The organism is Actinospineispora spinosispora DSM 44797 (genome assembly GCF_000429025.1).
Classification (GTDB): domain Bacteria; phylum Actinomycetota; class Actinomycetes; order Mycobacteriales; family Pseudonocardiaceae; genus Pseudonocardia; species Pseudonocardia spinosispora.
On the sequence record NZ_KE386837.1, the window covers coordinates 166,620 to 223,686 of the forward strand.

At 69.1% G+C, this 57,067-nt stretch carries 51 protein-coding genes (2 of these 51 only partly in view); 18 read left to right on the top strand and 33 right to left on the bottom strand.

Annotated elements, in window-relative coordinates; translation table 11 throughout:
- Both G406_RS52730 and G406_RS0139655 read right to left on the bottom strand, forming a co-directional pair.
- A protein-coding gene (locus tag G406_RS52730; protein ID WP_051343309.1) for a hypothetical protein crosses the window boundary here: on the bottom strand, nucleotides 1–277 show its 5' portion. The gene continues 89 nt to the left of window position 1, outside the view; 277 of the gene's 366 nt are visible here — the first part of the coding sequence; it begins with the start codon at nucleotides 275–277; the stop codon falls past the left edge of the window.
- Between the two features lie 262 nt (nucleotides 278–539).
- A complete protein-coding gene (locus G406_RS0139655) occupies nucleotides 540–1,454 on the bottom strand; it encodes an SDR family NAD(P)-dependent oxidoreductase (protein WP_028938165.1) in 915 nt (304 codons plus the stop codon).
- A gap of 93 nt (nucleotides 1,455–1,547) precedes the next feature.
- Between G406_RS0139655 and G406_RS0139660 the strand changes: the two genes are divergently transcribed.
- Nucleotides 1,548–2,111 carry a TetR/AcrR family transcriptional regulator gene (locus G406_RS0139660; RefSeq protein ID WP_028938166.1) on the top strand — a complete coding sequence of 188 codons (564 nt, stop codon included), beginning with the start codon at nucleotides 1,548–1,550 and terminating at the stop codon, nucleotides 2,109–2,111.
- A 194-nt stretch (nucleotides 2,112–2,305) separates the two neighbouring features.
- Here the strand turns inward: G406_RS0139660 and G406_RS0139665 are convergent, their stop codons facing one another.
- The 9 genes from G406_RS0139665 to G406_RS0139705 form a co-directional block, all read right to left on the bottom strand.
- Complete coding sequence (locus tag G406_RS0139665) at nucleotides 2,306–3,085, bottom strand: SDR family oxidoreductase (protein ID WP_028938167.1); 780 nt, start codon at nucleotides 3,083–3,085, stop codon at nucleotides 2,306–2,308.
- On the bottom strand, nucleotides 3,082–4,239 hold the full coding sequence (locus G406_RS0139670) for a Gfo/Idh/MocA family protein (RefSeq protein ID WP_028938168.1): 1,158 nt from the start codon (nucleotides 4,237–4,239) through the stop codon (nucleotides 3,082–3,084). The genes G406_RS0139665 and G406_RS0139670 overlap by 4 nt, the downstream gene beginning before the upstream one ends.
- Nucleotides 4,236–5,345: a phytanoyl-CoA dioxygenase family protein gene (locus G406_RS0139675; protein WP_028938169.1), complete on the bottom strand. Its 1,110-nt coding sequence runs from the start codon at nucleotides 5,343–5,345 to the stop codon at nucleotides 4,236–4,238. The genes G406_RS0139670 and G406_RS0139675 overlap by 4 nt, the downstream gene beginning before the upstream one ends.
- 74 nt (nucleotides 5,346–5,419) lie before the next feature.
- Entirely contained in the window at nucleotides 5,420–5,719 is a 300-nt protein-coding gene (locus G406_RS0139680) for a DUF6506 family protein (protein ID WP_028938170.1), read from the bottom strand.
- 13 nt (nucleotides 5,720–5,732) lie between these two features.
- A complete protein-coding gene (locus tag G406_RS0139685; RefSeq protein ID WP_028938171.1) occupies nucleotides 5,733–6,041 on the bottom strand; it encodes a Rieske 2Fe-2S domain-containing protein in 309 nt (102 codons plus the stop codon).
- Nucleotides 6,042–6,044: 3 nt separating this feature from the next.
- Complete coding sequence (locus G406_RS0139690) at nucleotides 6,045–6,986, bottom strand: fatty acid desaturase family protein (RefSeq protein WP_211241410.1); 942 nt, start codon at nucleotides 6,984–6,986, stop codon at nucleotides 6,045–6,047.
- 313 nt (nucleotides 6,987–7,299) lie between these two features.
- Nucleotides 7,300–8,178 (bottom strand): sugar phosphate isomerase/epimerase family protein, encoded by an 879-nt coding sequence (locus G406_RS0139695; protein ID WP_028938173.1) that lies wholly within the window; start codon nucleotides 8,176–8,178, stop codon nucleotides 7,300–7,302.
- Nucleotides 8,175–9,191: a Gfo/Idh/MocA family protein gene (locus G406_RS0139700; RefSeq protein WP_028938174.1), complete on the bottom strand. Its 1,017-nt coding sequence runs from the start codon at nucleotides 9,189–9,191 to the stop codon at nucleotides 8,175–8,177. Before G406_RS0139700 ends, G406_RS0139695 begins: the two co-directional genes overlap by 4 nt.
- Before the next feature lie 138 nt (nucleotides 9,192–9,329).
- Nucleotides 9,330–10,325: a Gfo/Idh/MocA family protein gene (locus G406_RS0139705; RefSeq protein ID WP_028938175.1), complete on the bottom strand. Its 996-nt coding sequence runs from the start codon at nucleotides 10,323–10,325 to the stop codon at nucleotides 9,330–9,332.
- 106 nt (nucleotides 10,326–10,431) lie between these two features.
- On the opposite strand from G406_RS0139705, the gene G406_RS0139710 reads away from it, so the two are divergent.
- The gene (locus tag G406_RS0139710; RefSeq protein ID WP_037080981.1) at nucleotides 10,432–11,448 is read left to right on the top strand and encodes a LacI family DNA-binding transcriptional regulator; all 1,017 of its coding nucleotides are present in this window, start codon (nucleotides 10,432–10,434) and stop codon (nucleotides 11,446–11,448) included.
- A 25-nt stretch (nucleotides 11,449–11,473) separates the two neighbouring features.
- Here G406_RS0139710 and G406_RS0139715 read toward each other — a convergent pair whose 3' ends face one another.
- The 9 genes from G406_RS0139715 to iolC form a co-directional block, all read right to left on the bottom strand.
- Entirely contained in the window at nucleotides 11,474–12,484 is a 1,011-nt protein-coding gene (locus G406_RS0139715) for a Gfo/Idh/MocA family protein (protein WP_037080984.1), read from the bottom strand.
- 81 nt (nucleotides 12,485–12,565) lie between these two features.
- A complete protein-coding gene (locus G406_RS0139720) occupies nucleotides 12,566–13,384 on the bottom strand; it encodes an ATP-binding cassette domain-containing protein (protein ID WP_028938178.1) in 819 nt (272 codons plus the stop codon).
- Nucleotides 13,385–13,391: 7 nt separating this feature from the next.
- Nucleotides 13,392–14,441 (bottom strand): ABC transporter permease, encoded by a 1,050-nt coding sequence (locus G406_RS0139725; RefSeq protein WP_028938179.1) that lies wholly within the window; start codon nucleotides 14,439–14,441, stop codon nucleotides 13,392–13,394.
- A 10-nt stretch (nucleotides 14,442–14,451) separates the two neighbouring features.
- Nucleotides 14,452–15,387, bottom strand: coding sequence for a substrate-binding domain-containing protein (locus G406_RS0139730; RefSeq protein WP_245607386.1), 936 nt, complete (start codon nucleotides 15,385–15,387; stop codon nucleotides 14,452–14,454).
- An 85-nt stretch (nucleotides 15,388–15,472) separates the two neighbouring features.
- Nucleotides 15,473–16,969 carry a CoA-acylating methylmalonate-semialdehyde dehydrogenase gene (locus G406_RS0139735; RefSeq protein WP_028938181.1) on the bottom strand — a complete coding sequence of 499 codons (1,497 nt, stop codon included), beginning with the start codon at nucleotides 16,967–16,969 and terminating at the stop codon, nucleotides 15,473–15,475.
- Nucleotides 16,970–17,031: 62 nt separating this feature from the next.
- Nucleotides 17,032–18,903, bottom strand: a complete 1,872-nt coding sequence (gene iolD / locus G406_RS0139740; RefSeq protein ID WP_028938182.1) for a 3D-(3,5/4)-trihydroxycyclohexane-1,2-dione acylhydrolase (decyclizing) — start codon at nucleotides 18,901–18,903, stop codon at nucleotides 17,032–17,034.
- The gene (gene iolB / locus G406_RS0139745) at nucleotides 18,900–19,769 is read right to left on the bottom strand and encodes a 5-deoxy-glucuronate isomerase (RefSeq protein WP_028938183.1); all 870 of its coding nucleotides are present in this window, start codon (nucleotides 19,767–19,769) and stop codon (nucleotides 18,900–18,902) included. The genes iolD and iolB overlap by 4 nt, the downstream gene beginning before the upstream one ends.
- Before the next feature lie 100 nt (nucleotides 19,770–19,869).
- The gene (locus G406_RS0139750) at nucleotides 19,870–20,745 is read right to left on the bottom strand and encodes a Cgl0159 family (beta/alpha)8-fold protein (protein WP_028938184.1); all 876 of its coding nucleotides are present in this window, start codon (nucleotides 20,743–20,745) and stop codon (nucleotides 19,870–19,872) included.
- A complete protein-coding gene (gene iolC / locus G406_RS0139755) occupies nucleotides 20,735–21,700 on the bottom strand; it encodes a 5-dehydro-2-deoxygluconokinase (RefSeq protein ID WP_028938185.1) in 966 nt (321 codons plus the stop codon). Before iolC ends, G406_RS0139750 begins: the two co-directional genes overlap by 11 nt.
- Before the next feature lie 114 nt (nucleotides 21,701–21,814).
- On the opposite strand from iolC, the gene G406_RS0139760 reads away from it, so the two are divergent.
- Nucleotides 21,815–22,573 carry a GntR family transcriptional regulator gene (locus tag G406_RS0139760; RefSeq protein WP_342666275.1) on the top strand — a complete coding sequence of 253 codons (759 nt, stop codon included), beginning with the start codon at nucleotides 21,815–21,817 and terminating at the stop codon, nucleotides 22,571–22,573.
- A 166-nt stretch (nucleotides 22,574–22,739) separates the two neighbouring features.
- On the opposite strand, the gene G406_RS52735 is transcribed toward G406_RS0139760, so the two are convergent.
- The gene (locus G406_RS52735; RefSeq protein WP_051343310.1) at nucleotides 22,740–24,317 is read right to left on the bottom strand and encodes an MFS transporter; all 1,578 of its coding nucleotides are present in this window, start codon (nucleotides 24,315–24,317) and stop codon (nucleotides 22,740–22,742) included.
- Nucleotides 24,318–24,571: 254 nt separating this feature from the next.
- Here G406_RS52735 and G406_RS52740 point away from each other — a divergent pair, with 254 nt between their 5' ends.
- Entirely contained in the window at nucleotides 24,572–26,395 is a 1,824-nt protein-coding gene (locus tag G406_RS52740) for an AMP-dependent synthetase/ligase (RefSeq protein ID WP_051343311.1), read from the top strand.
- On the opposite strand, the gene G406_RS0139775 is transcribed toward G406_RS52740, so the two are convergent.
- The 4 genes from G406_RS0139775 to G406_RS0139790 all read right to left on the bottom strand — a co-directional run bounded on the left by G406_RS0139775 (nucleotide 26,392) and on the right by G406_RS0139790 (nucleotide 30,097).
- A complete protein-coding gene (locus G406_RS0139775; RefSeq protein ID WP_028938187.1) occupies nucleotides 26,392–27,591 on the bottom strand; it encodes a cytochrome P450 in 1,200 nt (399 codons plus the stop codon). The genes G406_RS52740 and G406_RS0139775 overlap by 4 nt on opposite strands.
- Nucleotides 27,591–28,544, bottom strand: a complete 954-nt coding sequence (locus tag G406_RS0139780; protein WP_245607387.1) for a PDR/VanB family oxidoreductase — start codon at nucleotides 28,542–28,544, stop codon at nucleotides 27,591–27,593. The genes G406_RS0139775 and G406_RS0139780 overlap by 1 nt, the downstream gene beginning before the upstream one ends.
- 295 nt (nucleotides 28,545–28,839) lie before the next feature.
- Nucleotides 28,840–29,433, bottom strand: a complete 594-nt coding sequence (locus tag G406_RS0139785) for a hypothetical protein (protein WP_028938189.1) — start codon at nucleotides 29,431–29,433, stop codon at nucleotides 28,840–28,842.
- Nucleotides 29,434–29,563: 130 nt separating this feature from the next.
- Complete coding sequence (locus G406_RS0139790; protein ID WP_028938190.1) at nucleotides 29,564–30,097, bottom strand: MarR family winged helix-turn-helix transcriptional regulator; 534 nt, start codon at nucleotides 30,095–30,097, stop codon at nucleotides 29,564–29,566.
- Nucleotides 30,098–30,167: 70 nt separating this feature from the next.
- Here G406_RS0139790 and G406_RS0139795 point away from each other — a divergent pair, with 70 nt between their 5' ends.
- Nucleotides 30,168–30,893, top strand: coding sequence for an SDR family NAD(P)-dependent oxidoreductase (locus G406_RS0139795; protein WP_028938191.1), 726 nt, complete (start codon nucleotides 30,168–30,170; stop codon nucleotides 30,891–30,893).
- A 92-nt stretch (nucleotides 30,894–30,985) separates the two neighbouring features.
- On the opposite strand, the gene G406_RS0139800 is transcribed toward G406_RS0139795, so the two are convergent.
- Complete coding sequence (locus G406_RS0139800; protein ID WP_211241411.1) at nucleotides 30,986–31,348, bottom strand: RNA-binding S4 domain-containing protein; 363 nt, start codon at nucleotides 31,346–31,348, stop codon at nucleotides 30,986–30,988.
- Between the two features lie 589 nt (nucleotides 31,349–31,937).
- Nucleotides 31,938–32,966: a LysM peptidoglycan-binding domain-containing protein gene (locus G406_RS59485; protein ID WP_051343312.1), complete on the bottom strand. Its 1,029-nt coding sequence runs from the start codon at nucleotides 32,964–32,966 to the stop codon at nucleotides 31,938–31,940.
- Between the two features lie 347 nt (nucleotides 32,967–33,313).
- On the opposite strand from G406_RS59485, the gene G406_RS52750 reads away from it, so the two are divergent.
- Complete coding sequence (locus tag G406_RS52750; RefSeq protein WP_064743163.1) at nucleotides 33,314–34,864, top strand: MDR family MFS transporter; 1,551 nt, start codon at nucleotides 33,314–33,316, stop codon at nucleotides 34,862–34,864.
- 140 nt (nucleotides 34,865–35,004) lie between these two features.
- Here G406_RS52750 and G406_RS0139820 read toward each other — a convergent pair whose 3' ends face one another.
- The 3 genes from G406_RS0139820 to G406_RS0139830 are packed head-to-tail and all read right to left on the bottom strand — an operon-like array spanning nucleotide 35,005 to nucleotide 38,374.
- Nucleotides 35,005–36,420: a wax ester/triacylglycerol synthase domain-containing protein gene (locus G406_RS0139820; RefSeq protein ID WP_028938193.1), complete on the bottom strand. Its 1,416-nt coding sequence runs from the start codon at nucleotides 36,418–36,420 to the stop codon at nucleotides 35,005–35,007.
- Nucleotides 36,420–37,361: an alpha/beta fold hydrolase gene (locus G406_RS52755; RefSeq protein ID WP_051343314.1), complete on the bottom strand. Its 942-nt coding sequence runs from the start codon at nucleotides 37,359–37,361 to the stop codon at nucleotides 36,420–36,422. Before G406_RS52755 ends, G406_RS0139820 begins: the two co-directional genes overlap by 1 nt.
- Nucleotides 37,358–38,374, bottom strand: a complete 1,017-nt coding sequence (locus G406_RS0139830) for an NAD(P)H-dependent glycerol-3-phosphate dehydrogenase (RefSeq protein WP_028938194.1) — start codon at nucleotides 38,372–38,374, stop codon at nucleotides 37,358–37,360. The genes G406_RS52755 and G406_RS0139830 overlap by 4 nt, the downstream gene beginning before the upstream one ends.
- A gap of 124 nt (nucleotides 38,375–38,498) precedes the next feature.
- Here G406_RS0139830 and G406_RS0139835 point away from each other — a divergent pair, with 124 nt between their 5' ends.
- The 3 genes from G406_RS0139835 (at nucleotide 38,499) to asnB (ending at nucleotide 44,839) form a co-directional block, all read left to right on the top strand.
- Nucleotides 38,499–39,941 carry an HAD-IB family hydrolase gene (locus G406_RS0139835; protein ID WP_028938195.1) on the top strand — a complete coding sequence of 481 codons (1,443 nt, stop codon included), beginning with the start codon at nucleotides 38,499–38,501 and terminating at the stop codon, nucleotides 39,939–39,941.
- Nucleotides 39,942–41,223: 1,282 nt separating this feature from the next.
- The gene (locus G406_RS52760; RefSeq protein WP_084216786.1) at nucleotides 41,224–43,155 is read left to right on the top strand and encodes a lysophospholipid acyltransferase; all 1,932 of its coding nucleotides are present in this window, start codon (nucleotides 41,224–41,226) and stop codon (nucleotides 43,153–43,155) included.
- Between the two features lie 139 nt (nucleotides 43,156–43,294).
- Nucleotides 43,295–44,839 carry an asparagine synthase (glutamine-hydrolyzing) gene (gene asnB / locus G406_RS0139850; RefSeq protein WP_028938196.1) on the top strand — a complete coding sequence of 515 codons (1,545 nt, stop codon included), beginning with the start codon at nucleotides 43,295–43,297 and terminating at the stop codon, nucleotides 44,837–44,839.
- A gap of 360 nt (nucleotides 44,840–45,199) precedes the next feature.
- Here the strand turns inward: asnB and G406_RS0139855 are convergent, their stop codons facing one another.
- The 3 genes from G406_RS0139855 to G406_RS0139865 form a co-directional block, all read right to left on the bottom strand.
- On the bottom strand, nucleotides 45,200–45,592 hold the full coding sequence (locus tag G406_RS0139855; protein ID WP_028938197.1) for a DUF805 domain-containing protein: 393 nt from the start codon (nucleotides 45,590–45,592) through the stop codon (nucleotides 45,200–45,202).
- Nucleotides 45,593–45,622: 30 nt separating this feature from the next.
- Complete coding sequence (locus tag G406_RS52765) at nucleotides 45,623–46,840, bottom strand: MFS transporter (RefSeq protein WP_051343315.1); 1,218 nt, start codon at nucleotides 46,838–46,840, stop codon at nucleotides 45,623–45,625.
- A gap of 72 nt (nucleotides 46,841–46,912) precedes the next feature.
- Entirely contained in the window at nucleotides 46,913–47,494 is a 582-nt protein-coding gene (locus tag G406_RS0139865; RefSeq protein WP_028938198.1) for a TetR/AcrR family transcriptional regulator, read from the bottom strand.
- A 136-nt stretch (nucleotides 47,495–47,630) separates the two neighbouring features.
- On the opposite strand from G406_RS0139865, the gene G406_RS52770 reads away from it, so the two are divergent.
- From G406_RS52770 to G406_RS52790, 9 genes are all read left to right on the top strand, one after another.
- Nucleotides 47,631–48,233, top strand: coding sequence for a cysteine hydrolase family protein (locus tag G406_RS52770; RefSeq protein ID WP_037080993.1), 603 nt, complete (start codon nucleotides 47,631–47,633; stop codon nucleotides 48,231–48,233).
- Nucleotides 48,230–49,435: an MFS transporter gene (locus G406_RS0139875; RefSeq protein WP_245607388.1), complete on the top strand. Its 1,206-nt coding sequence runs from the start codon at nucleotides 48,230–48,232 to the stop codon at nucleotides 49,433–49,435. Before G406_RS52770 ends, G406_RS0139875 begins: the two co-directional genes overlap by 4 nt.
- A gap of 1 nt (nucleotide 49,436) precedes the next feature.
- On the top strand, nucleotides 49,437–50,699 hold the full coding sequence (locus tag G406_RS0139880) for an FAD-dependent oxidoreductase (RefSeq protein WP_028938200.1): 1,263 nt from the start codon (nucleotides 49,437–49,439) through the stop codon (nucleotides 50,697–50,699).
- A gap of 106 nt (nucleotides 50,700–50,805) precedes the next feature.
- The gene (locus tag G406_RS52775) at nucleotides 50,806–51,969 is read left to right on the top strand and encodes a class I SAM-dependent methyltransferase (RefSeq protein WP_211241412.1); all 1,164 of its coding nucleotides are present in this window, start codon (nucleotides 50,806–50,808) and stop codon (nucleotides 51,967–51,969) included.
- A gap of 87 nt (nucleotides 51,970–52,056) precedes the next feature.
- On the top strand, nucleotides 52,057–52,848 hold the full coding sequence (locus tag G406_RS52780; protein ID WP_064743168.1) for an alpha/beta fold hydrolase: 792 nt from the start codon (nucleotides 52,057–52,059) through the stop codon (nucleotides 52,846–52,848).
- Nucleotides 52,845–54,068 carry an LLM class flavin-dependent oxidoreductase gene (locus G406_RS52785; RefSeq protein ID WP_051343318.1) on the top strand — a complete coding sequence of 408 codons (1,224 nt, stop codon included), beginning with the start codon at nucleotides 52,845–52,847 and terminating at the stop codon, nucleotides 54,066–54,068. Before G406_RS52780 ends, G406_RS52785 begins: the two co-directional genes overlap by 4 nt.
- 128 nt (nucleotides 54,069–54,196) lie before the next feature.
- The gene (locus G406_RS0139900; protein WP_051343319.1) at nucleotides 54,197–55,672 is read left to right on the top strand and encodes a peptide MFS transporter; all 1,476 of its coding nucleotides are present in this window, start codon (nucleotides 54,197–54,199) and stop codon (nucleotides 55,670–55,672) included.
- Between the two features lie 254 nt (nucleotides 55,673–55,926).
- On the top strand, nucleotides 55,927–56,334 hold the full coding sequence (locus G406_RS57580; RefSeq protein WP_156935400.1) for a hypothetical protein: 408 nt from the start codon (nucleotides 55,927–55,929) through the stop codon (nucleotides 56,332–56,334).
- Nucleotides 56,335–56,472: 138 nt separating this feature from the next.
- A protein-coding gene (locus G406_RS52790) for an LLM class flavin-dependent oxidoreductase (RefSeq protein WP_051343320.1) crosses the window boundary here: on the top strand, nucleotides 56,473–57,067 show its 5' portion. It continues 320 nt past the right edge of the window; 595 of the gene's 915 nt are visible here — the first part of the coding sequence; the start codon lies at nucleotides 56,473–56,475; its stop codon lies off the right edge, out of view.

Here is a 57,067-nt window from a genome sequence, read left to right on the forward strand (position 1 = left end):
TGCTGTCGGCGCTGCCTTCGCTGTCCGAGCCCCGGCTGCCGGTGACGTCGGTGCTGGTCGAGTCGGCGCCGTCGGCGCCGTCTTCGGAGCCGTTGGCGTCCTCGCCGTCGGTCCCGGTGGCGTTGCCGTAGCCGGAGTCGGCGGACGACGACGAGTCCTTGTCCGAGCTCCCGCCCAGGATTCCGTCGGTGCCGAGACCCAGCGGGTCAGCGGCCGCGGTGCCGGCGCCGAGTGCCAGGGCTCCGGTGGCCGCAACGATGGCCAGGGTGACGCGCATACGTCGCTGCATAAGTGCCTTCCTCCTCTTGGTGGAACCGCACGCGGCTGGTACGGCAGGGGCCAAGGGTAGGGGAGGCCATTTGACGGAGTCCAACCCGGTGTGCTTCACCCACTTGGACCAGGCATTGTGCCTGCTTACCGGTCTAATTAGGCCACTCTTAACCGGTGTGTGGACGGGCGTTCCGGGGTGGTTTCATCCCGAGAAGTGGGCGATTCGGTCACAGCGGCGGCGCACTTCGGTCACGGCAAGGTCACAGATTTCAGATCGAGAAGGTGACCCCGGTGAGCTCCTCGGACACGGTCCACAGCCTGCGTGCGATCTCGACGTCGTGCGACTGGGCGGTCGAGCTGACGACCTTCGGGTAGCCGCGGGTCTCGCCGAAACCGTCCGGTCCGTAGTACTGGCCACCGATCGCGCTCGGGTCGGTCGCCGCGCGCAGCGTGGGCAGCGCGCCCATCGCAGCGGGCTGGAAGAACGCCGCGCCGAGGACGTTGCTCAGGGCGGGGAACGGCGCCGGCATGTTGCGCATCAGCTCGGTCGCCGAGCCGCCGGGGTGCGCGGCGAGCGCGCTGGTCGTGCGGCCGGCGAGGCGACGCTGCAGCTCGTAGGTGAACAGCAGGTTGGCCAGCTTGGACTGCCCGTACGCGGCGACCCGGCCGTAGTTGCGGTCGAGGTTCAGGTCGTCGAAGTGGATCTTGGCGCGGATGCGGTGGCCGATGCTGCTGACGTTGACGATCCGGGAGCCCTCGGCCGCCGTGACGTGGTCGAACAGCAGGCCGGTCAGCGCGAAGTGGCCCAGGTGGTTGGTGCCGAACTGCAGCTCGAAGCCGTCGGCGGTAGTGGACTTCGGCGTGTACATGACACCGGCGTTGTTGATCAGCAGGTCGATCTTCGGGTGGTTCGCGCGCAGCTCCTCGGCGGCCTCGCGGACCGAGGCGAGCGAGCTCAGGTCGAGGCGCTGCACGGTGACGTCGGCGCCGGGGGCGGTTGCGGTGATCCGGGCAGCGGCCTCCTTGCCCTTGTCCAGGTTGCGGACCGCGAGCACCACGTGCGCGTCGTGCTGGGCCAGGGCCCGCGCGGTCTCCAGGCCGAGTCCGGTGTTGGCGCCGGTGACGACGGCGGTGCGCCCGCGCTGGTCGGGAATCTGTGCGGCGGTCCACTTCGTGCTGGTCATGTCGAATGCTCCTGTGTCGGCTAAAATCGGGGCGTGCGTTCCGCTTACGACTATACGGAACGCACGCCCCGCTTTGTCAAGGAGCCTTCAGGTATGCCAGAGAAGTCCAGGCCACTGCGAGCGGACGCGGCGCGTAACCGGGCACGAGTCCTCGAGGTCGCCTACGAGACGTTCGCCGAGGAAGGACTCGCGGTGCCGATCGACGAGATCGCACGCCGAGCCGGTGTCGGCGCGGGCACGCTCTACCGGCACTTCCCGACGAAGGAGGCGCTGTACGGCGCGGTGGTCGTCGACCGGATCCGGCGCTTCACCGAGCGGGCCAACGAGCTGGCCGACGGCGACGAACCAGGGGCCGCGCTGCGGGAGTTCTTCGCCGAGCTCGTCGAGGCCGCGAGCAACCAGGGCCTGGTCGAGGCGATGTCCGGCTCCGGGTTCGATGTCGCCATATCGGCGCCGGACGAAGAGAAGGCCTTCCTCGACGCCCTGCAGCGGCTGCTGACGGCGGCACAGCGCAGCGGCGAGATCCGCGCGGACATCGACGTCCGGCACGTCAAGGCGCTGATGGTCGGCTGCCAGGCAATGCAGCGCTACGCCACCGACCCCGACGTGCCTCGGCAACTGCTGGCTGTTGTCTGGTCCGGGTTACGGAGCCCCTGAGGTGCAAGTCCGTCCTGTGCCCGGCTTTGCCCGTGCCCGGCTTCAAGGCATCTCGGCTTCGCCGTCGACTCGTGAGTGGCAAGGGCGCCTATAGGCGCCCGGAACACTCACGACGAAAAAGCTGTCGTGAGTGCTCCGAGCGCCTACGCCTTCGGCGCCGCTTCGCGGTAGACACCCTTGCCACTCACGAGGAGCTAATCCAGCGCTCCGGCTACGTTCTGGTCCCAGTCCAGGATCGAGCCGGTGACCACGCCGGAGCGGGAGGACAGCAGGAAGACCACGAAGTCGGCGATCTCGTCGGGCTGGCCCAGCTTGCCCATCGGGAGCGTCGCCGCCGCCTGCTCGCGCCAGGTGTCGTCGGCGTCGTGGAACCGGCGCTGGATCTCGTCCTCGCCCTCGGTGTCGCTCCAGCCGATGTCGAGGCCGTTGATGCGGATGCGGTCCCAGCGGTGGGCGTGCGCGGCGTTGCGGGTCACGCCGGCCAGTCCGGCCTTCGACGCGACGTACGCGGCGAGGAAGGGTTGGCCGCCCAGCTCCGATGTCGTGATGATGTTGACGATCGTCCCGGGAGCCTTTCGTGACACCATATTCGCCACGACGGCCTGCATCAGGAAGAACGGTCCGCGCAGGTTGACCGCCAGGTGCTGGTCGAACAGCTCCGGCGTGGTGTCCAGCAACGTGCCTCTCGTGGTCAGTCCGGCGGCGTTGACCAGGCAATCTACCCGTCCGTATTCGGCGATGGTCTGATCCGCTGAACTTTTCACTTCCGTGACATCCGCAACGTCGCACGGGATGTACAGAGCGTGAGTGCCTGCCGCCCGCAGCTCTGTGACCAGCGCTTCTCCCGGTTCGGGCCGTCGCCCGGTCACCGCGACCGCCTCGGCTCCCTCCCGCGCCGCCGCGCGGGCCACCGCAGCACCGATCCCCTGGGTGCCGCCGCTCACCAACACGACCTTGCCGTCCAACAGCCTCACGCGTGTGTCTCCTTCACCTGTGCCCACGAACCGGATGTCGCCGAGTCGACGGCCGCCTGGACGACCCGTGCCGCGGCGAGCGCATCGGCCACGGTCGACGGCTCGCCGATGCCCGTCACCCCCAGCACCGCCGCGAGGAAGCGGCCCGCCTCGATGACCTTCAGGTCGTCGTAACCCATCGCCACCCCGGGGCCCGGTTGGAACCTCGCGTAGTCGCCGAGACCGCCGTGCCCGAGGACCGTCGTGTAGCCGGGCGCGCGCAGGTTCGACAGCCGGAACTCGTTCATCCGCTCGAAGTCCCAGGTCGCGGAGCCCTCGGTGCCGTAGACCTCCAGCGCGAGGCCGCACTGCGGGCCGACGACGACGCGCGATACCTCGGCGGTGCCGATCGCGCCTCCGGCGAAGCGGAGCAGGGCGACCGCGTGGTCCTCGTTCTCCACCGGGCCCAGCTCGCCGCCCTCGATCAGAGAGAAGTGCGTGCCGGTGCCCATCTGTGCGATCGGGCGCTGGGTGTGCACGATCGCCGACGTCGCGGACACTTCGGTCACCGGTCCGACGACATAGTGCAGCAAGTCGGCGACGTGGCTGAGCAGGTCGCCGAGGACGCCGCTGCCCGCGAACTCACGCTGGAACCGCCAGGACAACGCGACCCTCGGGTCCGCCGCCTGCCCGTTGAGGAACACGCAGCGCGCCGAGGTGATCCGCCCCAGTTCGCCGCCGGTCACCAGGTCACGGATGCCCTGGACCGCCGGTGCCCAGCGGTAGTTGAAGCCGACCGACGTGACCAGGCCGGTCGCCGCGGCTGCGATGTCGGCGGTCTCGCCGCTGTCGAGCCCGACGGGCTTCTCGATCCAGAACGGTTTGCCCCGCTCGGCGGCCGCGAGCGCGATCTCCCGGTGCAGCGCGTTCGGTGCGCAGATGGAGACCACGTCGACGTCCGGATCGTCCAGCACAGCGCGGTAGTCGGTGTCCGCCTTCGCATAGCCGAGCACGTCACGGGCGTGCGCGGCCCGGTCCGGCGCGGTGTCCGCCGCGTGCGTGAGGACGGGGCGCACCGCCAGCTCCGGGAAGACCGTCGGTACCGCCTGGTAGGCCTTCGTGTGCAGCGAGCCCATCCAGCCGAGGCCGACCAGCCCGACCCCGAGCCGTCTCACGAGCTGATCCGGCGGCCGGCGTGTGCCGCGAGCTCGTCGCGCAGTTGGTCGGCTGGCCATTTCTCGGCGAGTGCACGTCTGACGAGGTCGGCCTGGCTCGGCGGCGCGAGGCCGTCCAACGGCGGGTCGAGGTCCAGGTTCGTCGGGAACGGGTAGCCCTCGGCGGACGCCGCGACCGCGTTCGCCGCGCCTCCCGGATCGTGGCGATGCCACTCGGTCAACGCCGGGTACAGGGCGTTGCACATGCGCTCCCGGTCGATGGACTCCATGGCGCGGCCGAATGCCGAGGAAATCTGAAGCAGGTTGGCCATGCGCTGCACGTCAGCGGTGCGGTTGGTGCCGGCGCCGTGGATGACGGCCGGGTTGAAGAACACCGCGTCGCCCTTGGCCAGCGGCAGCTGGACGTGTTCGGCGTCGAAGTACTCGCGGAACTCGGCGCGCGCCGTGGCCAGGTAGCCCGGCGGATACTTCTGCGAGTGCGGCAGATAGCACGTCGGGCCGGTCTCGACCGGCATGTCGGAATGCGCGATCGCGCCCTGCAGGGTCAGCACCGGGGACAGCCGGTGCACGTGGTCGGGGTAGCGCTCGATCACGTCCGGGGAGAGGAAGCCCAGGTGGTAGTCCCGATGCCCGACCTGCGCCTTGCCGCCCGGGTTGACGACGTTGACCTGCGAGGTCACCTGGTAACCCGGCCCGAGCCACGCGGTGGCGACCTTGGCGATCACGTCAGTGGCGTAGTACTCGACGAAGGTCTCCGGCGCGCGAACCGCGAGCTTCTCCGTGCCGTTCCAGATGCGGTCGTTCGCGCCGGGCCGGGCGAAGTGGTCACCGCGGGTGGGACCCTGCTCGTCGATCAGCTCGCGGAACCGCGCGGACGCCGCGTCCACGATGCCGCCCTCGAACGCGCCACTGATCATCACGATCCCCGGCCCGTCACCGAACGCCCTGGTCAGCTCGCCCAGCGGCGCGGCGCGGAAGCCGTCGAGGCTGTATCTGAGCACACCGTCGAGAACCTCGGCCGCGTGCGGATACTCGCTCAGCGTCGTGGGCTGCCCGACGATCGCGCGCAGCTCGTCCAGCCGGCAGTTCTCCGTGGTCAGCGCCATGTCCGACTCCTTCGTCGCAGGTCAGAGGCCGTGAGTGGCGAGTGGTCTCGGGAGACCACTCGCCACTCACGGGGTCAGGAGAAGATTGCGTGGACGCCGTCGACGGACTCGGGACCGTAGGCCACCGAGCCGATGGGGACGGCGTTGTCGATCGCTTCCAGGATGCGCGCGGTCCAGATCGGGCCGAAGCCGCCGCACAGCTCGATCAGCTGCACACCGTCGGCGACCAGCTGCTTCGCCACCGGGATCGCCTGTTCGGTCTTCGCCACGCCGACCAGTACCGTGCGGCACTCGCCGGTGTCCTCCACCGTCACCCGGCCCTCGGCCGGAGCGCCGGCCGCCGTGTAGATGAAACCCCAGTGTGTGAGCGCCATATCCGGTCCTTCCCTAGGTGATGTCCAGATAGATCGTGTCGCCCTCGACCTTCACCGGGTAGGTCTTGAGGTCGACCAAGACGGGCGCGCCCTGCGCCTCGCCGGTCGCGTAGCTGAACCGGCCCAGGTGCTTGGGGCACTCGATCTCGCCGTCCATCACCAGCCCGTCGCACAGCAGCTCACGTTCGTGCGTGCAGTGCCCCGCGGTGGCGAAGTACTCGTCGCCCGGCGAACGGAAGACCGCGTAGTCCACCCCGTCGTACTCGACGCCGATCACATCGTCCGGATCCACGTCGTCACGTTTGCAGGCCGGAACCCACATAGCTCACACCTCCCGGAACGGGGCCGCGCCGGCGGGCAGCTCCCGGCGTACGTAGTGGCTCGGGTCCTTCAGCTGGTGCAGCACCGCGGGCACGATCTCCTTGTACGCCGCCCAGATCGACGGGTACGCGGGAGCGAGATCGTGGCGGATCTCCTCGTGCAGCTCGGGCAGCCGGTGGTACGGGATCGTCGGGAACATGTGGTGCTCGACGTGGTAGTTCATGTTCCAGTAGAGAAACCGGTTGATCCGGCACATGTGCACCGTGCGGGTGTTCAAGCGGTGGTCCAGCACGTTCTCGCCCATGCCGGCGTGCTGCGTCCAGCCATAGAGAACGTGCATGAACGTGCCGTACATCCGGGGCCCGCCGATGTAGAGCAGCGGCAGGATCGAGCCGGTGACCAGCGCCGACGCCGTGGCGGCCAGGTAGATCGCCAGGTGGATGCGCGCCGTCCGGTACACCCGCCACCGCTCGGTCTCCGGGATGAACGTGGCCTCTTCGGCGCCCAGCCGTCCGAGTGAGTGCCGCACCAGGTCGCGCAGCGCGACCGGGACGTCGTACAGGCCGGCCAGGTTGGCGATGACCTTCGCCAGCCGCGCCGGGCGCATCACCTGGATCTCCGGGTCACGCCCGACGATGAGCGTGTCGGTGTGGTGACGGGCGTGGCTCCACCGCCAGACCGTCGGATCGCGCATCATCATGAACGAGGCCAGCTGGTAGACGGCGTTCGCCATCCACCGGGTCCGGAACGGCGTGCCGTGGCCGCACTCGTGCCAGCGCGAGTCACCGCCGGACCCGTAGAGCACGCCGTACACCAGGAAGAACGGGACGGCGAGCCAGCTGCCCCAGAACACGAACCCCAGCGCCCCCGCGACGACCATCAACCCGAGCCAGATCGCGGTGTCCCGGATCGCCGGCCGGTCGGAGCGGCGCATCAGCTCCTTCATCCGCCGACGTGGGATGTCCGACCGGAACCACTGCCCGCCGACCAGCCCAGCCTCGACGGCGCGATCGGCTTCCGGCCCGACCAGCGAGTACCGCTTTTTCGGGCCTGTTCCGCGCGGAGTTTTTCGGTGACCACCCCACTCGCTTCGCTTCGGGGGTACTCCCAGAAAAACAAGGCTCCTTCGTCGCCCGTCGCGCGCCTCCTTGCCGCCTGGGAGCCGCCGCTCGGGGTGAGAGCCTACTTGCGGACATTCAAGGCGCCGGCCTTCGCCGGAACTCCTATCGGAGCTTTGTTGTGGCTGGATTTGTGCTGGCTCAACCATCGCCGCGACCCAGGATCGAGCGCAGGTGTTCGACGCTCGTGTGGACGTCGGCGACCGGGCCGATACCGGTGGGGGCCTCGGTCAGGATCGTGTCCTGTTCCAGGACGTACCAGCCGTCGTAGTCGCGGGCCCGCAGGTGGCCGACGATCGCCGCGATGTCGACATCACCCTGGCCCAACGGCCGGTACATGCCGAGCCCGACCGCCTCCGTGTAGGAGCGGCGGCTGTCCTGGACCTGCTTCGCCAGGCTCGCGTCGACGTCCTTCAGATGGGTGTGCGCGATCCGCTCGGGAGACTGGCGGGTCAGCTCGGCCGGGTCGGTGCCGCCGATCAGCAGGTGCCCGGTGTCCAGGCACAATGCGATCGACGAGCCGTCCAGCACGCGGCGCACGTCGTCACCGTTCTCCACCATCGTGCCGACGTGCGGGTGCAGCACGGCGTGCACGCCGACCTCGGCGGCCACCGCGGTCAGCCGATCCAGGTTCGTCAGCAGGGTCGTCCAGCCCAGCTCGTCCAGCTCGGGACGGGAGTCGTAGCCGTCCTGACCGGTGATCGCGGACAGTACGAGCGTGCCCGCGTTCGACGTCCGGTACTGCGCCAGCAGGGTCCTCACTTCGGGGACCGGGTCGTGGTCGGGCACGTGCAGCAGCAACGGGGTGAACCCGCCGACGGCCCGCAGGTGGTGCTCGGCCAGCGTCGAGGCCATCGCGTCCGGGGCCGAAGGCAGGAAGCCCGCCGGGCCGAACTCCGTGGCGGACAGCCCGACCTCGCTCATCTCGGTCAGCACCCTGGCCGGGTCCAGCTGGAAGCCCCACCCGGGGACCTCGCAGACACCCCAGGAGATCGGTGCGCCGGCAATCTTGCTGCTCACGGGGTACGTACCTCCTCGATGCGGACGGGGCGGTGCTCGCGTTGCGACAGCGTCGCGGCCTCGGCGATCCAGCCGGCCGCCATCGCGTCGGCGACGGTGCACGGCGACGGCCGGCTGCCCGCGACGAGCTCGGTGAACGCGGCCAGCTCGGCGCGGAACGCCGGTGCCAGCCGGTCCATGAAGAAGCTGTGCGGAGGCCCGGCGGGGAAGCCGATGCCCGGTTCGACCGAACGCAGCGGCAGACCGTCGTCCAGGCCGACGGCGATGCTGTCGCGCGAACCGTGCAGCTCCAGCCGGACGTCGTAGCCGCGCGGGTTGTAGCGGGTGTTGGAGACCAGGGCGAGCGTGCCGTCGTCCAGGGTCAGCGTCGTCGCGGCCGTGTCGACGTCGCCGACCTGCTCGAACGCGGCTCCTTCGTGCCCGTCGGCCCGATTGCCGCCGACCGCGTACACCTCGACGACCTCGCGCCCGGTCACCCAGCGGACCGCGTCGAAGTCGTGCACCGAGCAGTCCCGGAAGATGCCGCCGGACACCGCGACGTACGCGGGCGGCGGTGGCGCCGGGTCGAGCGTGGTGGCCCGGACCGTGTGCAGCCAGCCCAGCTCACCGCTGTCGACGGCGGCCCGAGCGGCCGCGTACCCGGCGTCGAACCGGCGGGGATAGCCGATCTGGACCCGATCGTCGCGGCCGGCGAGCCTCGTGGCCAGCTCGACCGCGTCGGTGATGTCGGCGGCCAGCGGCTTCTCGCAGAACACCGGCAGGCCGGCGTCGACGGCGGCGAGCAGCAGCTCGGGATGTGCGTTGGTGGCAGCCGCGATCAGCACGCCGTCGATGCCCGCCGCCAGCAGTTTCGCCGGTGATTCGGCGATCTCCGCGCCCACCTCGGCGGCGACCCGTGCTGTCGTGTCCGGGACGGCGTCGGTCACCACGAGCGAGTCCACGACGTCCAGCTCGGACAGCGTGCGCGCATGGAACGCACCGATCCGGCCCAGTCCGATCAGTCCTAGGCGCATGTGTGTCCTCCTTCGCAGGTGGTCCCCGTGAGTGTTGCGGCCGCCTATAGCCGGTCTAGCCACTCACGACGAAAAGCGTGTCGTGAGTGGCTGGACCGGCTACGCTTCGCGCCCCTTCGGGGTAGACGGCCGCACCACTCACGAGGGGTATGTGGGGCGTAGCGGGAAGCCGGCGGCCGTGTAGACCGCGTCGATCAGGTCCGCGTTGGCGATCGCGTCGTCGAGGTCCAGCGGGAACGGAGTGCCGTCGCGCAGGTGGGCACGCAGCGCGTCGAGCTGGTAGGTGTACGACGAGCGCGCACCCAGGTGTTCGGTGCGCTCGCCCGCCGGGGTGCTGATGATCAGTCGGTCGTCGCGGTGCGGCGCCACGAAGTTCGGGGCCGTGACCTCGCCCTTCGAACCGGCCAGGTGCAGGGAGAACTGCCGGGCCTCGTTCATCGAGCAGTGCACGGAACCGCTCACCCCGTTCGGGAAGGTCAGCTCGGCGTCGATCCACTCGTCGACGCCCGGGCTGCGTTCCCCGCCGAGGGCCGAGACGACGGTCGGCTCGCCGCCGGTCCACGGTGCGAGCGTGCGGTGCGCGTGCAGCGCGTAACAACCCAGGTCCATCAACGCGCCACCGGCCAGCTCGAACGACCAGCGCAGGTCGCCGGGGGCCGGGGCCTCCATCGACATGTGCGCCTCGACGGCCCGCAGCTCGCCGAGCTCGCCGCTGTCGAGCAGCTGGTGGATGCGACGCATGAGCGGGTGGTGCAGGTAGTGGAAGCCCTCGACCACGGTGACACCCGACGCGCGCGCGATGTCCGCGACCGCCCGCGCCTCGGTGGCGTTGCTGGCGAACGGCTTCTCACTCAGCACGTGCTTGCCCGCCTTCACCGCGAGGGTGTTCCACGGCCCGTGCATGCCATTGGGCAACGGGTTGTAGACGACCTCGACCTCGTCGTCGGCTATCACCGCCGCGTAGTCGTCGAGGGCTCGCTCGACGTTGTTCTCCCGCGCGAAGTCCTCGGCGCGGGTCCGAGACCGCGCGGCCACCGCGACCAGCCGGTCACCGGTCAGCCGCGAGGGTTTGATCAGTGCGTTGGTGGCGATGCGGGCCGCGCCCAGCACACCGATCCGCAACGGCTCAGTCACGTCGTGGCCCCTTTTGCTCGACTCTGATGCGGGGGATTTAAAGCGCTTTAATACGGAGTACTATCCTGCCGGGACACCACCGGTGTCAATGGGCCGACCGAACGGAATGCGTAGGGTGCTGAATCCGGGGCGACGCGTGCGGCTGGACGACGTGGCCGCCGAGGTCGGCCTGTCGACCGCGTCCGTCTCGCTGGTGCTGCGCGGCGCCCCCGGCCCGAGCGCGGCGACGAGGGAGCGGGTGCTGGAGGCCGCCGAACGCCTCGGCTACCGTCCCGACCGGGCCGCGAGCCTGCTGGCCGCGCACCGGAGCCGCCTGATCGGCGTGCTGCTGGAGGTACGCAGCACGTTCCACGCCGAGCTGGTCGACGACCTGCACGAGACGGTCGAGCAGCACGGCTACGACCTGGTGCTCAGCACGATCACCCGGAGCCGGAGCGAGCGGCGAGCGGTCGAGACCCTGCTGGACTCCCGCTGCGAGGCGCTGGTCCTGCTGGGCCCGGACGCGCCGGCCGAGCGTCTGGTCGAGCTCGACCGGCAGGTGCCGGTGGTGGTGGTGAGCCGCTGGGTCGACTCCCCGGACGTCGACGTGGTGCGCTTCGCCGACGAGGAGGGGGTCGCGCAGGCCGTCGAGCACCTCACGGAGCTGGGCCACCGGGACATCGCCTACCTGGGCGGCCATCCCGGCGTGATCGCCGCGGAACGTCAACGCGGCTACCGGCTGGCGATGGACCGCGCGGGCCTCGCGGCGCGCACGCTGCCCGGCGGCGCGGACGAGGCGGCCGGCATGAGCGCGGCGCGCGAGCTGCTCGACTCGGCGGAACCGCTACCCACGGCGCTGGTGGCGTTCAACGACCGCTGCGCGGTCGGCCTGTTGGACGTGTTCGTCCGCAACGGCGTCGACGTGCCCGGTCAGGTGTCGGTGGTCGGCTACGACGACGACCAGCTGGCCCGCCTGGCGCACGTCGCGCTGACCACGGTCGCGCAGGACACGGCGACGCTGACCGAGCACGCCATCAGCCTGCTGATGCAACGTCTGGACGGCTCGCGCACGGAGCACCGGGAGGTGGTCCTGCCCCCAGCCCTGGTGGTCCGCCGAACCACAGCCCCACCTCGTGAGTGTTGAGTATGGCTATGACCACACTCAACACTCACGAGGTGTACAGGGGCGGGGTGTCTCGCAGGGGGACCGGTTCGCGCGCGCCGGAGCGCAGCGCCGCCAGGCCGGCGTCGCAGACGACCGTGGCCGCGTAGCCGTCCCAGGCGCTCGGGCCGGTCGGCTCCGTGCCGGCGGCGACCGTGGCCAGCCAGTCCCGGAACTCGGCGTCGAACGCCGAGACGAACCGCTCCCGCCAGTCGACCGGCACCCGCCCGCCGAATCCGCCGTTCGACTTCACGATGGCGCCGGGACTCTCGGACAGCGCGACGGTCCCGTCCTCGCAGATCACCTCGCCCCGGATGTCGTAGCCGAACGACGCGTTGAGCAGCACCTCGACGTCGACCAGCACCCCGTTGGACATCTCCAGCAGCAGCAACAGCGGATCGTCCAGCGAGGCGAGGGCCCGCCGGTTCTGCCGAGGCTTGAAGACGGTCACCGAGACGATCTCGGCGGAGAACATCCACCGGGCCACGTCGATGTCGTGCACGGCGCTGTCGGTGATGATCGAGTCGCTGGTGAAGTGCGCCGGTACCGACGGATTGCGATGCGCCGCGTGCATCAGCAGCGGTTGACCGAGGGTGGCGCCCTCGACCACCTCGCGCACCGCCAGGTACCGCGAGTCGTACCGGCGCATGAAGCCCACCTGGACCGACCGGCGGCCGGCGGCGACCTCCGCGTCCAGGATTCGCGAGCACGCGGCGGCGGTGTCGGCGAGCGGCTTCTCGCAGAACACCGGCTTGCCCGCCGCGATGGCGGCCAGGACGTACTGCTCGTGCGTCGGCCCCCACGAGGTCACCACGACGGCGTCGACCGACGAGGACTCGATGAGCTCCTCGCCGGTGGCGAACACCTGTGCGCCGGGCAGGCCGGCGGCGACCTCGTGTGCGCGCGCCTGGTCGACGTCGGAGACCGCGGCGACCCGGGCGTCGGCCAGTACGTGGGTGAGGCGGCGGATGTGGTCCTGGCCGATCATGCCGGTGCCGATCACGCCTACGTTGATCATGTGCCTCCTTGCGTCTACTACCCGTGAGTGGCGAGTGGTGCTACGCCTTCGGCGCCGCTTCGCGGTAGCACCACTCGCCACTCACGGGCGCTTCAGTTCGTGGGTGAGTTCGGCCAGTTCCTGGCCGCCTGCCATTTCGGTGGTCAGCTGTTCGAGGGTGACGTCGGCGCGCTTGCGGTCCAGGACGCAGCGGCCCAGCTTCAGGATGCTGAAGTGATCGCCGACCATGAACGCGTGGTGCGGGTTGTGGGTGATGAACACGACGCCCAGCCCGGCATCCCGCGCGGCCGCCGTGTACTTCAGCACCACACCGGACTGCTTGACGCCCAGCGCGGCGGTCGGTTCGTCCAGGATCAGCACGCGCGCGCCGAAGTACACCGCCCGGGCGATCGCCACGCACTGGCGCTGCCCGCCGGACAGCGTGCCGATCGGCTGGTTGATGTCCTTGACGTGGATACCCATCTTGGCCAGCTCGGCGTCCGCGATCCGCCGCATGGCCTTGATGTCCAGCGGCGCCAGCGGGTAGTTGCCCTTGCGTAGCTCCGAGCCGAGCCAGAAGTTGCGCCATACCTCCATGAGGGAGACGACCGCGAGGTCCTGGTAGACGGTGGCGATGCCCCGGTCCAACGACTCGCGGGGCGAGCCGAACCGGGTCTCGACGCCGTCCACTTCTAGGGTGCCCTCGGTGTGCGGGTGCAGCCCCGAGATGATCTTGATGAGGGTGGACTTGCCGGCGCCGTTGTCGCCGAGCACACAGGTCACCTCCCGCGCGCGGACGGTGAGGTCGATGCCTTCGAGGGCCTGGATCGCGCCGTAGGACTTGCCGACGCCGGTCATCCGCACCAGCGGCGTATCGATCGAGGGTTCCACCGGGGCGGGCTCCGAGAGAGTGTCGGTCATCGTCGTCTCACTTCCGGGTGCTCGAGTACTTCTTGACGTACAGGTTCACCACGACCGCGAGCAGCAGCATCGCGCCGAGGAACGCCTTGAACCAGTTCGGGTCCCAGCCGGCGAACACGATGCCCTGGGTGACCATGCCGAAGATGAACGCGCCCAGCGCCGACCCGATCGCCGAGCCGTACCCGCCGGTCAACAGTGCGCCGCCGACGACGGCCGCGATGATGTAGACGAACTCGTTGCCGACGCCGAGCCCGGACTGCACGCTGGAGAAGTTGAACAGCAGGTGCATGCCCAGGAACCAGGCCAGCAGCGCGACGCCCATGAACAGGCCGATCTTGACCTTCGGCACCGGCACCCCGACCGCGCGGGCGCTGTCCGCGTTCCCGCCGGAGGCGAAGATCCAGTTGCCGGTCCGGGTACGCAGCAGGATCCAGCTGGCCAGCGCCACGAACGCGAACCACCACAGCACCGTCACGTTGATCGTGATGAAGCCCAGATCGACGTTGCCGGCGAACAGCGCGCGGGCCGAGCTGAAACCGTCCAGCTCGGTCACGCTCGTCGTGGCGACCGTGCCGGTGACCATCTTCGTGACACCCAGGTTCACACCCTGCAGCACGAAGAACGTGGACAGCGTGATGAGGAAGCTCGGGATCCCGGTGCGCACCACCAGGTAGCCGTTGACGAACCCGATGGCCAGCGTGATCACCAGGCTGATGATCACGCCGACCCACATGTTCAGGCTGAACTGGTAGCCGATCATCGCCGAGGCGAGCGCCGAGCTGGTCACCAGCACACCGGCGGACAGGTCGAACTCGCCGCCGATCATCAGCAGCGCCACGGCGACCGCGACGATGCCGATGGTCGAGCTGGCGTACAGCACGGTGGCGAACGCCGGCAGTGTCCGGAACGGCGCCGCCACCGCGAAGAAGAACACGAAGATGGCGACAGCCGCCGCGAACGCGCCGACCTCGGGCCGGGCCAGTACCCGTGCCAGCAGTGAGCGTTGGACCCGCACGGGCGGGGCGGTCGGCGAAGCCGACGTGCTTGCGACGGTCATCTCCGCACTCCTAACGGGTGTTCTGAGCTGCGTAGTTGGCGATCTTGCCGATGTTGGTGTTGTCCACGAAGGACGGACCGGTCAGCACGGGCTTGCCGCCGCCGATATCGTTGCCGTTGGTCAGTGCCAGCCACAGCGAGGTGACCGCCTGATAGCCCTGAACGTAGGGCTGCTGGTCGATGGAGAACGCGATCGTGCCGTCCTTGATGTCCTTCGCGACGTCCGAGCTGAGGTCGAACGTGACGATCTTGGCCTGGCTGTTGCCGCCCTGCTGCTTGGCCTGCAGCGCGGCGAGCGCGATCGGCGCGCCGAGCGTCACGATGTAGCCGATCGACGGGTCCTGCTGCAGCTTCGCGCCGATGGTCTGCTGCACCGACGGCAGGTCCGCGCCGTTGACCTGCAGGTTCTCCGTGTTCGGGAAGGTCTTCTTCACCCCGGCGCAGCGTGCCTCCAGTGCGACGCTGCCCTGTTCCTGCACGACGCAGATCGCCTTGCCGCCAGCACCTGCCTGGGTCATCCGTTGCCCAGCGGACTGACCGGCGAGGTCCTCGTCGGAACCGAAGTACATGCCGATGCCGTACTTCTGGTAGTCGCTGATGCCGGAGTTGAACGCGACCACCGGGATGCCCGCCTGCACCGCCTTCTGCGCCGCCGGTCCGACCTGGTCGGCGAACGCGAGGGTGACCGCGATGCCGTCGACGTGCGAGTCGATCGCGTTCTGCACCAGCGTGGCCTGCTGACCCGCGTCGTTGTTGTTGGAGTACTTCAGGTCGACGTTCAGGTGCTTCGCGGCGGCCTCGGCGCCGGAGCGGATCTTGTCCCAGAAGAAGTCACCCGGCTGCTCATGGGTGATCATCGCGATGGTGTAGCGCTTGCCTGCGTCGCCCGAGGCAGCGCCGCCCTGGTTCTGCGCGCCGCCCTTGCTGCTGCACGCCGCGAGGCACACGGCGAGTGCTAGCCCTATTGCAAGGCGAACAGTCGTTCCGCGCACCAACTTACGAGTACTCGACATTGAGTAATCCTTCTTCTTCTCAGGTTGCGGTGGGGAAGTGATAGGACGCCCCGCTGGGCATTTCCGCCCGGGGCCAGCGGGACGTGACGACCTTCGCGCGGGTGTAGAAGGAGACGCCTTCGGGACCGTGGATGTGCTTGTCGCCGAACAGCGAGTCCTTCCAGCCGCCGAAGGAGTAGTAGGCCATCGGCACCGGGATCGGCACGTTGATGCCGATCATGCCGACCTGCACGCCGCGTTGGAACCGTCTCGCGGCGTCGCCGGAGGAGGTGAAGATCGCGGTGCCGTTGCCGTACGGGTTGGCGTTGATCAGTGCGATGGCCTCCTCGACGGTGTCGGTGCGTACGACCGACAGCACCGGGCCGAAGATCTCCTCGCGGTAGACGTCCATCTCGGTGCGCACCCGGTCGATCACCGTCGGGCCGACGAAGAAGCCGTTCTCGTGGCCGGGCACCGTGAGGCCTCGCCCGTCCACGGCCAGCTCGGCGCCCTGGGTCTCACCGCTGCCGATCAGCCCGAGGATGCGGTCCCGCGCCGCCTCGGTGATCACCGGGCCCATCTCGCTGTCGGCGTCTCGGCCGGAGCCGACCTTCACCGCGCGGGCCTTCTCGCTGACCGCCGCGACGAGGTCGTCGGCGGCCGAACCGACCGCGACCGCCGCCGAGATGGCCATGCAGCGCTCACCGGCCGACCCGAACGCTGCCGCGACCAGGTGCTCGGCGGCGAAGTCGAGCGAGGCGTCCGGCAGCACCACCGCGTGGTTCTTCGCGCCGCCGAGTGCCTGCACACGCTTGCCGTTGGCGCTGGCCCGCTCGTGGATGTAGCGCGCGATCGGGGTGGAGCCGACGAAGCTGACGGCGGCGACGTCCGGGTGGTCGAGCAACCCGTCGACCGCTTCCTTGTCGCCGTTCAGGACGGTGAACACGCCGTCCGGCAGCCCTGCCTGCGCCCACAGTTCCGCGACCAGCTGTGATGCGCTCGGGTCCCGTTCGCTCGGCTTGAGGACGAACGTGTTTCCGCACGCGATCGCCACCGGGTGCATCCACATCGGGACCATCGCCGGGAAGTTGAACGGCGTGATCCCGGCGCACACTCCGAGCGGTTCGCGGAAGGAGAACACGTCGACGCCGGTGGACACCTGGTCGGAGTAGCCGCCCTGCAGCAGCGTCGGGATGCCGCAGGCGAACTCGACGACCTCCAGGCCGCGCTGCACCTCGCCGAGCGCGTCGGACAGGACCTTGCCGTGCTCGTCGGTGATCAGCTCGGCGATCTGCTCGGCGTTCGCGTTGACCAGCTCACGGAACGCGAACAGGATCTTCGTGCGCGCGGACAGCGAGGACTGTGACCACTGCTGGAAGGCCGCCCTGGAGCTGCGCACGGCCCGGTCGACGTCCTGGGCGTTCGCCAGCGCGACCTCGGCCTGCTGCTCGCCGGTCGCCGGGTTCCACACCGGGCTGGTGCGTCCGCTGCTACCGGTGTCGGGTTTGCCGTCGATCCAGTGCGTGATCGTCCTCAAGTGCCCGCCTCCTTCGTCTACGACCCGTGAGTGTTGTGGGCTGCTATGGCAGCCCACAACACTCACGGGTTCAGGTAGGTGCGTTGGGTGGTCTTGTGCTGCTCATAGGATTTGCGCGCCTGCTGGGTGCTGTCCAGTGCGGAGACCTGGGCGACCGGGACGTCCCACCAGCTGTCCGAGTCCGGCACCGGTGCGAGCGGGTCGGTCTCGATGTGGATCGCGGTGGTCCTGGTCGAGGCCCGGGAGGTCGCCAGCGCGTCCCTGAACTCGGCGATCGTGCCGACCCTGATCACCTCGGCGCCGAGGCTCGCGGCGTTCGCGGCCAGGTCGATCGGAAGCCGCTCGCCGTCCAGGCGGCCGGTGTCCGGGTCGCGGAAGCGGTACGCGGTGCCGAAGCGCTGCGAGCCGACCGACTCCGACAGCGCGCCGATCGAGGCGAACCCGTGGTTCTGCACGATCACGATGTTCAGCTTGATGCCTTCGGACACCGCTGTCACGATCTCCTGCGCCATCATCAGGTACGACCCGTCGCCGACGACGGCGAACACCTCACGGTCCGGGTCGGCCATCTTGACTCCGAGCGCCCCGGCGATCTCGTAGCCCATGCACGAGTAGCCGTACTCGACGTGATAGGCCTTCGGGTCGGACGCCCGCCACAACATCTGCAGGTCACCCGGCATGCTCCCGGCCGCCTGCACGATCACGTCCGAGGGTGCGAGCACCTCGTTGAGCGCCCCGATCACCTCGGTCTGAGCGGGCAACGGCCCATGCCCCAGGTGGTAGGCCCGATCCACCACGGCGTTCCACCGCCCCATGTCCCCGCTCCACCCCACCCGCGAGTCGCTAGATTCCGCGGCGCGAGTCGCTGGATTGTGCAGTTCATCGGTGAGCGCGTCGAGCCCCGCGCGGGCATCCGCCACGAGCATCGTCGCCGACTGCTTGGCCGCATCGAACGCGGTGACGTTCAGGTTGACGAACCGCACGTCAGGGTTCTGGAACGCGCTGCGCGACGCGGTGGTGAAGTCGCTGTACCGGGTGCCGACGCCGAGAATTACGTCCGCGTCCCTGGCCAGCGCGTTCGCCACCGGAGTGCCGGTCGCGCCGACCCCGCCGACGGAGTTCGGGTGGTCCCAGGCGAGAGCGCCCTTGCCGGCGTGCGTGTCCGCGACCGGGATGCCGGTCGCCTCGGCGAACCGCAGCAACGCCTGGCCAGCCTCGGAGTAGACGACCCCACCGCCCGCGACCAGCAACGGCCGCCGGGCGCCGCGCAGTACCTCGACGGCGCGGGCCAACGCGGCAGGCTCGGGAACCGGCCGGGCGACGTGCCAGACCCTGCGGTCGAACAGCTCGTCGGGCCAGTCGAACGCCTCGGCCTGCACATCTTGGGGCAGCGAGATCGTCACCGCGCCGGTCTCGGCGGGATCGGTCAGCACCCGCATCGCGCCGAGCAGCGCCGACGGCAGCTGCTCGGGCCGGGTGATGCGGTCGAAGAACCGCGACACCGGGCGGAACGCGTCGTTGACCGACACGTCGAACCCGCGCGGGTCCTCCAGCTCCTGCAGCACCGGGCTGGCGACCCGGGTGGCGAAGAAGTCGCTGGGCAGCAGCAGGACCGGGATCCGGTTGATCGTGGCCAGCGCCGCGCCGGTGACCATGTTCGTCGAACCGGGTCCGATCGACGCCGTGCACGCCATCGCCTGCAGCCGGTTGCGGGTCTTCGCGTAGCCGACGGCGGCGTGCACCATGCCCTGTTCGTTGCGGGCCAGGTGGTAGCGCAGTGCGTCGGTCTCCAGCAGGGCCTGGGCGATACCGGCGACGTTGCCGTGGCCGAAAATGCCGAAGCAGCCGGGGACCAGACGTTGCTCGACGCCGTCGCGTTCGCTGTACTGGTTGGCAAGGAAACGGACCAGCGCCTGGGCGACCGTGAGCCTCATGCCGATGCCTCCACCGTGCCGGTCAGGGGCAGCCGAGGGTCGATCTCCTGGCCGGCCCAGGTGTCGCGGATCCAGGCGTGCGCCGGGTCGTCGCAGATCAGCCAGGCCCGTTCCGGGCTGGGGCCCGCCATGACGTTCAGGTAGTACAGCGGGTAGCCGGGCACCGCCATCGACGGGCCGTGCCAGCCGTGCGGGATGAGCACCGTGTCCCCGGATCGGACCTCGGCGCACACGTCGATCTCCCGGTCGGGACCCGAGCTGTAGACGCGCTGGTAGCCGATGCCCGAACCGCCGACCTCGAAGTAGTAGATCTCCTCCAGCTGGGCTTCGCCCTCGCGCTGCTCGTCGTGCTTGTGCGGGGGATAGGACGACCAGTTGCCCGCCGGGGTGAGGACCTCGACGGCGATCAGCTTGTCCGCCTCGAAGGTCTGCGGGGTGCAGAAGTTGTTGACCTGTCTGCTCGCCTGACCGGCGCCGCGCAGCTCGACGCCGACGCCCTCGGCCGGGCCGTAGCGGGCGGTCAGCTTGCGGGTGGCCCGAGCCGCCGGCAACGCGAACCGCCCTCCGCCCGCCGAGCTGATCGTGGCGGCCGAGTCCATCGGCAGGTAGGCGAAGTCGGTGACCCTGGAGAACACCGAGGCCCGCCCGTCCAGTGCGAAGTCCGAGCCGTCGCAGCTCACCGAACACGCGCCCGACAGCGGCAGCACGACCATCTCGTCCGGACCGGTGTCGAGCGAGACGGCCCCACCGGCCGGCAGCTCGACGACCCGCAGCGAGCTGTACCCCCACCCCGCCGACTCCGGCGTGACAACAAGCTCGAACGCGCCCTCACCACTCTCACCGCGCCGCACCACATGCTCGCTCACGCCACACTCCCCTCAGCTCGCACAGACCGGGTACACGCCGCACAGAGGCCCCAGCCTCTGTGCGGCGTAGAGACGGTCTGTGCGGGCATCGCCGTCGCGGTCACAGGAGGCTCACCGCCGCGTCGACCGCCGCCGCCACGTCGTCGTCGGGTGGGAACAGGAGGCTGCGGCCGATCACCAGGCCCTGCACCGCTGGCAGCGTGAGCGCTTTGCTCCAGCTGTTCAGCGCTGCGTCCTGGTCGCCGGTGACCTCACCGCCGAGGATCAGCGACGGCAGGGTCGTCGCGGCCATCACGCGTTCCATGTCCGGCACGATCGGGACCTTCAGCCAGCTGTACGCCGAGGTGTTGCCCAGCCCGGCGGCGACGCCCATCGCGCGGATCATCGCCTCCGCGGTCAGCTCGTTGCGCACCCGGCCGTCGACGCGGTGCGAGATGAACGGTTCGACCATCGCCATCAGCCGGTGCCCGGCCAGCTCGCTGACCGCGCGGCCGGACGCCGCGAGCGTCGCCACCGTGCCCGGGTCGTCCGGGTCGATCCTGGTCAGCATCTTGCCGCCGTCGAAACCGGAGGCGGCGATCCCGGCGGCGTCGTAGGCGGTGAACCGGTCGTCGATCTCGAACGCGGTGCCGGCGAGGCCGCCGCGGTTCATCGAGCCGATGACCACCTTGTCGTCCAGCGCGCCGAGCAGCAGCAGGTCTTCCAGGACGTCCGGGGTGCCGAGCACACCGTTGACGCCGGGCCGGGACAGCGCGAGGCACAGCCGGTCCAGCAGCTCGATGCGGTCGCCCATCGCCAGCGCCCGGTCACCGACCCGGACCGCGCCGCGGGCCGGGTGGTCGCAGGCGATCATCATCAGCTTGCCGTGCTCGCCGAGCAGTGAGCTGGGGCGACGCCGAGCGGCGGCGGCCTCGGCGACCGCGCCCGGCCGGTGCACCCGGGTGCTGATCAGCTCGGTCAATCGGTCATCCCGCATGAACGGACCCCTCCAGCACTGCTGAGACCTCGTCGAGAGTGGGCATAGCGTCGGCGCAGGCCAGCCGTCCGGCGACGATCGAACCGGCGGTGTTGGCGAACCGCATGACCCGCTCGAGATCCCAGCCGGCGAGCAGTCCGTGGCACAGCGCGCCGCCGAACGCATCGCCCGCGCCCAGACCGTTCACCACGTCGACCGGAACCGGCGCAACCGTGACCTCGCCGTCGGAGGTCGAGGACGCGAGCACCCCGTCCGGTCCCTGCTTGACCACGGCCAGCCGCACCCCGGTCTCGTGCAGCGCGGCCGCCGCTTCCCTCGGGGCCCGGGTCCCGACCGCGGTGTCGCATTCGTCGAGGTTGCCGACCGCGACCGTCGCGTAGGCCAGCGCGGCGCGGTACTGCTCACGCGCCGCCTCCCGGGACGACCAGAACATCGGCCGGTAGTCCAGGTCGAACACGGTGAGCGCGTCCGGTCGCGCCTCGGCACGGGACCGCAGCGCATGCAGCGTCGCCTCCCGGCTGGGCTCGGTGCTCAGGCCGGTGCCGGTCATCCAGAAGATGTCCGCGCCGATGACCGCGTCCATGTCCAGCTCGGCGGGGTGAATCTCCAGGTCGGGGGCCTTCGGCAGCCGGTAGAAGTACAGCGGGAAGTCGTCCGGTGGGAAGATCTCGCAGAACGTCACCGGCGTCGGGTACGTCGTGACCGGCGTGACCTGGCCGTCGTCGACGCCGAACCCGCGCAGCGCGTCGTGCAGGTACTCGCCGAACGGGTCCGCGCCGGTCCGGGAGATCAGCGCGCTGCGCCTGCCGTACCGGGCGGCGGCGACCGCGACGTTCGCGGCCGAACCGCCGAGGTACTTGCCGAACGTGGTCACCTCACGCAGCGACACCCCGATCTGCAGCGGGTAGATGTCTACCCCCAGCCGCCCCATGGTGAGCACTTCCGGAGCACTCATATCGACCTTTCGCCGCAGGTGATACCTCTATCGGGTTAAAGGTGTACTCTCCATCACAGCGCGAGGTCAATACTTTGTCCTTACATACTTTGTCCTGACAAATGGGGGCGGGTCGTGGCGGAGCGAACGACGGTCTGGGGCCTGGTCCCGGACATGGCGCTGGACCGGAGCAGCCCGGTCCCGCTGTACTTCCAGGTGGCGACCCGGCTGCAGGAGCTGATCGAAGAAGGCGAGCTGCCGGTCGGCGGCAGGCTGGAGAACGAGGTCGAGCTGGCCGACCGGCTCGGCGTGTCCCGCCCGACCATGCGCCGCGCGATCGGCTACCTCGTCGAGCGCGGCATGCTCGTGCGCAAGCGTGGCGTCGGTACCCAGATCGTCCACCCCAAGGTGCGCAGACCGGTCGAGCTGTCCAGCCTGTACGACGACCTGAGCAAGTCCGGCCAGCGCCCGCGCACGCTCGTGACGCTGCTGGAGATCCGGCGCGCACCGGACGCCGTGGCCGAGGCGCTCGGCATCCCGTTCGGCACCGAGATCAACTGGCTGGAACGGGTCCGGCTGGCCGACGACGAGCCACTGGCGATCATGCACAACGCGGTGCCGCTCGACGTACTGCGGCTGAGCCGGACCGACCTCGAGTACCGGGGTCTCTACGAGCTGCTGCGCGCCGCCGGCTACGTGCCGAGGATGGCGAACCAGACCGTCGGTGCGAAGTCCGCGAGCACCGCCGAGGCGGCGCTGCTCGACGAGTCCCGCGGTGCGCCGCTGCTCACCATGACCCGCACCGCATGGGACGCCGCCGGTCGAGGCGTCGAGTACGGCTCGCACGTCTACCGCGCCAGTCGCTACTCGGTCGAGCTCACCCTCACGAGCTGACTCGCGCCGCGCACGTCCCTCGGCGGTGTGCGCGCTGCTTCCGCGAGTCGGGCACGTGGGCACACCGAGTTGGGGGTTCGGGCACAGGAGCTTGTGCTGAGGCGCGCGACTCGGTGTGCTGAGGTTCCCGACTCGCGGGGTGGGGGTGCCCGGCGTGCTGGGTGGGTCAGTGTGTTGGGCAGCCGGACTCGTGTACCTCGTCGTTCGGGTACTCCTCGGGGTCCGCCGGCGCTGGGATTGAGCGGAGGGTCACGGCCGCGACGACCGTGATCACCGCCGCGATGAGTGCGGCTATCGCCGAGGTCAGCTGCAGGCCCGAGACGAAGGCCTGCTGGGCCACCGCTCGGACCGCCGCACCCGTTGCGGGCGGCAGGTCCGCCGCGACCGTCAGCGCCGCTCCGAGGGTGTCCTTGACCGCCGACGTGGTCTCCGGTGAGAGCCCCGCCGGCAGCCCGGACGTGACCCCACCGCGGTACACGGTGACGGCGATACTGCCCAGCGCCGCGATTCCCAGCGCGCCGCCCAGCTCGGCCGCCGTCTCCGACATGCCGGTGGCGGCACCCGCCTTCGCGGGCGGGGCGGACCCCACGATCATCTCGGTGGTCAGGCCGAACACCGGGCCCAGCCCCAGCGAGATCACCACCGACGCCAGCACCAGCACGAGCAGCCCGTCCCGCACGTCGACCTGGGTGAGCAGTACCAGTCCGACGGTCGAGGTGGCGAGCCCGCCCGCGACCACGTATCCCGGCCGCACCCCGGAGAGCAGTCTCGGCGCGAGGTTGGAGCTGATGATGAAACCGATCGCCGACGGCAACGACCACAGACCGGCCACCAGCGGCGACTGCCCCAGCACGAGCTGCAGGTACTGCGCGATGAACAGGAAGTAGCCGACCATCACGAAGATCGACAGGAAGTTGGTCACCAGCGCCGAGCTGAACGCCCGGATGCGGAACAGCCCCACGTCGAGCATCGGGTCGTCCAGCCGACGCTGGCGACGCACCCACAGCACACCGACGATCACACCGGCGACGATCGACACCGAAGCCGCCACCGTGACCCCGTCCTGCGCGATCTGCTTCAGTCCGTAGACCACCGCCAGCAGCGCGACGACCGACATCGCCGCGCTCAGCACGTCGAGCCGCTTCGCGTCCGGATCCCGGTACTCCGGCAGTACCCGCGGCCCGAGCACCAGCAGCGCGGCCATGACGGGCAGTCCCAGCAGGAACACCGAGCCCCACCAGAACCACTCCAGCATGAGCCCGCCCAGCACCGGCCCGATCGCGCTGCCCGCGGAGAACGCGCTGATCCACACCCCGACCGCGGTGGTGCGCTGCTTCGCGTCCTGGAACATGTGGAAGATCAGCGACAGCGTCGACGGGGCGATCGTGGCGCCGGTGATCCCGAGCAGTGCACGACTGACGATCAGCATCTCCGCGCTGGGGGAGAACGCGGCGAGCACGGACACCGCGCCGAACGCGGCGGCCCCGACCAGCAGCAGCCGGCGCCTGCCGATCCGGTCGCCCAGTGTGCCCATGGTGACCAGCGCACCCGCGACCATGAACCCGTACACATCGATGATCCACAGCAGCTGCGCGCTCGTCGGCCTAAGGTCCTCGGTGATCGCCGGAACCGCGAGATGCAGCACCGTCAGGTCCATCACGTAGAGCAGGCAGGCCAGCGACAGGATGGCGAGACCGACCCACTCTCGGCGGGTAGCCCTGGGAGCGGTGGTCGGGGAAGTCATCGGGCGGTCCTCTCGCTGGTGGTCGTCACAGATGTCGACTCACCGACGGAGTAAAACTCATCGGCCCGACAGTGTCCGCCGAGTTTCGGCGGGAGGGAACTCAGCCAGGTGTCGTTGTCAGCTGTCACAAATTATTGGCTATAGCGAATTCTAGGGATGACAGCGACGTGATCGCTTGACATGCTCGCGCAGCAGACATCACCGATATGGGATGAGCTTCTCCCCGGTGCAGACGGTCAGGGTAGGGGGTTGCGGTGCGCCGAGGTCATGCACCGACCACTCTTCTGGACCTCGTCGATCGCAACGCACGGGCGAACCCCGGGGTCACCGCGATCGTCGACGGTGAGTTGCGCGTGACCTGGCACGCCTATCGCACGCGCGCCAGGGCCATCGCACTCGCGCTCCTGGACCTCGGCGTCACCAGGGGCGAGGTCGTCGGCCTGCACATGATCAACCGCGCCGAGCACGTGCTGGCCGACGTCGGTGCCCTGATGGCGGGCGCGACCCCGGCCAGCTACTACAACACGCTCTCCGCCGAGCAGCTCACCCACGTCGCGCACGACTCTGCGGCGACCGTGGTCATCATCGATGCGCGGCAGCTGCCCCTGTGGCTGGCGATCCGGGAACGGCTACCCCGTCTGCGGCACATCGTCGCGCTCGATCTGGACCCCGATGAACCGACGCCGACCGGGATCCTGCTGTTCGAACAGTGGGCGGATCATGCCGAGAACGAGCTCGCCACCCGCGGTATGCAGGTGGACGCGGCCAGGGCACGCCACGGCCTGGAGGACCCGCTGAGCATCGTCTACACGTCCGGCACCACCGGGCAGCCCAAAGGGACGCTCGTCAGCCAGTCCTCGGTCTGGTTCATGTTGGACGCCACGACACGGCAACTGGAGGAGCGGAACGGGGGGCCGATCCCGGTCGGCTGGACGGCGCTGTCCTATCTGCCGCTCGCGCACATGGGGGAGCGGGTGTTCAGCCACTACGCGGCCCTGCGCAACGTCGTGACGGTGGTGTACGTCCGCGACATCCACCGGCTGCCGACGGCGCTGAAGGACACCAGGCCCTACATCTTCTTCGGGGTGCCGAGGATCTGGGAGAAGCTCTACAGCGCGGTGCGGGACAACGCCGCTGGTGGGGGCCCGCTTCGGCGCATGATCGGCCGGACCGCGATCTCGGTGGCGATGGCGGCGGGGAGGGCGACGTACGAGGGGCGCTCGAAACCGCTGCTCCATCCGGCCATGGAACGGTTCGTCTATCAGCGGGTTCGGACCGCGCTCGGCCTCGACCGGGTGGTGTTCGCCTGGACCGGCGCGGCGGCGTTGCCCGTCGAGCTGATGGTGTTCTTCCGAGGTATCGGTCTGGCGATCATCGAGGTGTACGGCATGACCGAGGCCGCGTTCGTGACGGTCGTGCCGCAGGACGCACCTCGGTTGGGCACCGTCGGCACGGTGCTGCCCGGCGTCGAGCTGATGCTGGCCGACGACGACGAGATCCTGGTCAGGGGGCCCAACCTCACGCCCGGCTACCTGAACCGGCCGGACGCCACCGCCGAGGCGATCGACGCCAACGGCTGGTTGCACACCGGTGACCTCGGCAGACTCGACCGCGACTACTACCTGACGATCATCGGCCGCAAGAAGGAGATGATCATCACCGCCTTCGGGAAGACGATCGCCCCTGGCACCATCGAAGCAACCTTGGCCGAAGGCTCCGAGCTGATCGGTTCGGTCTTCGTGTACGGCGACGGCAAACCCTGCCTGGTGGCACTCGTGACGCTGTCGGCGAACTGGCGGTCCTGGTGCGATGCCCGAGGTATCAGAGCGTCGTCGGCGTCGGCCGCGGTGACCGACGGCCGGGTACGCATGGAGGTCGCCAGGGCGCTCGGTGCGGGCAACGCCAAGCTGTCCCGCGCCGAGCAGCCGAAGAACTGGACGTTGATCCCGGACGTCTGGGGCGTCGAGACCGGCGAGCTCACCCCGACCCTGAAACTCAAGCGACCGGTCATCACGCAGCGCTACCACCACGACCTCGACGCGCTCTACGACCAGCAGAAAGCCGGCTCCTGGTCCTAGGTGCGCCGGATGCGCAGCGGGAGTGACTCCCAGCCGCGCAGGGTGTTGTTCGGCTGCCGCACCCCGTCGTCCACCATCTCGATCGTCCGCACGCGCTGGATCAACGCGGCGAGCAGGGCTTCGGCCTCCAACCGGGCGACGTGCTGGCCGACGCACTGGTGCAGTCCGAAGCCGAATCCGACGTGGCCCGACGGGTCGCGCGTCAGGTCGTAGGTGTCCGGGTCGTCCCAGCGGCGCGGATCCCGGTTCGCGGCGGCGAGGAACATCAGGATCTTCTTGCCGTCGGGCACCGTGCCGGACCCCGGGATCTGGACGTCCGTGGTGGCCGTGCGGAAGAAGGTCTGCACCGGGGACGCCCAGCGGATGGCCTCGTCGAACGCGACCCTGGCCAGCGCCGGACGTTCCCGCAGCGCGCGCCACTGCTCGGGATGGACGGCCAGCGCGTGCAGGACGGCGCCCAGCGCGTGCACGGTCGTGTCGACGCCGGCCGACAGCAGCGAGCGCACGATGAGCGGGGCCTGTTCGGCGGTGATGTCACCCCGGTCGGCGGCCGCCCAGATCCGGGCGCCGAAGCCGTCCGGGGTGAGCATGTCCCGCGTGCACCGGGTGTTCACCCACGCCGCGTGCTCCGGCGCGGCGTGCGCACCGGCCGCTACCAGGTCGTTCGCCGGTCCGAACGTGTTGAACAGGTGGTTGCCGTAGGGCAGCAGGTGGTGGCGGTCCTCGGGCGGCAGCCCCACGGCGTCGGGGAAGACGCGCAGCGGGAAGGCTTCGGTGAGCTGCTCGACCGCGTCGAACTCGTCGTGTGCGACGACCTCGTCGACCAGCTGTTGAGCGTCGGCGAACCACCGCTCGCGCAGCCGGCGCAGCTCGCGCTGGCCGAGGATCGCGGACAACACCCGCCGAGGGGCGTCGTGGCGCGGCGGGTCGGCCTCCAGCAGCAGGCTCGGTGGCCGCCACGGCTTCTCGAGGCGGAAGTTGGACATGCCGACACCGGCTCCGGACTGGAAGTCCTGCCAGTTCACCAGCGCCGCGTGGACCTGTTCGTAGCGGGCCATCGCGTAGATGTCGTACCGCCGCAGGTGCACCACCGGGCCCGCGTCGCGCAGCGCGGCGTGCATCGGGTGCGGATCGGCGAGCGTCGTGAGGTCGAACGGGTCCGCGTCGGACACCGGAATGCGAACGGCAGTGGTCATCACACGTCCAGTACGAGTCGGTCGGACAGGGAACGGGACACACAGGGGAACAGGCAGTCGCCGCGCGCCCGCTGTTCGTCGTCGAGGATCGAGTCGCGGTGGTCGGGTACGCCCTCGAGGACGCCGATCTCGCAGGTGCCGCATGTGCCCTGCCGGCACGAGGACAGCACGTCCACCCCGGCGGCACGCACCGCGTCGAGCACCGAGATCCCCGGCGCGACGGTCACCGTGGTGCCACTGGCGGCCAGCCGGACCTCGAACGACGTGGCTCGCCGCGGCGCCGGCTGCTCGCGTGCGACGAACCGTTCGGTGCGCAGCGCGTGCCGGGGCCAGGGCAGGCAGGCCTGCTCGACGGCGGCCAGCAGCGGCGCCGGCCCACAGCAGTAGACCTTGACCTCGTCGCTCGGATCGGCGAGCCCGGTGGCCAGGTCGAGCAGGCCGTGCTCCTCCTGCGGCACGACCCGCACCCGGTCGCCGTACTCGGCGAGCCGGTCGAGGAACGCCATCGAGGCGCGCCGCCGGCCGCCGTACAGCAACGTCCAGTCGGCGCCGAGCAGCTGGGCCTGGTGCACCATCGGCAGGATCGGCGTGATGCCGATGCCGCCCGCGACGAACAGGTAGCGCGGCGACGGGACGAGCGGGAAGTTGTTGCGCGGGCCACCCAGTCCGACGAGGTCCCCGGCGCGCAGGTGTTCGTGCAGGTAGGCGGAGCCGCCTCGGCCCTCGGCCTCGCGCAGGACCGCGACGCGGTAGCGGAACGGGTCCCAGCGGTCCCCGCACAGGGAGTACTGCCGGGTCATCCCGTTCGGCAGTTCGAGGTCGATGTGCGCCCCCGGTGTCCAGTCGGGCAGCCGGGCGCCGTCCGGGTCGGCCAGGGTCAGCCCGACGACGTCCTCGGCGAGCTCGTCACGCGCCAGGACGGTGAGCGCGGTGCTGTCTCGACGCGGGACCATCATCTGATGGTGCGGTGAGCCGGGTCACGTGCGCGTCCGTTCTTCCGCTGAGCGGAAGGCTGGACTCGCGAGGACGCCTCCGGTTTGAGTGAGGACGGTGGGCGCGGTGCTGTCTCGACGGGGGACCGTCGTCTGATGGTGCGGTGAGCGGGGGCTAGCGAGGACGCCTCCGGTTTGCGTGAGGACGGTGAGCGCGGTGCTGTCTCGAGGCGGGAGCATCATCTGATGGTGCGGCGAGTCCGGACTCGCGAGAACGCCCCCGGTCCGAAGACCGGGGGCGGCGTTCTCCTAGCTGTTACCGGGCTGCCGGCTTGCGCGGGGCGGTCCGGTTCGCGGCCTTGCGCGAGGTGCTGCGCGCGGTGTGCGCGGCCTCGTCGCCCGCGTCCCGCACGGCGTCGGCGACGTCGTCACCGATCTCGCCCGCCTGTCGCGCGGTGCGCTCGGCGGTGCGCTGGGTCGCTCGCGCGGTGCGCTCGCCGACCGAACGGGTCTCGCTGCTGAAGCGGTTGAGGGAGTCCTGCGCCACGTCGTGCGCGGCGTCGACGCCCCGGTCCACCCGACGGTCGAAGCGCTCGGTGATGTCCTCGACGTTGCGCAGTGCACGGGCCACCCTGGGCTCGGTGCGGATGCGCTCGACCCTGACCTCACCGCGGTCGGCGAGCTGGGTGTACGCCCTGCGCGCCTGGCCGGCGACGTCGTCGACCCGCTGGCGCAGCTCGTCGGCGGTCAGCCTGTCCGGCAGCTCGCTGATCTTGTGCAGTGCCAGGTCGCCGATGCCGATGAACGCCAGCAACGGTGTGCGAACCAGCTCGAACTGATCGTTCGCAACCTTGCGGGTCCGAGTGCGGATGTTGCGGACATCGGTGGAGTTCGGAAGCGTAACGGCCATGATGATCTCCTTCCGGCGTTCGCTCTTTCTGTCTGACGTCCCCGACGTTACGCACTAGTGCTAGCTCTAGCAAGCGCTGTGCTTGCGCAGGTGGGGTGGGTATCCGCACGTTTAATCTGAGGTCAAGTGGTTAGGGGGCGCCGACGTGCGTGTGCGGCGGGTCCCCGAGTGTCGTGTGCAGGTCCGCGAGCAGCACGCGCAGTAGCTCGGTGAGCGCGGCGCGTTGTTCCGGCGCGAGGCCGGCGATCAGCTCCGCCTCTCTGCCGAGTACTCGGTCGACGAGCTGCTCGACCAGTTCGTGCCCGCGCGCGGTGAGGGTGACCAGCACGGTGCGTGAGCCGTCTCCGAGGGGTTGTCGCTCGACGAGGCCGTCGCGCTCGGCGCGGCCGATCCGCTGGGAGATCGCACCGGCGGTGACCATCGTGCGTTCGGCGAGCTGCCGCGTGCTCAGCTGGTAGGGCGCTCCTGCCCGGCGCAGCACGCTGAGCAGGTCGAGGGTCGCGGTGTCCGCGCCCGCTTCGGCCAGGACGCGGCGGCGCTCCTCGCCGAGGAGCTTGGCCGCGCGCCAGATGCGGGTCACGATGCCGATGCCCTCCACCGGCGTGCCGGGACGTTCGCGCAGCCAGGACAGTGCGATGTCGTCGATCGGATCGTCCGGGTCCATGCGCGCTCCTTGATTTAGGTCTAAATAACGGCTACGTTTAGGTCTGAACGATAGCTGAGAGGAGAACGGAATGACACGCACCATCGTCGTCACCGGTGGTGGCACCGGGATCGGGAAGGCGATCGCCGCGACGTTCGCGGCGCAGGGCGACTCGGTCGTCATCACCGGGCGCCGCATCGAGCCCCTGAAGGAGGCCTCGGCCGAGCTGGGCGATCGGGTGAGCGTCGCGGTGTGCGACGGCACCGACCCTCATCAGGTCGGAGAGTTCGCCCAGGGTCTGACCGGGCCGGTCGACGTCCTGGTCAACTGCGCGGGCGGCAACACCGACTTCGACCGCGACCCCGCCGACGGCCTCGCGGCACTGGCCGAGAACTGGCGGGTCAACCTGGAGTCCAACCTGATCTCGGCGGTCCTGATGACCGCGGCGCTCGACGACCGGCTCGCCTCGGGCGGCACGGTCGTACACATCGGTTCCATCGCGGCCGACAAGGGCGCGGGCGCCTACGGCGCGGCGAAGGCCGGACTGGCGTCGTGGAACATCCAGCTGGCCGCCCAGCTGGGTCCCCGGGGGATCACCGCGAACGTGGTCGCGCCCGGCTACATCGCCGACACCGAGTTCTTCCGAGACAAGCTCACCGACGAGCGCAGGGACTCACTGATCGCCGCGGCGGCAACCGGCCGAGCAGGCGTCCCCGACGACATAGCGGCCGCGGTCGCCTTCCTGGCGTCCCCCGGCGCCCGCCAACTGACCGCTCAGGTGATCGCGGTGAACGGCGGAGAGTGGCCCACCCGTTGACGACAGGCGCGGCGCCTTCATGATCACCACCGTCTGAGGGCTGTTTTCGCGCCCGGAAACAGCCGTCAGACGGTGGTGATCATGAAGAGCGGTTATTGGCTGGAACGCCAGGCGTCGAGGACCCTGCGCTCGCGTTTGGTGGGGCGACCGGCGCCTCGGTCGCGGCGGGCCACCGGAAGGACCGGCTGCGGCGGGGGCGGCGGGGTGTTGTCGATGTAGCAGGCGGCGGCCTGTGGCGCGCCGACCCGCTTCTGGATCACCTGGGTCACCTCGACGATGCGGTTGACCTGGTTGATCCTGGCCCGGACCTCGTCACCGACGGAGATCGTCGTGGCCGGCTTGGCCGGAATGTCGTTGACCTTCACGTGCCCGGCCCGGCAGGCGGCAGCGGCGTCCGGCCGGGTCTTGGTCAGCCGGACGGCCCACAACCAACGATCGATTCGAGTGGACTCCATATCTGGCCTCTTCCGCGCGCCAAAGTTCTCGGCGGACCCTTCGGGCCGCACCGAGAACTTTCCCATGCGGCGGCCCTGGCGGGCCGCTGCATGGGGGTTTTTCCTCGCGGCCCCCCATACCCTTCGGGCATGGGGGACCACTCGGAAAAATGTCGCCTTCGGCGACGCGCGCGCTTGCTGCCGCGGCCTGGGAGCCGCCACTCATGCACTACCCGCCTTCGGGCGCCTTGCGGGGCCACCCGGAACCGTGCGTCGCCCCATTCCCGGTGCGGGGTGAGGGGGCCCTAGACGCGACCCGCATCCCCCGACAAACACCTGCACCCCACCAGGAACGCCGTGCACCCGCACCAGGACCGCCTGCGCATGTACACGCGTTTTGAAAGTTGGCTCCGCGAGTCTCCGAAGGAGTTCCGGCGAAGGCCGGGCACTGAATGTCCGCAACCAACGTCGCCGACTCCGTCGGCGGCTCTCCAACCGGCCACAAGCGCGCGCCCGGGCGAGTCCTCGAGCCTTTTTTTCTGGGAGCACCCCAGCGAGCGTTTACGCGAGCCGGGGTGGTCACAGAAAAATATCGCGCGCGGAACAGGCGTCAGATATTGCACTTCCCGGCTGAGTAGATCGGGCCCTTGATCACCGGGAGGTTGGACGGCGGGTTGTACTGGGCCGTCACGCCGGTTGCGGTGATCTTGTCCATGCAGGCGTCGGTCGCGCTCTTCGTGCCGCCCTGGCCGCCGATCCACATGTCTAGGTGGCCGTCCTGACCGGACGGGGCGGGGCTGGCGCCGGTGTCCTCGGCGATCACGTAGCGCTTGACCGTCGGCAGGTAGAAGCGGCTGCCGGACTTCCAGATGCCGTTGCCCTTGCCGGGGACGGCGACGGTGATCGGGTCGGCGTAGGTCCCGGTGCCGCCTGCCTCCTTGTGCAGGACGGGCGTGCTGACGATCGAGGAACCGGCGGGGGTGTTGTCCTGGTAGGAGTAGCCGGTCAGCCAGATCTTCTTCTGCTGGGTCGGCCCGGTCGTCTTGACCGCGTCGGCCTTGGCCGCCGTGGCGACCTTGGTGGGAGTGGCGGCCTTCTTGACGGCGGGCTTGACCGCGCCGGGCGTGGCGGCCGCCGCCTTGGAGGCCAGCTTCGCCCAGGTCCCGGTGGGGGCCGCGGTCTTCGCCGGGTCGGTGCTGGGCTTCGGCGTCGCGATGCTGGACGCCGTCGGCAGCTTCAGCTGTTCACCGGGGTGCAGGACGTTCGGCTGGGTCACCGTGGACTTGTTCGCCTCCCACAGCGCCTTCCAGGTGACGCCCTTTCCGGCCGCGATCTTGTACATCGTGTCGCCGGGCTGGACGGTGTAGGAGTCCTCCGCTGCCGGCGCGGCGTGCCGGGGCGTGGTCTCCTCGCGCAGCGCGTGGCGGGGCGCGGGCACCGAGGGTGCGGCGTGCTTCGCGGCGGGGGACGCCGAGGGGAGTGACTCCGACCGGACGGGAGCGGGAGTGTCGGCAGCGGCGGTCGCGGTGGACAGAACCATCGGGACCAGCGCAAACGCCCCGGTGGTTGCGATCGCGGCTGTGCTGACGCCCCGTCCCGTACCGCCGGGGGTGTGTTTGCGGTGCCGGCCCTTGCTCATGAGAAGACCCTTCGTGACACAGGACTTGAAGCCTCACCGATGTGTCTGACCTGCCACGAGGGGGAGCGGGCAGGGGGAATGTCAGGTCACATCCGGATAACGACGACGATCGTAGGCAGGGGGTCATGGCACTGAGACGGCCGATGAGAGAGCAGGTTACGGCGAAACGTCGACCGGCCGCCGGTCCGCGACGACCGACGAGTGGTTGGGCCGTTCGGCCTAGTGCTCTACGCCGTTTGCGACGCCTGTGACTCAGGTTGTGGCTGAGAAATGTGTGTCACCCGAATGGGCCTGTGATGTCGCGTTTCCAGGATTGTTCCGGAATCAACAATCGGTACGGTCGGGGCATGGCCGGTCCATCAACCGTTGAAAAGCAAGGGGCAGTCGACGACGCGAGCGGGAACTGGTCCTTAGCGCTCGCCGTACTGATCGTCGGCATGTTCATGTCGGTGCTGGACATCAGTATCGTCAACGTGGCCATCCCGGCGATCCAGAAGGACTTCGGCGTCACCAGCGAGGACGTTCAATGGGTCAGCACGGCCTACTCGTTGGCGCTCGGGGTGATCGTCCCGGTGAGCGCGTGGCTGGGCGAGAAGTTCGGGCTGAGCAGGCTGTACACCTGGTCGCTGCTCGCGTTCGCGATCGGTTCGGCGCTGTGCGGTCTGGGCTGGGACCTGGAGAGCACGGTCGCGTTCCGCATCCTGCAGGCGATCCCCGGCGGCATCCTGCCGGTGATCACCCTGACCATGGTCTACCGGATCGTGCCCAAGGACCGGATCGGTGCCGCGATGGGCATGTACGGGCTGGGTGTGGTGTTCGCGCCGGCACTCGGCCCGACGCTGGGCGGCTACCTCGTCGAGTACGTCGACTGGCGGCTGATCTTCTTCATCAACGTGCCGATCGGCCTGCTCGGCGCCGTCGCCGCGTACTTCCTGCTGCCGCCCTTCCCCACCGCCCCGGCACCTCCGTTCGACGTGTGGGGCTTCCTGACCGTCGCATCCGGCCTGTTCGCACTGCTGCTGGCGCTGTCAGAGGGGCAGGACTGGGGCTGGACCGGCTACCGGGTGCTGATGCTGCTGGTCTACGCGGTGCTCGCACTCGCGGCGTTCGTCGCGATCGAGCTGCGCGCCGAGCAACCCCTGATCGACGTGCGGGTCTTCCTGCTGTGGTCGTTCACGAACTCACTGCTGTTGATCACCGCGCTGTCCGTCGGGCTGTTCGCGATGCTGTTCTACATCCCGCTGTTCGTGCAGGAGGGCCAGGGGCTCACGCCGTTGCACGCCGGCCTGCTGATGCTGCCCGAAGCAGTCGCGATGGGCTGCATCATGCCGGTCTCCGGGCTGATCTACGACAGGTTCGGGCCGAAGTGGCCCTCGGTCATCGGGCTGCTCATCGCCGCGTACGGCACGTATCTGCTGTGCGGCATCAACGCCGACATGACCCAGCGCGACGTCGTCATCTGGACCTGGATCCGGGGCGTCGGCAACGGGCTGGCGATGATGCCGATCATGACGGCCGGGCTCGCGGTCGTACCGAAGGACAAGGTCGACGAGGCGAGCGCGATCAACAACGTGGTCCAGCGGGTGGCCGCGGCGCTCGGACTGGCGATCCTCACCGCGATGGCGACCGCCAAACAGGCGCAGGGGATGGCCGATCGCGGTGGCCAGCTGCCCAGCGGGGAGGCGGCCACGTCGGGCGAGCTGCGCACCATGATGAGCGACGGCATGACCGGGCTGTTCCCGCTGTACCAACGGACTCAGCTGGCGGCCAACGCCGCCGCGTACAGCGATGTGTTCCTGACGATCGCCGCGGTCACCGCTGTGGGCGCCGTGCTGGCTCTTTTCCTGAAGCGTCCGCCGCAGGCCGAGGGTGACGAGCCTCGGGTGATGGTTCATTGAGTGGTTGCGTCTAGTACTCGTGAGTGCTGAGGGCGCCTATAGCCGCTCTACGCACTCACGACGAAAAGCGTGTCGTGAGTGCGTAGAGCGGCTACGCTTCGCGCCCCTTCGGGGTAGACGCCCTCATCACTCACGAGCGCTCACGGGGAGAGGGCCAGGACCTCGGCGAAGCCTTCGGTCAGGCATTTCTCGAACAGCGGGATGTCGGTGATCGACTGGGGGTCCACGTTGATGCCCAGGCAGCAGGTGCCGTCGTAGGACACCATCGCGACCATGGCCGCCACCCCGGGGCGGGGTCCCATCGGGTACATGCGCAGCACCTGGGCGCCGGCCAGGTACACCGGGTGCCCGATGCCGGGGATGTTGGAGGCCTGCAGGTCGGACACCCTGGTCAGACTGCCGACGATCTCGGTCAGCGCCGCTGAGGGCAGCAGGGTCAGCACGGTGGAGACGGTCTCCAGGAAACCGACCGCGGGTTCCGCCCGGATCGTCAGGATGAACTCGCGGATCAGCTGGATCCGGGCGCGCGGGTCGGGCTCGCTCATCGGCGCCGCGAACCGGGCTCCGGTGAAGCGGTTGCCGCCCATCGGGTCGTTCGAGTCGCGCAGGCTGATCGGGATGGCCATCGGCAGCTGCTCGACCGGGGTGCCGAAGTGCTCGTGGTAGATCCGGAACGCCCCGAGCAGGCCGGCGAGGAACGCGTCGTTGACCGATCCGCCGCCCGCTTTGCCCGCCGCTTTGAGCGAGGCCAGCGGTATGTCGTGCACCACGAGCCGGTAGCCGTACCCGCCGTCGCTCAGCAACGGCGAGCGCAGCGCGGTCGGTGGGTTGAGCATCCGGCGCAGGGAGAGCCCGTAGTCGATCGCGCGTCCGGCGACGCCGGCGGGATCCCGGAGCGCCCGCCCGGCGAGACCGAGCGCGGACCGCGCCGTGTCGACCAGCTGCCCTGGCGCGCCGGTGACCTGTTCGCGCAGGTGGTCGGCGACCAGGCTCAGCGGCGTGACCTCCGGCTCCGACCTGGCCGGAAGGGTCCTCGGCAGCGCCGACCCACCCGGTTCCGGCGTCGAGCTGTGCGCCATGGTGAGCAGCTGCACGATGCCCAGACCGTCGGTCATCGCGTGGTGCATCTTGAAGATGTAGCCGGCGCGCCCGTCGGAAAGGCCCTCGACCAGGATCGCCTCCCACTGCGGCCGGTTCGGGTCGAGCGGCCGGGACGCGACCTGGCCCGCCAGGTCGAGCAGCTCACGCAGGGAGCCCGGCGCGGGCAGCCGCATGCGCTGCACGTGGTAGCCGAGGTCGAAGTGCAGGTCCGGGGTCCAGGTCGGCGCGACCACCGGCAGCAGCGGCTCGACCACCCGGTCGCGCAGCCGGGGGATGGCCAGCGTGGCGCGATCGTGCGCGGCGCGGAACCGCTCCCAGTCGGGAACCGAATCGAGTATCTCCAGCAACAGGCCGCTCGAGCGGGTCCGCAGGTCACCTTCGGCGCGCCACATGACGGCCTCGGACGCGGTCATCCGTGCCGGGCCGCCCCAGGTACCGCCGTCAGGCAGGGACATCAGCGCACCAGACCCGCCTGTTCGGCCTCGCGGTCGACCTTGTCGGTGACCTCCAGGATCAGCCGGGTGACCGCCTCGGGGTCGTCCGACATCGGCACGTGCCCGACGTCGTCGAGGAACAGCAGCTCGGCGCCGGGGATCTTGTCGACCAACGGCTGGCCGAACACCGGGAACGGGATGACCTTGTCCTTGCGTGCCCACACGACACGCACCGGGCAGCCCGGGTCGGGCAGCTCCTCGAACGGATGCTGGCCCAGCACCTTGATCAGCGGGCGCACGACCGGGATGTTGCGCAGCGCGCGGATGTCCGCGACGACCTCGGCCGGGTCGAACCGCTCCGGGTGCGCGACCTGCGCGGACACCAGCATCCGGCGGCCCCTCGGCGACCGGGCCAGCGCCTCGGCGCGCGGCCCGAGCGCCTGCAGCACGTCGAAACCGACGCGCATACCGGTGACCAGCGCCGCGAGCCGCAGGTTGGAGCTCCACCCGCCCGCGGGGGAGAACACCACGACCGAGCGGGCGCGACCGCGCCGCGCCAGCTCCAGCGCGACCCAGCCGCCCATCGAGTTGCCGACCACATGGACCTTGTCCAGCCCCAGCGAGTCCAGCTCCGCCTCGACGCCGTCGACCAGCGCGTCGATCGACGGTTCGACCCCGTCCGGCAGCATCGCGGCGCCGCTGTGCCCGAGCAGGGTCGGCGCGAACACCTCGTGGTGCTGCTCCAGCAGCGGAAGTATCGGCTTCCAGGTGCGCCAGGTGACGCTGATGCCGTGCAGCAGCAGGATCGGTGTGCCGGATCCGCCCTGGTGACCTGGGGTGTCCGGCGGAATGTCGAACGTCGTGTGCTCGGACCGCTCCCGAGCGCGCCCGCGCGCCGCGACCACCGCCGCGCCGACCCCGACCGCACCGGCCGCGAGCAGCAGCGCGCCTCGGCGGTTCACCAGCTCTCCCCGTGAATCTCGTGGCCCGGGGTGGCCTTGAGCAGCCCGCGATAGGCGTCCTCGGCGGTGCCGCCCTTGTTCACCACACCGTCCACCTCGGTGGCGATCGGCATGTGGATGCCGAGGCGCTCCGCCATCTCCATCACCACGGTCACCGCCTTGACGCCTTCGGCGACCTGGTTCATCCCGTCGAGCACCTCGGCGATCGTCTTGCCCTTGCCGAGCTCCTCACCGACGCGACGGTTACGGCTGGCCGGGCTGGTGCAGGTGACGACGAGGTCGCCGGTCCCGGCGAGACCGGAGAACGTGGCCGGGTCACCGCCGAGGGCCTCGCCGAACTTCGCCATCTCGCGCAGCGCCCTGGTGATGACCATGGCCTTGGTGTTGAAGCCCGCGCCGGTTCCGTCGCCCATGCCGGCGGCGATCGCGAAGACGTTCTTCAGCGCGCCGGCCACCTCGACGCCGAGCACGTCGGTGGTCGAGTAGATGCGGAACCGTTCGGTGCGGAACAGCGCCGCGAGCTGCGTCGCCGAGTTCTGGTCCGGCATCGCGATCGTCGCGGCGGCCGCGTATCCGGCGGTGACCTCGGAGGCGATGTTCGGCCCGGCGAGCACACCGGCGGGGTGGCCGGGAAGCACCTCGGAGACGATTTGCGTCATCCGGTAGTCGGTGCCCTGCTCGAGACCCTTGACCAGGCTGACCACCGGAATCCACGGGCGGACGTACGGCGCCGCGTGTTCCAGCGCCTCACGGAAACCGTGCGAAGGGACCCCCATGATCAGCACGTCCGCGTCGGCGACGACCTCCTCGGTGTCCGACGTTCCGCGCAGCGTCTCGGTGAGCTGGCAGTCACCGAGGTAACGGCTGTTGCGGTGGTTGTCGTTGATGTCCTTGGCGACCTCCGGCGAGCGTGCCCAGATGGTCGTCGGCGCGCTCGCCGCGACGATGGAGGCGACGGCGGTGCCCCATGAGCCCGCACCAAGCACAGCGACCCGTGGTTGTCTACGGTCCATGTAATCGATCACTCCCGCTGTTGGTTGCGTCCCATCTCAAGCGTGCTAGACAGCATATCCACAGCGGGCTTGTAATACTCGTGTCTCCAACTATTTATTCTTGGTGTATCAGGGGAGTCCCACCATGTCGACGGCCACCGACGAACTGATCGACGCGGTCCGCTCAGGCCCGGTCGGACCGAAGATCGCCGCGATCTTCGACTTCGACGGAACCTTGATCGACGGCTACTCCGCCTCGGCGCTCTACGAGCACCGGTTCCGCAACTTCGAGGTCGGTGCCGGCGAGCTCTTCCGCACCATGCGGCTCATGGCCGGCGAGACGATGACCGAGGAGCAGTTCACCGGGCTGGTCGAGGACGGCCTGGGCGGCTGGGCCGGTCGTACCGAGGAAGACGTGCTCGAACTGGGTGAGCGGCTGTTCGCCCAGGGCGTCGCGGGCACGCTGTTCCACGAGGCGTGGCGCATGGTCAGGGCGCACCAGCGGGCCGGGCACACCGTGGTGATCGCGACGTCCGCCACCCGCCTGCAGGTCGCGCCGCTGGCCAGGGAGCTCGGCGTCGAGCACGTGCTGTGCACGGAGCTGGAGCTCGAAGGTGGGCTGCTCACCGGCAAGGTCTCCGGCCGACCGCCGTGGGGTGACGGCAAGATCGCCGCCGTCCGGGCGTTCCTCGCCGACCACGACATCGACATCGCCGCCAGCCATGCCTACGCGAACGGCGACGAGGACGTGCCGCTGCTCGCCGGCGTCGGCTTTCCGCACCCGGTCAACCCGCAGCCCGAGCTGGCGGTCGTCGCCGAGGCGAAGGGCTGGCCGGTGCTGATGTTCCGCTCGCACAAGACCGGCAGGCTCGACCCGAAGCCGGCGCTGCGCACGGCCGCGGTGTTCGGCACGCTGTTCGCCTCCGCCGGGGTCGGCATCGCGGTCGGCGCACTCAACGGCAACCGCCGCCAGGGCGTCGACCTGGCGACGTCCATGTTCGACGCGCTGGCCGGGCCGCTGGCCGACATCGACGTCGAGGTGATCGGTGAGCAGCACGCCTGGGAACAGCGTCCCGCGGTGTTCTTCATCAACCACCAGAGCACGATGATCGACTTCCTGGTGACCACCCGGGTCATCCGAACCGGCTTCACGGCCGTGGCGAAGGCCGAGGTGAAGCAGATGCCGGTGGTCGGGCAGCTGTTCGACCTGGCAGGGGTGGCCTTCCTGGACCGGTCCGACCGGTCCCGTGCGATCTCGGCTCTGAAGCCTGCCGTCGAGACGTTGCGCGGCGGGACGTCGGTCGTGATAGCACCGGAAGGGACGCGCTCGCTGACCCCGCGTCTCGGTGCTTTCAAGAAGGGCGGGTTCCATCTGGCGATGCAGGCCGGGGTGCCGATCGTGCCGATCGTGATCCGGAACGCCGGGGAGATCATGTGGCGTAACGCCCGGACCATGCGGCCCGGGACGGTTCAGGTGGTGGTGCATCCGCCGATCAGCACCTCGGGGTGGGACTCCTCGGACATCTCGTCGCAGGTCTCGGCTGTGCGTCAGTTGTACTTGGACACGTTGGACGAGTGGCCTGGGTAGGTCGTTCCTTGCCTTGTCGGCGTCGTCCCCGCTGGCTCGTCAGTGTGCATCCCCGCTGGCTTTCAGTGTGCTTGGCGTGGCCGCCCGCTCTCAACCCCCGGCTTCGCCGGCCTCGCGCGGGTTCGTGGTTGCGCGTAGTTCGGGGGCGAGGTTTCAGGGTTGACAGCGGGCGGCCACGCCAAGTGCTTAGCCAGGATCGCGGGGATGGGGCAGGTGTGCGTGCACGCCGTGCGGGGTGGCGGGCCGATGGCGCTGTCTTTGCGCATTGGGCTGCGCCCTCGCGCGCTGCGCGTAGTCCCAGGAGTCTCTGTGGTCGCTTTTGTCACGCCTCGCAGAGCTACGTGTTGCGTCGCAGATGTTGGAACATGTGCGACGCAACGTGAGCCTCTGCGAAGTCGCCCCGGGCGTTACGTGTGTGACTGATGGGGTGATCTTGGGGTCGGGGCACGTGCACACAACGAGCGCGGTGCACCCGGAGACCGTGGGGGGCGCGGCGCAGCCGTGACCAACAACAGTGCCGCGCAGCTCCCCCATACCCGCGAACTGGCCGACACTTGGTGTGGCCAGGATCGCGGGGATGGGGCAGGTGTGCGTGCACGCCGTGCCTGGTGGCGTGCCGATGGCGCTGTTGTTGCGCATCGGGCTGCGCCCTCGCGCGATCGCGTAGTCCCAGGAGTCTCTGTGGTCGCTTTTGTCACGCCTCGCAGAGCTACGTGTTGCGTCGCAGATGTTGGAACATGTGCGACGCGACATGAGCCTCTGCGAAGTCGCCCCGGGCGTTACGTGTGTGACTGGTGGGGTGATCTTGGGCGCTGGACAGGCGCACACAACGAGCGAGGTGCACCCGGAGGCCGCGGGGGGCGCGGCGCAGCCGTGACCGACAACAGCGCCGCAGAGCTCCCCTTCCCCCGCGATCCTGGCCTGCACTTGGCGTGGCCGCCCGCTGTCAACCCTGAAACCTCGCCCCCGAACCCGCGCAACCAGGAATCTGCGCGAGGCCGGCGAAGCCGGGGGTTGAGAGCGGGCGGCCACGCCAAGACACTGGATGGCCAGCGGGGATACGACTGCACCTCACCCCGAGCCACACAGACGAGCCAGCGGGGATACGACTGCACCTCACCCCGAGCCACACAGACGAGCCAGCGGGGATGACCGCCCGAAAGGGATCTACCCGTTCCGGGGTTGAGACTTTGCGCTGCGTGGGGTGTTATCGCGGTCAGGCGTGACGGTTCTCGGGTTAGTGTTGCCCGGATCACAATCTTCTGCGGGGTGGGTGTTCTTGATGCAGGTCGATCCAGCGGCTTTTCGAGATGGTGCGGCGACGTTGTTGGGGCGTACGCCGGCACGCGGGGTACTGCGCCGTGCCTCGCTGCTTCCGCCTAGTGACCAGGCACAACCGGGGGACACCCGTGAGGTCAAGCAGCTGCTGAGTTCCGAACAGTTCCGCGACTCCGTCGGGAAGCTGGCGAAGGACGCGGGCATCTCCGAACACGACGCGCTGGTCGAGGCCGGCGACTATCTGCGTGAGATGTCGGCGACCCACCACGCCAGGGTCACCGACGTGTGGCAGCGCTTCGGCAACTGGATGACCAGGGGATACGACGTCCTCGTCGACGAGGACGGGCTCGCCGAGATGCGGCGGCTGGACCGCAAGCACGCGTTGATCTTCCTGATCTCGCACCGGTCCTACCTCGACGAGTTCATCATGCCGCCGACCCTGGAAGCGGGCGGACTGTCGCCGCTGTTCGGCATGGCAGGCGCGAACCTCAACTTCTTCCCGTTCGGGACGATCGCGCGGCGCACCGGCATCATCCACGTGCGCCGCTCGACCGGGGACATCCCGATCTACCGGCTCGCGCTGCGGTCGTTCGTCGGTCAGCTGGTCGCCAACAAGTCGAACCTGTGCTGGTCCATCGAGGGTGGTCGCAGCCGCACCGGCAAGCTGCGGCCGCCGAGGTACGGGCTGCTGCGGTACGTCGCGGACGCCGTCGAGGAGCTCGACGACACCGATCCGCTGCTGATCCCGGTGTCGTTCATGTACGACCAGCTGCCGGTGCACGAGGTCGGCAAGATGGCGTCCGAGGCGCGCGGCGCCGGCAAGGAGGCGGAGGACGTCCGCTGGCTCGTCGGCTACGCCCGAGGGCTGCGCGAGCGGCTCGGCAGGGTCTACCTGGACTTCGGCACGCCGCTGCCGCTGCGTCAGCGACTCGAGGAGCTGCGTGCCGATGAGGTGACCGAGAACCAGGTCGAGCGGGTCGCGCTGGACGTGTGCCACCGGCTCAACGAGGCCACGCCGGTCACCCCGACGGCCGCGGTCTGCTTCGCGCTGCTCGCCGCCGACCGGGCGCTGACCCTGGACGAGGTGATCGCCACCGCCGCGCCGCTGGCCCAGTACATCGAGGGGCGTGGCTGGCCGGTCGCGGGCGGCGCGAACCTGCACGACCGCTCGACGCTGCGCTGGGCGCTGCGTGAGCTGGTCCGCTCCGGTGTGCTGACCTCCTACAGCGGGGGCTCCGAGACGGTCTGGGGCATCGGCGACGACCAGCACCTGATCGCCGCCGTGTATCGCAACAGCGCGATCCATGTCTTCCTGGTGCGCGCCATCGCGGAGCTTGCCCTGCAGGCGGTCGCCGAGACGGACTCCGACCCGGGCGACAAGGCCGCGACGATCCTGTCCGACGAGGCGCTCCGGTTGCGCGAGCTGCTCAAGTTCGACTTCTTCTTCGCCCAGCGCGACCAGTTCACCGAGGAGCTGCACACCGAGCTGGCGATCCTGGCCAACCCGACCGATCACACGCCTGCCAAGTCCGGCACCGAGGTGACGAAGGAACGGGCGCTCGAATGGCTGGCGACGGCACGCCCGCTGGTCGCGCATCTCGTGCTGCGGCCCTTCCTCGACGCCTACCGGGTGGTCGGCGAGCAGCTCGCCGCGTTGGACGAGGAAGAGCCGGTCGACCAGAAAGCACTGATCAACAGCTGCCTGCGGGTCGGTCACCAGTGGACCCTGCAGCGCACGCTGGCCAGCGAGGAGTCGGTCTCCGGTGAGATGTTCTCGACCGCGCTCAAGCTCGCCGGGCACCGTGGGTTGATCAAGTCGGACGCGCCGCACCTCGGTAAGCGGCGGCGTGAGTTCGCCGACGAGCTGCGCGAGGTCGCACACGCGATCGGCCGTATCGCGGGCCGCGACCGTGCACTGCGGGGCGACGTGATCTGACCGGCGGTACGGACCCGGTCGTCGTCGGGCCGGCCGGGCTCACCCGTCACATTCGCGGGCACACAGCTGCTCAACAATGCGAGAATGAGGTCCGACTCTCAGGCGTCGCTGTCCAGGTGGCGCCGGGAAAGGTGCTCACGTGTGCGGGATTGTTGCCGCTTTCGCTGATTCTGACGGAACGATCGACACCGAGAAATGCGAGCGGATGCTGGCCCGGATCCAGCATCGAGGACCGGACGACACCGGGGTTCTGGCGCTGAACAACACGGCGTGGCTCGGTCACCAGCGACTGTCCATCATGGACGTCACCGGTGGGCGGCAGCCGCTCGCCGACCCCGACTCGACGACCTGGATCATCGGCAACGGTGAGATCTACAACTTCCGCAGCCTCAACGCCGAGCTGCCCGAGGGCCTGGTGCAGACGCGTTCGGACACCGAGGCGGCACTGCACGTCGTGATGCGGACCGGCCCCGCCGCGGTGCAGGAGCTGAACGGCATGTTCGCCTTCGCCATGGCGGGCGCCGACGGCAGCGGGCTCGTCGCGCGGGACCCGATGGGCGTCAAGCCGCTGTACTGGTTCGAGTCCGGCGGCGTCACGTTCTTCGCGAGCGAGCTGCGCGCGTTCGACGTCGAGGACCGGCCGGAGGTGACGTCGTTCCCGCCGGGTTGCCTGTGGACGCCCGCCACCGGCATCGTGCGCTACACCAACGGCGTTCCGGTCGAGGTGCGTCCCGCGCACCGCGCGCAGGAACCCGAATGGGACGACGTGGTGCTCAAGGAGCTGCGCGAGGCGGTGATCACCGCGGTCCGGCGCCGGATGATGAGCGACGTCGGCGTCGGCGTGTTCCTGTCCGGCGGTCTGGACTCCGCGCTGGTGGCCGCCATCGCCGCGCGCGAAGCGGCCGAGCGTGGCGAGGTGTTGCCGACGTTCGCGGTCGGCACCGAGACCAGCGGCGACCTGATCGCCGCGCGCCGGGTCGCCGAGCACATCGGCAGCGACCACCACGAGATCCTGGCGACCTCGGCGAACATCGAGGAAGCACTCGACGAGGCCGTGCAGGTCATCGAGCACTTCGATCCCGCGCTGGTGCGCAGCTCGGTGCCGAACCTGCTGCTGGCGCGCGATGCGTCGAAGAAGGTCAAGGTCGTGCTGACCGGCGAGGGCGCCGACGAGCTGTTCGCCGGCTACAGCTACATGCATGGTGAGGACTTCGCCGAGCCGGACGTCCTGCACGCCGAGCTGGTGCGCAACCTCGAGGGGCTGCACCACCTCAACCTCCAGCGCTGCGACCGCACCACGATGTACTACGGGCTCGAGGCGCGTGAGCCGTTCCTGGACACCGACCTCATCCGGACCGCGCTGGCGCTGCCGCCCGAGTGGAAGCAGCGCGTCGAGGGTCGCCCGGAGAAGGCGATCCTGCGTGAGGCGTTCACCGGGTGGCTGCCCAAGGACCTGCTGTGGCGGACGAAGGAGCAGTTCGGCGACGGTTCCGGAGCCGGGACCGTCCTGGCCGCGCTGGCCGCCGCGAAGGCCGACGGTGTCGGCGGCGGCTGGGTCGGCGAGGTCCCGACCGACGGCTGGGAGCTGCGCAGCGACGAAGAGGTCCTGTACTTCGAGATCTGGCGCCGCCACTTCCGAGGCATCCGCCCCAACGTCACCCTCGGCGCCTTCGCCACCGCCTAGGCCTGTTCTCGCGCGCCATCGTTCCCGGAAGGCCCTCCGGGCCTTCCGTGAACGATCCAGGCGGCTCGCCTAACGGCTCGCTGCCTGGGGTTTTCCCTCGCGGTCCCCCATACCCTTCGGGCATGGGGGACCACTCGGGAAAATGTCGCCTTCGGCGACGCGCGCGCTTGCTGCCGCGGCCTGGGAGCCGCCACTCGTGCACTACCCGCCTGTCGGCGGAACGGCCTTCGGCCCGCCTTGCGGGGCCCGTTGTGACACGCGGCGTCACCACACGCTCGGCGCGGGGTGGAGGTGATTGCGTTGCATGGTGGGTCTCGTGAGTGTTGAGTGTGGCTATAGACACACTCAACACTCACGAGCTCAGCTCAGGGGTGCGTACTCAACCTTGGGGTCCGGGCCGTAGCGGTTCGGGCCTCGATCGCCTTCCGTAGCGCAGAAGATGATCACGACGAGCCCGCCGAACGGTATCAGCCCGATCAGTTGCAGCCAGCCGCTCTTATTGGTGTCATGCAGGCGGCGGGCAGTCACCGCCCAGGTCGGCAGGATGGCGCCGAGGTAATAGCAGACGAGGACTCCGAGCAGGACGTTGCCTACCGGACTGGGCGAGTCGGACATCCCGCCGCTCACTCCGCCGAGAACCAGTAGCCCAGCCACGATGATGATGTTGAACAACGCGTACATCCAGAACTCCGTACGGCGACTGCGCCCGCTGAAATCGGCGTACTGGCGCATGGCCTTCAGGTACCACTTCATGGGGGATCTCCTGGACCGAGTCGGTATATCTTAGATCGTCGAGACGGAGCAATCATTCACAGAAGATCTCGGGATTTCCGGCGAATCGATGATTTTGGCAGGGTTGGTGGCAGTTCTTGTCAGGTAGGGGAGCAGGCTCAGGACTCCCAGCGCTGCCATCGCCACGCCGATCCACAGGGGTGCGGTGAGTGAGTAGCCCGTGCTGAGGGCCAGACCGCCGAGGAGTGGGCCCAGCGCGATCCCGACGTTGACCATGGACGCGCCGACCGTGTTGATCAGCGGCGTGTTGGCCGCCACGCGCATGCGGCGGGCGATCGTCGCGGAGTTCAGCGGCAGCCCGACCAGGCCAAGGCCGAGCACCGCCACCAGCACCACCGCGACGTGTCCCGCGCCCAGAGCGAAGCCGGTCAGCAGGACCGTCAGCAGGACGAGACCGACGAGCATGACGCCGAGCGGGAAGCGGTCGGCCAGGCGGCCGGCGATCAGGTTGCCGATCACCGCGGTCACGCCGTACGCGGTCAACAGCACCGGGACGAGCGTCGACGCGAAGCCGGTGACCTCGATGAAGATCGCCGCGAAGTAGCTGAACGCGGCGAACAGCGCGCCGATGTGCAGCAGGCTGGTGCCGTACACCGCCCACAGGTCGCGGTTGCGGAACGCCGCCAGCTCGGTGCGCAGGTCGGTGGTCCCGGTGTCCTTCTCGGCGGACCGGGGTGCGGTCGCCAGTACGGCGGCGCCAGCGAGGAAGACCAGCCCGGCCACCGCCCAGAACGCGCCGCGCCAGCCGGCGACCTGCGCCAGGTACGTGGCGAGCGGTGCGCCGAGCACGCTGCTCAGCATCAGGCCGCCGAACACCACCGACGAGGCGCGGCCGGCGAGTTTCGGCGCGACCGCGTCCATCACGACGGTCAGCCCGACGCCGAAGAACGCCGCCTCGGCGCCGCCGGTGATCAGCCGGGAGACCACGAGCATGGGATAGCCGAGTGAGACCGCGCCCAGCACCTGACCGGCGAGGAACGCGGTGAACAGCAGGAGCAGCGCCTTCCGGCCGGACATCCGGACCAGGAGCGCGGCGATCACCGGCCCGCCCAGCGCCATGGCGATGGCGTACGCGGAGACCAGGTAGCCGATCGCGGAGACCGAGACCCCCAGGCCGCTGGACAGCTCGGGCAACATCCCGGCGACCATGAACTCGCTGGTCGTCATGGCGAAGACGCCGAAGCCCATGACGTAGACGATGAGAGGCACAACTGTGCTCCATTCTTTACAGTTCTGTACAAAACTGAGGCGTGGGTCGATTCGGATCCGGACATTCCGGACTCAGTGCAGGGCGGCCAACGCCCCGTCCGTGACGTCCATCAGGGCCGCCCGGTCGTCGGTGATCTTGCCGAGGGTGCGCAGGCCGTAGTAGGTGCTCAGCAGGGTTCGGGCGAGCTGTCGCGCGGACTGGTCGGCACGGAACTCGCCGTCCCGCTGGCCGTTCTCGATGACCTCGCGCAGCACGTCCTCCAGTCGTTCGCAGTGGCGGCGGGTCAGCTTCATGACCGGCTCGGTGCGGCCCGCCGCCTCCGTGGCGGCATTGAGCGCGAGGCAGCCCCGGTGGGCCGAGTCCGCGAGGTCGATGTCGATCACCCAGACCAGCAGCGCGCGCAGTCGTTCGCCCGCGGTGCCCGGTGCGCGCAGGATGTCGACCTGATCCTGGTAGCCGCGTTCGGTGTAGCGGTCGAGCGCCAGCTCGTAGAGGCGGTGCTTGCTGCCGAACGCGTTGTACAGGCTGCCCCGGCCGAGGCCGGTGCTCTCGCACAGCTGTGCGGTCGTCGTGGCTTCGTAGCCATGGGTCCAGAAGGTCTCCATGGCGGCGTCGACGGCCGCGTCGTCGTCGAACTCTCTCGGGCGGGGCACGAGCAGACAGTAGCCAGTTTTGTATAGATCAGTCAAGAATCAGTACCTGTTCTGTCGACCAGAATGAGTGTCCCGATTGAGGGAGTCGGGGTTAGCTTCTCTGCCGGGCCGCTCGACGACGAGGAAGGACTCGCACATGGGGAGCGCACTGCTCGTCATCGACATGCAGAACGGGTTCTGCCATCCGGAGGGATCGCTCCCGGTGCTGCAGGGAGCGCTGTCCCGCGTCGAGGACTGCATCAGCAACACCGCGTCGGCGGTGAGCGAAGCCAGGTCGGCCGGCGTGCCGGTGCTCTTCACCCGGCAGGCCTACCGGCCCGGTCGCGCCGACGTCGGGCCGAACCTGCGCCTGAGACATCCCGGCCTTGACGAGGTCGACGGGCTCGCCGACGGCAGCTGGGACGCCGAGATCCTCGACGAGCTCGATCGCCGGCCCGAGGATCCGGTCGTGGCGAAGAACCGGTTCGACGCCTTCCTCGACACCCCGCTCGATGCGCTGCTGCGCGGCCTCGGCGTCGACGAGCTGGTGGTCGCGGGGGTGGTGACGAACCTGTGCGTCGAGTCGACCGTGCGCGGCGCCTACATGCGCGACTACTCGGTCACCGTCCTCGCCGACTGCTGTGCGTCGGTGAGTCCCCGCATGCATGAACTCGGTATCGAGGTGATGGGTGGCATGAAATTCGCCCGGATCGCCACGGTCGCGCGGTTCGACTTCAGTCCCGCGTTGGCGCCGCGGTGACCACCGTTCGGGACGACCCCGGCGTCGTGGCACGCACGCCGTACCGCTGGCTGGTGCTCGCGCTGTCCTGGGCCGCGTTCACCATGACCTCGGTCGACCGCTCCACCTGGGGTCCGGCGTCACTCGCGGTCGGCAACGACCTCGGCGTCGCGCTCACCGGACTCGGGGTGTTCGCCACCAGCTACTACATCGGCTACGTCGTCTCAAACGCGGGCGGCGGCTACCTCACCGACCGGCTCGGCGCCCGGATGGTGCTGTCCTCGACGCTGTTCGTGTCCGGCGGTTTCATGATCCTGTTCGGCGAGACGACCTCCGCGACGTTCGGCATCGTGTTCCAGGCCTGCGTCGGACTGTTCGCCGGCGCGGACTACTGCGCTGGCGTCAAGCTGATCGCCGACTGGTTCCGACCGGCCGACCGAGGTGTGGCCATGGGGATCTTCATGACCGCGACGTCACTCGGTACTGTCATCGCGAACGCGGTCGTACCCACCCTGGTGATCAACTCGGGGTGGGGGATCTCGTACCACGTCTTCGGCGCCGCATCGATGGTGATCGCGGTGCTGTGCCTGCTGCTGTTGCGCACCGGCCCGTCCGAGATCGCTGCCACGATCCGGCTGGGCGAGCTGAAGCCGATGCTGGCCAACCGGGATCTGATACTTCTCGGTCTGGCCGGCTTCGGTGGCCTGTGGGGCACCTACGGCTTCATCACCTGGTCCAACGTGCTGATGACCAAGGGCAACGGCGTGGCACCGGTGACCGCCGGGATCGTCGTCGTGGTCTACGCGGTCGTCGCGCTCGTCGCCAAACCGCTCATCGGCATCGCCAGCGACCTGTTCGGCGGTCGCCGTAAGATGCTGACGATCATCGTCCTCGCCTGCTTCGTGGTGACCCTCGCGCTGTTCGGCAACGCGCACAGCGTGACCGCGTTCCTCTGGATCGCACCGTTCCTCGGGCTGTCCGCGTACATGTACAGCCCACTCATGGTCGCGCTGATCCCGACGCTGTCCGGGACGAGACTGGCCGGTTCCGCCGCCGGTGCGACGGGGGCGTTGTGGCAGCTCGGCAGTACCGCCGTGCCGGTCGTCGTGGGCGCGGTGTTCGCCTCGACGCACTCGTTCCTCGCGGCGTTCCTGACCCTCGCGGCGGGCCCGCTGGCGGGGGCGCTGCTGATGGTTCCGATCCGCGAGCCGGAGGTGGTCTGAAATGTCGGATGGCTACGACGTCATCGTGGCGGGCGGCGGATCGGCGGGTGTCGCGGCGGCGGTGGGCGCTCAACGGGCCGGGGCACGGACCCTGCTGCTGGAGCGCGGGTCGTGCCTCGGTGGCGCCGCGACGCTGCGCAACGTCCTGACCTACTGCGGACTGTTCACCCGGGACGACGCCGAGCAGGTGGTGTTCGGGGTGGCCGGGGAGGTGCTGGAGGCGCTGCGGGCTCGTGGCGCGGTCAGCGAGCCGACCCGGTTCACCGCCGTCGCCGTGGTGTTCGACCCGGAGAGCGTCAAGCACGTCCTCGACCAGCTGTGCGCCGCCGCCGGTGTCCAGGTCCGGCTGCACAGCCAGCTGATCGACGCGCAGCGGTCCGGCTCGCGGATCACCTCGGTCCGGGTCGCCGACCACGCGGGTCTGCACACGCTGTCCGCCGCCGCGTTCGTGGATGCGACCGGCGAGGCCGACCTGGCCTGCCACGGTGGCGCGCAGGTCCGGTACGGCAACGACGGCTGGGTGCAGAACGGCAGCCTCGGTGTGCGTTTCGGCGGCATCCCGGCGGACGCGGTGGTGAACCGCGCAACGTTCGGCGACGCGGTGCGCGCGGCCAAGGCGGCGGGTGTCGCACCGCTGCTCGGCGAAGGCGGGCTGGTCGCGCGGCTGCCGGTCTCCGGCGACGTCATCGCCTACCTGGTCGACGAGGGCTACGACGCGCGCAGCGCAGCCGACACCAGCCGCGCCGAGGCGCACGCCAGGGCCCAGGCGCAGGCCTACCTGGTGGCGCTGCGCACGGTGCCCGGCTGCTCGGCTGCCTACATCGTCAGCACCGGCCCTGAGCTGGGCACTCGCGAGTCGCGGCACATCGTCGCGCGTCGCCGCCTGACCGAGGACGAGGTACTCACGCCCTCCGACGTCGAGGACGCGGTCGCGCTCGGCGCGTGGCCGATGGAGTACCACCGGGGAGCGGGACTGCCCGCCGAGTGGAGCTTCATCGGCTCGCCCGGTTACTACGGCATCCCGCTGGACATCCTGCGCAGCGCCGACACGACGAACCTCCTCGCCGCCGGTCGCGCGGTCGACGGCGACCGGGGCGCCGGAGCCTCGCTGCGCGCGATGGGCACCGCGTTCGCCACCGGCCACGCGGCAGGCATCGCGGCGGCCCTGGTCGCGTCGAGAGGCGACGCCACACCGTCGGAGGTCCGCACCGAACTGCAACGCCAGGACGCCCGTCTCCCCGCCCCGTCCCTCGACTGCTGCTGACTCGACACCGCGCACTTCGCGTCCACACCGCGCCATGTGCACATGGCGCGGTGTGGACGGAAGGTGCGCGGTGTGAACACGGAGTGCGCGGTGCGAGCATTTGCGGGTGAGTGAGAGCGAGCGGGGTGCGGCCAACCTGGAGCTGCTGCTGACGGCGGACGGGCAGGCCCTGCTGGGGGAGCTGGCCGGCAGCGACGTCACCGACGAGCTGCGAGTGGCCTCGGTGTTGCGCCGCCGCTTCCCGGGTGAGCTGGTCACCGCCGCGCTCGCCCAGCACGAGCTGCGGCGCCGGGGGCGGTCGAAGTTCAGCCGCGCGGAGAGCATGTGGCTGACCAGGGACGGGTTCGAACAGTCCTCCTCCGAGCTGCTGTCCCGGCATCGGGCGGTCCGGTACTCGGGAGCCGACCGAGCGGTCGATCTGTGCTGCGGGATCGGCGGTGACCTGATCGGGCTGGCGGGTGCGGCGACGTCGGTGGTCGCGGTGGACCGGGACCCGCTGCACCTGCGGATGGCGCTGCTCAACGCCGAGGTCTACGACGTCGCCGGCTCGGTGACCGGGTGGCTGGGCGACGTCCGGGACGTGGACCTGACCGGGGTGGACGCGGTGTTCGTCGACCCGGCTCGGCGTTCCGGCGGACGTCGGCTGCGCACCGGCTCCAGCGAGCCGCCGCTGGACTGGTGCGTGTCGTTGGCCGACCGCGTCGGGGTGGGGATCAAGGCCGCGCCCGGGCTGGACCGGTCGACGGTGCCCCCGGGGTGGGAGGTCGAGTTCGTCGCCGACGGGCGCGATCTGAAGGAAGCGGTGCTGTGGTCGCCGTCGTTCGCCGAGGCCGATAGCCGAGCCACCCTGTTGCCCGACGGACATCAGCTGGTGCCCTCGCCGGGTGACACCGTGGAATGCCGGGCGCCCGGGGCCTATCTGCTCGACCCGAATCCGGCGGTCACCCGGGCCGGGCTGGTCGAGGAGCTGGCGCGGGAGCTCGGAGCCTGGAAGATCGACCCCCGGATCGCCTTCCTCTCCTCGGACGCTCCGCTGGTGACACCGTTCGGCCGGTGCCTGCGGGTCGTCTCCTCGCTGCCCTGGAAGGAGAAGTCGATCATCGCCGAGCTGCGGCGGTGTGATGTCGGCTCGGTCGACATCCGTCGACGAGGACTGGCCGGGGACGTGGCTTTACTGCAACGACGACTGAAGCTCACCGGGTCCCTCGCCGCCGTGCTCGTCATGACCCGGGTCGACGACCAACCCTGGGGGATCATCTGCCTCGGTTGAGCACAAGTACCTGTTTGTGCACTGAAATAGCCGCCTCCCGCTACTAACGTTCTACTTGCGAGTAGAAACGAGGAGGCGGATGTGTCGATGGTGACCAGGCCGGAAGTGGCCGCCGAGATCGTGGACGTGGCCGGCACGCCGGTCGCGCTGCGACGCCGGGGCAGCGGTGAACCGCTGCTGTTCCTGCACGGCGCGGGCTTCACCGGGCAGTGGCTGCGGTTCCACGAAGCGCTCGCCCAGGGTGCCGACGTCATCGCGCCCGAGCACGTGGGTTTCGGCGCGACGCCACCGCAGGACTGGCTGGAGGACATCAGCGACCTCGCCCTGCACTACGACGACCTGCGCGCGACCCTCGGCCTCGACCGGTTCCACCTGGTCGGCTACTCGCTCGGCGGCTGGATCGCGGCCACCTACGCGACGCTGTTCCCGGAGCGCCTCGCGTCGCTGACGCTCATCACCCCGGTCGGCATCCAGGTCCCCGGCAAACCACCGTTCGCCGACCTGTTCACCATGACCCCGGCCGCCCTGTTCGGGACGATCTTCAACGACCCGGCCAACATGGCGGAGGTCATGGTCGACGCTGGCGACGTGGACGTCGCCGTGCACCTCTACGAGGAGCAGTCCACCCTCGCCCGGCTCGTCTGGAACCCGCGCTACGACCGCAAGATGCCGCGACGACTGCGCCGGGTCAGCTGCCCGTCGCTGGTGGTCGGCGCCGAGGACGACCGGCTGGTCCCCAACGAGGCGGCCGAGCGGTACGCCGAGTGCATCGACGGCGCGCAGCTGCGGCGCATCCCGGGAACCGGCCACGCGATCATCGTCGAACAGCCCGAACAGACCGCGAAGGCCGTCCTCGACTTCCAGGGGAGCACCCGATGAGCAACGAGCTGCAGTTCTTCCACTTCGGGTTGATGCCCTACCCGAACATCCCGCCGGCCGACGAGATCGAGTCGACCTGGGTGAACCTGTCCAACTCGCACTACGACCCGGTGGTCGGGCACAAGCTCTACAACGAGTACCTCGACCAGTCCGTGCTCGCCGAGAAGCTCGGCTACGACGGAACCTGCGTCAACGAGCACCACCAGAACGCCTACGGCACGATGCCCGACCCGAACATCATGGCCAGCCACGTCGTGGCGCGGACCAGCAAGATCCGGGTCGGCATCATCGGCAACGCGTTGCCGCTGCACGAGAACCCGCTGCGCGTCGCCGAGTCCGTCGCGATGCTCGACGTCATCTCCGGCGGACGGATCATCTCCGGTTTCGTGCGCGGCACCGGCATGGAGTACCACTCGCTGCGCGCCAACCCGGCCACGTCGCGGGAGCGGTTCTGGGAAGCGCACGACCTGATCATCAAGGCGTGGACCGAGGACGGGCCGTTCGACTGGCAGGGCAAGCACTTCGACATCCCGTACGTGAACCCGTGGCCGCGCCCGTTCCAGAAGCCGCACCCGCCGATCTGGCTGCCCGGTCAGGGGTCGTTCGAGACGATCAGGGAAGCGGCGAAACGGCGCTACCCGTTCATGATGGTGTTCGCGCCGCTGTCCTTCACCAAGGTCAACTACGACATGTACCGCAAGGCCGCGGCCGACGAGGGCTACGAGCCGGCCCCCGAGCAGCTCGCGTTCTGTGTGCCGACCTACGTCGCGGAGACCGAGGCGAAGGCGCACGAGGAAGCACGCGAGCACATGATGTGGCTGTTCCGCCGCGGCCTGAAGGTGCCCAGCTACCACTGGGTGCCGCCGGGCTACATGAGCGGCGACTCGCTGCGCGGGATGATCATGGGTAAGCGCAAGTTCGGCATCAAGGACCACTGGGAGCTGGACTACCAGGAGCTGCTCGACGAGCAGTACATCATCGTCGGCACGCCACAGCAGGTCGCCGAGAAGCTCGCCTTCTACACCCAGGAGCTGGGCGCCGGTATCCATGTGGCCGCATCGGCGCAGATCGGGGACATGCCGAACTGGAAGGTTGTCAAGAACATGACCCTGTTCGCCGAGGAGGTCATGCCGCTGTTCCGCCCGCCCGGTAACCAACCTGCATGGGAGCGGGGCGTTCCGGTACCGGGTACACCGGACTCACTTGAGCAATCCGCATAGCTGAAGTTGTTTGCGCAATCAAATTCCACGTGATGGTTGTCATGTTAATTACCCGCCAGTAGCGTTCGCCGACACATGCCGGGGCGGGGCAGATCCTCCGCCCGTCGCGAGCGGAGGAAGGCGGACCCATGTCCGAGACAGCAGCCAGCCTGGAGAACAAGCCGAGTCCGGCTGATCGGACGGTCTTCGGCCATCCCGTCGGGCTGGTCAACCTGTTCAACGTCGAACTGTGGGAACGCTTCTCGTTTTACGGAATGGTCGGCATCCTGGGTTACTACCTCTATTTCAGCTTGGATAGAGGTGGTCTCGCACTGCCGGAAGCCACCGCGATGAGCATCGTCGGTGCGTACACCGGATTTGTGTACCTGTGTACGGTGCTCGGCGGTTGGCTGGCCGACCGGGTGTTCGGCATGGAGCGGATGGTGTTCTACGGCGGCTCCGTGGTGATGATCGGTCACCTCGCGCTGGCGGTACTTCCAGGGTTGACCGGTGTCGGTGTCGGTCTGGTGTGCGTGGCGTTGGGTAGCGGCGCACTCAAAGCCAATGCATCGTCGATCGTGGGGACTTTGTACTCGAAGGGTGACCCACGTTGCGACGGTGGGTTCACCCTCTTCTACCTGGGTGTGAACGTCGGGGCGTTCACGGGTCCATTGCTGACCGGGTTCCTACACAAGGAACTCGGGTTCCATATCGCATTCGGTGCCGCCGCGGTCGGCATGGCGATCGGACTGACTCAGTACGTCCTGTTCCGACGCAACCTGGGAGCGGCGGGGAAGGAACCGGGCAATCCATTGCCGCGTGAGTCCAGGACGAAGGCGGCCGGTGTCGGCGTGCTGATCGTCGTAGCCATCGTCGCGGTGTTGCTCACCGGTCTGGTGCGATTGGACAACCTGGCCACGGTGACCAGCGCAGTGATCGCCCTGGCCTCGATCGCCTACTTCGTAGTGATGCTTACCAACGCACAAGTGACGGCTGTGGAGCGCAGCCGGGTGCGCGCATTCATTCCACTGTTCATTGCCAACGTCGCATTCTGGTCATTATTCCAACAGATATTTACGACGCTGGCGGTCTACTCGGAAAAACGGATGGACTGGAACATCTTCGGCTGGGAGGCGCCCGTAGCCTGGATCGGCTCCGAGGAACCGGTCTGGGTGATCTTGCTTGCGCCGGTGTTCGCCACGATGTGGACCAAACTGCGTGAACGCGCACCTTCGACGCCGGTCAAGTTCGCACTCGGCGTGATCGGCATGGGCATGGCATTCCTACTGTTCCTGACCATGGCAGGCGGGACTGGACGTACTAGTCCGGCGTTGGCGGTGTTCTTCATCCTGGCGATGTTTGCGGTGTCCGAGCTGATGCTCTCGCCGATCGGATTGTCGGTGACCAGTAGGCTCGCGCCTGAGGCGTTCCGGGCGCAGATGATGGCGCTCTACTACTTCTCCGTCGGCCTCGGGAGTTCAGTGTCCGGTCAGCTCGCGGGCTTCTACGAGCCGGCTCATGAGTACGCGTACTTTGGGATCAACGGTGGCATCACGATCGCGATCGGGCTGGTCGCGCTGGCGCTGAGCCCGTGGATCAAGCGGCGCATGGAGGGTGTGCATTAGGTTCTAACGCAAGCGCGTCGGGATCGGTCTGGGCAGGGACATCAAATTTAACTTCAGCCGCTTGTTGCCTACTCAATTTTTTGAGAAGTTCGTGTTGGGTGGGTCTCCTCTCAAGTTGAGACATCGTACTGCTAGTGTGCGCGCCATCTGCTGATGCAGTTATAACTGCCCTGGTGTCGCAAGGAGTAATTATCTTGAGTGTGAAGAGTACTCGTTCTCGTTGTCTCAGTCTGGCAGTTCTGCTAGGACTCGGGGTGGGCGGCTTCTTCGTTGCGACGCCCGTGGCGTACGCAGATGATTGCGTTACGGTTCAGGATGTCAACACCGGTGTGTGTGGAAGGGTAGACAACTTCGGCGGAGGTGTGCCAATTGAAGTTGCCGCTAATCGTTCCGATGACGGGGTTGGGCTCGATCCGATCACTGAGCTGAAGGATAAGCAGACGTCGTCAAGTCTGGGTGATCGGTATAAAGATGTGGACGCATACCGTGTGCCGGACAAGTGCAATTACGCCCTACAAGAGATGATCAAGGTCGGTGGGGCGAATGGGAGCGAGGTCAAGTTCGTAAAGATTCCGCAGAAGTCGGACTGGGGAGTCAAAGACGGTTGGAATGTCGTTCAAAGTCCTGAGCATGTCACTGTCGTAGACATCGAGTGTCCTTGAGTGCTGACATGCTCACCTTCTTCGTGCATCCCGTGACGGTCATACTGTGCGCTGACGTAAACCGTGATCGATCTGGTCTCGCTCGCGCCGAGCTCGTAGGCCAAGCAGGCCTTGAGGGTGTGCGCTAGTTTTCGAAGGATGCGCGTCGGGATCACCTTGGGCAGGGACGAACGGAACGTTGCCGCTGAGGCTCGGTGGGCCGAGGGGATCGGGTTCGATTTCCTCGCCTGCGGGGAGCATCTGTTCTTCCACGGTCCGACCGGAAACGGCTTCGTCACCCTCGCTGCCGCTGCCGGCGCGACCGAGCGGATTCGGCTGCTCAGCGCATTGACGATCGTGCCGGTGTACCCGGCCGCGATCCTGGCGAAGCTCGCCGCCAGCCTGGACCAGGTGTCGAACGGACGGTTCGACCTGGGCATCGGCATCGGCGGCGAGTACCCGCCGGAGTTCGTCGCGGCCGGGGTCGAGGTGAAGCACCGGGGCGCTCGCACCGACGAGGCACTCGAGGTGCTCGGTCCGCTGCTGGCCGGTGAGACGGTGACCCACCACGGCCGGTTCGTCGACATCCCGGGTCTGGCGCTGCAGCCACCGGCGGTGCAGAAGCCCGGCCCGCCGGTGTGGGTGGGCGGTCGCAAGGGCGCCGCGATCCGCAGGGCGGCGAGGTTCGGCGACGTGTGGCTGCCGTACATGTACAGCCCCGAACAGCTGGCGAGCTCGCTGACCGAGGTGAACA

Coding starts and splice junctions, on each gene's coding strand:
- G406_RS0139830 (WP_028938194.1), bottom strand. CDS start 38,374: ATGGACCGTAGACAACCACGGGTCGCTGTGCTTGGTGCGGGCTCATGG.
- G406_RS0139790 (WP_028938190.1), bottom strand. CDS start 30,097: ATGGACCCGGACGATCCGATCGACGACATCGCACTGTCCTGGCTGCGC.
- G406_RS0139855 (WP_028938197.1), bottom strand. CDS start 45,592: ATGAAGTGGTACCTGAAGGCCATGCGCCAGTACGCCGATTTCAGCGGG.
- G406_RS59485 (WP_051343312.1), bottom strand. CDS start 32,966: ATGAGCAAGGGCCGGCACCGCAAACACACCCCCGGCGGTACGGGACGG.
- G406_RS52735 (WP_051343310.1), bottom strand. CDS start 24,317: ATGACTTCCCCGACCACCGCTCCCAGGGCTACCCGCCGAGAGTGGGTC.
- G406_RS0139785 (WP_028938189.1), bottom strand. CDS start 29,433: ATGGCCGTTACGCTTCCGAACTCCACCGATGTCCGCAACATCCGCACT.
- G406_RS0139685 (WP_028938171.1), bottom strand. CDS start 6,041: ATGTGGGTTCCGGCCTGCAAACGTGACGACGTGGATCCGGACGATGTG.
- G406_RS0139720 (WP_028938178.1), bottom strand. CDS start 13,384: ATGACCGACACTCTCTCGGAGCCCGCCCCGGTGGAACCCTCGATCGAT.
- G406_RS52750 (WP_064743163.1), top strand. CDS start 33,314: ATGGCCGGTCCATCAACCGTTGAAAAGCAAGGGGCAGTCGACGACGCG.
- G406_RS52760 (WP_084216786.1), top strand. CDS start 41,224: ATGCAGGTCGATCCAGCGGCTTTTCGAGATGGTGCGGCGACGTTGTTG.
- G406_RS0139715 (WP_037080984.1), bottom strand. CDS start 12,484: ATGATCAACGTAGGCGTGATCGGCACCGGCATGATCGGCCAGGACCAC.
- G406_RS0139820 (WP_028938193.1), bottom strand. CDS start 36,420: ATGTCCCTGCCTGACGGCGGTACCTGGGGCGGCCCGGCACGGATGACC.
- G406_RS0139795 (WP_028938191.1), top strand. CDS start 30,168: ATGACACGCACCATCGTCGTCACCGGTGGTGGCACCGGGATCGGGAAG.
- G406_RS52780 (WP_064743168.1), top strand. CDS start 52,057: ATGGTGACCAGGCCGGAAGTGGCCGCCGAGATCGTGGACGTGGCCGGC.
- G406_RS0139700 (WP_028938174.1), bottom strand. CDS start 9,191: ATGCGCCTAGGACTGATCGGACTGGGCCGGATCGGTGCGTTCCATGCG.
- G406_RS0139775 (WP_028938187.1), bottom strand. CDS start 27,591: ATGACCACTGCCGTTCGCATTCCGGTGTCCGACGCGGACCCGTTCGAC.
- G406_RS52785 (WP_051343318.1), top strand. CDS start 52,845: ATGAGCAACGAGCTGCAGTTCTTCCACTTCGGGTTGATGCCCTACCCG.
- G406_RS0139880 (WP_028938200.1), top strand. CDS start 49,437: ATGTCGGATGGCTACGACGTCATCGTGGCGGGCGGCGGATCGGCGGGT.
- iolD (WP_028938182.1), bottom strand. CDS start 18,903: ATGAGGCTCACGGTCGCCCAGGCGCTGGTCCGTTTCCTTGCCAACCAG.
- G406_RS0139780 (WP_245607387.1), bottom strand. CDS start 28,544: ATGGTCCCGCGTCGAGACAGCACCGCGCTCACCGTCCTGGCGCGTGAC.
- G406_RS0139675 (WP_028938169.1), bottom strand. CDS start 5,345: ATGGCGCTGACCACGGAGAACTGCCGGCTGGACGAGCTGCGCGCGATC.
- G406_RS0139680 (WP_028938170.1), bottom strand. CDS start 5,719: ATGGCGCTCACACACTGGGGTTTCATCTACACGGCGGCCGGCGCTCCG.
- G406_RS0139750 (WP_028938184.1), bottom strand. CDS start 20,745: ATGCGGGATGACCGATTGACCGAGCTGATCAGCACCCGGGTGCACCGG.
- G406_RS0139690 (WP_211241410.1), bottom strand. CDS start 6,986: ATGAAGGAGCTGATGCGCCGCTCCGACCGGCCGGCGATCCGGGACACC.
- G406_RS52770 (WP_037080993.1), top strand. CDS start 47,631: ATGGGGAGCGCACTGCTCGTCATCGACATGCAGAACGGGTTCTGCCAT.
- G406_RS0139710 (WP_037080981.1), top strand. CDS start 10,432: ATGCGTAGGGTGCTGAATCCGGGGCGACGCGTGCGGCTGGACGACGTG.
- G406_RS0139900 (WP_051343319.1), top strand. CDS start 54,197: ATGTCCGAGACAGCAGCCAGCCTGGAGAACAAGCCGAGTCCGGCTGAT.
- G406_RS0139660 (WP_028938166.1), top strand. CDS start 1,548: ATGCCAGAGAAGTCCAGGCCACTGCGAGCGGACGCGGCGCGTAACCGG.
- G406_RS0139655 (WP_028938165.1), bottom strand. CDS start 1,454: ATGACCAGCACGAAGTGGACCGCCGCACAGATTCCCGACCAGCGCGGG.
- G406_RS0139800 (WP_211241411.1), bottom strand. CDS start 31,348: ATGGAGTCCACTCGAATCGATCGTTGGTTGTGGGCCGTCCGGCTGACC.
- G406_RS0139725 (WP_028938179.1), bottom strand. CDS start 14,441: ATGACCGTCGCAAGCACGTCGGCTTCGCCGACCGCCCCGCCCGTGCGG.
- G406_RS0139835 (WP_028938195.1), top strand. CDS start 38,499: ATGTCGACGGCCACCGACGAACTGATCGACGCGGTCCGCTCAGGCCCG.
- iolC (WP_028938185.1), bottom strand. CDS start 21,700: ATGAGTGCTCCGGAAGTGCTCACCATGGGGCGGCTGGGGGTAGACATC.